Annotated in this window: 59 protein-coding genes and 1 riboswitch (1 of these 60 only partly in view); of the genes, 27 read left to right on the top strand and 32 right to left on the bottom strand. The window is 59.1% G+C overall.

Features of this window, described 5'->3' with window-relative positions:
* A protein-coding gene (locus GFN93_RS05405) for a LytR/AlgR family response regulator transcription factor (protein WP_153499572.1) crosses the window boundary here: on the bottom strand, positions 1-192 show its 5' portion. It extends 549 nt beyond the left edge of the window; the window shows 192 of its 741 coding nt (coding positions 1-192); the start codon lies at positions 190-192; its stop codon lies beyond the left edge, outside the window.
* A gap of 12 nt (positions 193-204) precedes the next feature.
* On the bottom strand, positions 205-1,245 hold the full coding sequence (locus GFN93_RS05400; RefSeq protein ID WP_235901676.1) for a sensor histidine kinase: 1,041 nt from the start codon (positions 1,243-1,245) through the stop codon (positions 205-207).
* A gap of 200 nt (positions 1,246-1,445) precedes the next feature.
* On the opposite strand from GFN93_RS05400, the gene argH reads away from it, so the two are divergent.
* Genes argH through lysA form a run of 3 tightly spaced genes read left to right on the top strand, consistent with a single transcriptional unit; the run spans position 1,446 to position 4,307 of the window.
* Positions 1,446-2,849 carry an argininosuccinate lyase gene (gene argH, locus GFN93_RS05395; protein ID WP_153499570.1) on the top strand — a complete coding sequence of 468 codons (1,404 nt, stop codon included), beginning with the start codon at positions 1,446-1,448 and terminating at the stop codon, positions 2,847-2,849.
* A gap of 58 nt (positions 2,850-2,907) precedes the next feature.
* Complete coding sequence (gene lptM / locus GFN93_RS05390; RefSeq protein ID WP_153499568.1) at positions 2,908-3,063, top strand: LPS translocon maturation chaperone LptM; 156 nt, start codon at positions 2,908-2,910, stop codon at positions 3,061-3,063.
* 2 nt (positions 3,064-3,065) lie between these two features.
* Positions 3,066-4,307 carry a diaminopimelate decarboxylase gene (gene lysA / locus GFN93_RS05385; protein WP_153499567.1) on the top strand — a complete coding sequence of 414 codons (1,242 nt, stop codon included), beginning with the start codon at positions 3,066-3,068 and terminating at the stop codon, positions 4,305-4,307.
* 88 nt (positions 4,308-4,395) lie between these two features.
* Here the strand turns inward: lysA and nhaC are convergent, their stop codons facing one another.
* The 3 genes from nhaC to GFN93_RS05370 form a co-directional block, all read right to left on the bottom strand.
* Positions 4,396-5,883 carry a Na+/H+ antiporter NhaC gene (gene nhaC, locus GFN93_RS05380; RefSeq protein ID WP_153499565.1) on the bottom strand — a complete coding sequence of 496 codons (1,488 nt, stop codon included), beginning with the start codon at positions 5,881-5,883 and terminating at the stop codon, positions 4,396-4,398.
* Between the two features lie 129 nt (positions 5,884-6,012).
* Positions 6,013-6,498, bottom strand: a complete 486-nt coding sequence (locus tag GFN93_RS05375; RefSeq protein ID WP_153499563.1) for a GNAT family N-acetyltransferase — start codon at positions 6,496-6,498, stop codon at positions 6,013-6,015.
* On the bottom strand, positions 6,495-7,340 hold the full coding sequence (locus GFN93_RS05370; RefSeq protein ID WP_153499561.1) for a 23S rRNA (adenine(2030)-N(6))-methyltransferase RlmJ: 846 nt from the start codon (positions 7,338-7,340) through the stop codon (positions 6,495-6,497). The genes GFN93_RS05375 and GFN93_RS05370 overlap by 4 nt, the downstream gene beginning before the upstream one ends.
* Positions 7,341-7,537: 197 nt before the next feature.
* Between GFN93_RS05370 and dapF the strand changes: the two genes are divergently transcribed.
* The 5 genes from dapF to GFN93_RS05345 all read left to right on the top strand — a co-directional run bounded on the left by dapF (position 7,538) and on the right by GFN93_RS05345 (position 11,750).
* A complete protein-coding gene (gene dapF / locus GFN93_RS05365) occupies positions 7,538-8,383 on the top strand; it encodes a diaminopimelate epimerase (protein ID WP_153499559.1) in 846 nt (281 codons plus the stop codon).
* Positions 8,384-8,421: 38 nt separating this feature from the next.
* The gene (locus tag GFN93_RS05360) at positions 8,422-9,147 is read left to right on the top strand and encodes a DUF484 family protein (protein WP_153499557.1); all 726 of its coding nucleotides are present in this window, start codon (positions 8,422-8,424) and stop codon (positions 9,145-9,147) included.
* A gap of 6 nt (positions 9,148-9,153) precedes the next feature.
* Positions 9,154-10,107 (top strand): tyrosine recombinase XerC, encoded by a 954-nt coding sequence (gene xerC / locus GFN93_RS05355; protein WP_153499555.1) that lies wholly within the window; start codon positions 9,154-9,156, stop codon positions 10,105-10,107.
* 628 nt (positions 10,108-10,735) lie between these two features.
* On the top strand, positions 10,736-11,443 hold the full coding sequence (locus tag GFN93_RS05350; RefSeq protein ID WP_153499553.1) for an HAD family hydrolase: 708 nt from the start codon (positions 10,736-10,738) through the stop codon (positions 11,441-11,443).
* Positions 11,436-11,750 (top strand): YqcC family protein, encoded by a 315-nt coding sequence (locus tag GFN93_RS05345; protein WP_153499551.1) that lies wholly within the window; start codon positions 11,436-11,438, stop codon positions 11,748-11,750. The genes GFN93_RS05350 and GFN93_RS05345 overlap by 8 nt, the downstream gene beginning before the upstream one ends.
* 101 nt (positions 11,751-11,851) lie before the next feature.
* On the opposite strand, the gene GFN93_RS05340 is transcribed toward GFN93_RS05345, so the two are convergent.
* The gene (locus GFN93_RS05340; protein WP_153499549.1) at positions 11,852-12,814 is read right to left on the bottom strand and encodes a ChuX/HutX family heme-like substrate-binding protein; all 963 of its coding nucleotides are present in this window, start codon (positions 12,812-12,814) and stop codon (positions 11,852-11,854) included.
* Between the two features lie 245 nt (positions 12,815-13,059).
* Positions 13,060-13,236: a hemin uptake protein HemP gene (hemP, locus tag GFN93_RS05335; protein WP_153499548.1), complete on the bottom strand. Its 177-nt coding sequence runs from the start codon at positions 13,234-13,236 to the stop codon at positions 13,060-13,062.
* Between the two features lie 309 nt (positions 13,237-13,545).
* Here hemP and GFN93_RS05330 point away from each other — a divergent pair, with 309 nt between their 5' ends.
* The 3 genes from GFN93_RS05330 (at position 13,546) to GFN93_RS05320 (ending at position 15,357) form a co-directional block, all read left to right on the top strand.
* Positions 13,546-14,064 carry a DUF6231 family protein gene (locus GFN93_RS05330; RefSeq protein ID WP_153499545.1) on the top strand — a complete coding sequence of 173 codons (519 nt, stop codon included), beginning with the start codon at positions 13,546-13,548 and terminating at the stop codon, positions 14,062-14,064.
* A gap of 87 nt (positions 14,065-14,151) precedes the next feature.
* A complete protein-coding gene (locus GFN93_RS05325) occupies positions 14,152-14,835 on the top strand; it encodes a hypothetical protein (protein ID WP_153499544.1) in 684 nt (227 codons plus the stop codon).
* Positions 14,836-14,934: 99 nt separating this feature from the next.
* Positions 14,935-15,357, top strand: coding sequence for an OsmC family protein (locus tag GFN93_RS05320; RefSeq protein ID WP_328594281.1), 423 nt, complete (start codon positions 14,935-14,937; stop codon positions 15,355-15,357).
* Between the two features lie 232 nt (positions 15,358-15,589).
* Here the strand turns inward: GFN93_RS05320 and GFN93_RS05315 are convergent, their stop codons facing one another.
* From GFN93_RS05315 to GFN93_RS05300, 4 genes are all read right to left on the bottom strand, one after another.
* The gene (locus tag GFN93_RS05315; protein WP_153499542.1) at positions 15,590-16,099 is read right to left on the bottom strand and encodes a dihydrofolate reductase; all 510 of its coding nucleotides are present in this window, start codon (positions 16,097-16,099) and stop codon (positions 15,590-15,592) included.
* Positions 16,100-16,179: 80 nt separating this feature from the next.
* Positions 16,180-17,013, bottom strand: a complete 834-nt coding sequence (locus tag GFN93_RS05310) for a thymidylate synthase (RefSeq protein ID WP_153499540.1) — start codon at positions 17,011-17,013, stop codon at positions 16,180-16,182.
* Positions 17,014-17,047: 34 nt separating this feature from the next.
* Complete coding sequence (gene lgt / locus GFN93_RS05305; RefSeq protein WP_153499538.1) at positions 17,048-17,842, bottom strand: prolipoprotein diacylglyceryl transferase; 795 nt, start codon at positions 17,840-17,842, stop codon at positions 17,048-17,050.
* A 6-nt stretch (positions 17,843-17,848) separates the two neighbouring features.
* Positions 17,849-18,652: a sulfite exporter TauE/SafE family protein gene (locus GFN93_RS05300; protein ID WP_328594279.1), complete on the bottom strand. Its 804-nt coding sequence runs from the start codon at positions 18,650-18,652 to the stop codon at positions 17,849-17,851.
* 168 nt (positions 18,653-18,820) lie between these two features.
* On the opposite strand from GFN93_RS05300, the gene GFN93_RS05295 reads away from it, so the two are divergent.
* Positions 18,821-19,564, top strand: coding sequence for an NRDE family protein (locus GFN93_RS05295; RefSeq protein WP_153499536.1), 744 nt, complete (start codon positions 18,821-18,823; stop codon positions 19,562-19,564).
* A 10-nt stretch (positions 19,565-19,574) separates the two neighbouring features.
* Here GFN93_RS05295 and GFN93_RS05290 read toward each other — a convergent pair whose 3' ends face one another.
* The 3 genes from GFN93_RS05290 to GFN93_RS05280 are packed head-to-tail and all read right to left on the bottom strand — an operon-like array spanning position 19,575 to position 23,834.
* Entirely contained in the window at positions 19,575-21,011 is a 1,437-nt protein-coding gene (locus GFN93_RS05290; protein ID WP_153499534.1) for a M20/M25/M40 family metallo-hydrolase, read from the bottom strand.
* A 2-nt stretch (positions 21,012-21,013) separates the two neighbouring features.
* Entirely contained in the window at positions 21,014-23,290 is a 2,277-nt protein-coding gene (gene ptsP, locus GFN93_RS05285; RefSeq protein ID WP_153499532.1) for a phosphoenolpyruvate--protein phosphotransferase, read from the bottom strand.
* Entirely contained in the window at positions 23,283-23,834 is a 552-nt protein-coding gene (locus GFN93_RS05280) for an RNA pyrophosphohydrolase (RefSeq protein WP_153499530.1), read from the bottom strand. Before GFN93_RS05280 ends, ptsP begins: the two co-directional genes overlap by 8 nt.
* Before the next feature lie 288 nt (positions 23,835-24,122).
* Here GFN93_RS05280 and GFN93_RS05275 point away from each other — a divergent pair, with 288 nt between their 5' ends.
* Both GFN93_RS05275 and GFN93_RS05270 read left to right on the top strand, forming a co-directional pair.
* Positions 24,123-24,776, top strand: a complete 654-nt coding sequence (locus GFN93_RS05275; protein WP_153499528.1) for a histidinol-phosphatase — start codon at positions 24,123-24,125, stop codon at positions 24,774-24,776.
* A gap of 22 nt (positions 24,777-24,798) precedes the next feature.
* Positions 24,799-25,731, top strand: a complete 933-nt coding sequence (locus GFN93_RS05270; protein ID WP_153499526.1) for a hypothetical protein — start codon at positions 24,799-24,801, stop codon at positions 25,729-25,731.
* Positions 25,732-25,821: 90 nt separating this feature from the next.
* Here GFN93_RS05270 and GFN93_RS05265 read toward each other — a convergent pair whose 3' ends face one another.
* The gene (locus tag GFN93_RS05265) at positions 25,822-26,430 is read right to left on the bottom strand and encodes an outer membrane beta-barrel protein (protein WP_153499525.1); all 609 of its coding nucleotides are present in this window, start codon (positions 26,428-26,430) and stop codon (positions 25,822-25,824) included.
* Positions 26,431-26,639: 209 nt separating this feature from the next.
* A complete protein-coding gene (locus GFN93_RS05260) occupies positions 26,640-27,269 on the bottom strand; it encodes an outer membrane beta-barrel protein (protein WP_153499523.1) in 630 nt (209 codons plus the stop codon).
* A gap of 227 nt (positions 27,270-27,496) precedes the next feature.
* On the opposite strand from GFN93_RS05260, the gene GFN93_RS05255 reads away from it, so the two are divergent.
* The 9 genes from GFN93_RS05255 (at position 27,497) to GFN93_RS05220 (ending at position 35,534) form a co-directional block, all read left to right on the top strand.
* Complete coding sequence (locus GFN93_RS05255; protein ID WP_194285748.1) at positions 27,497-29,980, top strand: heavy metal translocating P-type ATPase; 2,484 nt, start codon at positions 27,497-27,499, stop codon at positions 29,978-29,980.
* Complete coding sequence (locus tag GFN93_RS05250; protein ID WP_153499519.1) at positions 29,977-30,339, top strand: cupredoxin domain-containing protein; 363 nt, start codon at positions 29,977-29,979, stop codon at positions 30,337-30,339. The genes GFN93_RS05255 and GFN93_RS05250 overlap by 4 nt, the downstream gene beginning before the upstream one ends.
* A 39-nt stretch (positions 30,340-30,378) precedes the next feature.
* The gene (locus GFN93_RS05245; RefSeq protein WP_328594278.1) at positions 30,379-30,870 is read left to right on the top strand and encodes a DUF411 domain-containing protein; all 492 of its coding nucleotides are present in this window, start codon (positions 30,379-30,381) and stop codon (positions 30,868-30,870) included.
* Positions 30,871-30,973: 103 nt separating this feature from the next.
* Positions 30,974-31,084 (top strand): hypothetical protein, encoded by a 111-nt coding sequence (locus tag GFN93_RS17610; protein WP_194285747.1) that lies wholly within the window; start codon positions 30,974-30,976, stop codon positions 31,082-31,084.
* Positions 31,085-31,135: 51 nt separating this feature from the next.
* On the top strand, positions 31,136-31,771 hold the full coding sequence (locus GFN93_RS05240; protein ID WP_153499517.1) for a LysE family translocator: 636 nt from the start codon (positions 31,136-31,138) through the stop codon (positions 31,769-31,771).
* A 34-nt stretch (positions 31,772-31,805) separates the two neighbouring features.
* Positions 31,806-32,198, top strand: coding sequence for a hypothetical protein (locus GFN93_RS05235; protein WP_153499515.1), 393 nt, complete (start codon positions 31,806-31,808; stop codon positions 32,196-32,198).
* Between the two features lie 33 nt (positions 32,199-32,231).
* A complete protein-coding gene (locus tag GFN93_RS05230; RefSeq protein WP_153499513.1) occupies positions 32,232-34,118 on the top strand; it encodes a copper resistance system multicopper oxidase in 1,887 nt (628 codons plus the stop codon).
* Positions 34,115-34,852 (top strand): copper resistance protein B, encoded by a 738-nt coding sequence (locus GFN93_RS05225; protein ID WP_235901674.1) that lies wholly within the window; start codon positions 34,115-34,117, stop codon positions 34,850-34,852. The genes GFN93_RS05230 and GFN93_RS05225 overlap by 4 nt, the downstream gene beginning before the upstream one ends.
* A 127-nt stretch (positions 34,853-34,979) precedes the next feature.
* Positions 34,980-35,534: a c-type cytochrome gene (locus GFN93_RS05220; RefSeq protein ID WP_153499511.1), complete on the top strand. Its 555-nt coding sequence runs from the start codon at positions 34,980-34,982 to the stop codon at positions 35,532-35,534.
* A 72-nt stretch (positions 35,535-35,606) separates the two neighbouring features.
* Here the strand turns inward: GFN93_RS05220 and can are convergent, their stop codons facing one another.
* The gene (gene can, locus GFN93_RS05215) at positions 35,607-36,254 is read right to left on the bottom strand and encodes a carbonate dehydratase (RefSeq protein ID WP_153499509.1); all 648 of its coding nucleotides are present in this window, start codon (positions 36,252-36,254) and stop codon (positions 35,607-35,609) included.
* 54 nt (positions 36,255-36,308) lie between these two features.
* Positions 36,309-37,322: a GTP 3',8-cyclase MoaA gene (gene moaA / locus GFN93_RS05210; protein ID WP_153499507.1), complete on the bottom strand. Its 1,014-nt coding sequence runs from the start codon at positions 37,320-37,322 to the stop codon at positions 36,309-36,311.
* A 203-nt stretch (positions 37,323-37,525) separates the two neighbouring features.
* Here moaA and GFN93_RS05205 point away from each other — a divergent pair, with 203 nt between their 5' ends.
* Positions 37,526-38,014, top strand: coding sequence for an FKBP-type peptidyl-prolyl cis-trans isomerase (locus tag GFN93_RS05205; RefSeq protein ID WP_153499505.1), 489 nt, complete (start codon positions 37,526-37,528; stop codon positions 38,012-38,014).
* Positions 38,015-38,080: 66 nt separating this feature from the next.
* Here GFN93_RS05205 and GFN93_RS05200 read toward each other — a convergent pair whose 3' ends face one another.
* Entirely contained in the window at positions 38,081-38,752 is a 672-nt protein-coding gene (locus tag GFN93_RS05200; RefSeq protein WP_153499503.1) for a class I SAM-dependent methyltransferase, read from the bottom strand.
* A gap of 116 nt (positions 38,753-38,868) precedes the next feature.
* Entirely contained in the window at positions 38,869-39,495 is a 627-nt protein-coding gene (locus GFN93_RS05195) for a TIGR02466 family protein (protein WP_153499501.1), read from the bottom strand.
* 133 nt (positions 39,496-39,628) lie between these two features.
* On the opposite strand from GFN93_RS05195, the gene GFN93_RS05190 reads away from it, so the two are divergent.
* Positions 39,629-41,686, top strand: a complete 2,058-nt coding sequence (locus GFN93_RS05190; protein ID WP_153499499.1) for a choice-of-anchor Q domain-containing protein — start codon at positions 39,629-39,631, stop codon at positions 41,684-41,686.
* A gap of 87 nt (positions 41,687-41,773) precedes the next feature.
* On the opposite strand, the gene GFN93_RS05185 is transcribed toward GFN93_RS05190, so the two are convergent.
* The 9 genes from GFN93_RS05185 to cbiB all read right to left on the bottom strand — a co-directional run bounded on the left by GFN93_RS05185 (position 41,774) and on the right by cbiB (position 52,174).
* Positions 41,774-43,228 (bottom strand): cobyric acid synthase, encoded by a 1,455-nt coding sequence (locus GFN93_RS05185; RefSeq protein WP_153499497.1) that lies wholly within the window; start codon positions 43,226-43,228, stop codon positions 41,774-41,776.
* A 166-nt stretch (positions 43,229-43,394) separates the two neighbouring features.
* Positions 43,395-44,006, bottom strand: coding sequence for a cob(I)yrinic acid a,c-diamide adenosyltransferase (gene cobO, locus GFN93_RS05180; protein ID WP_153499495.1), 612 nt, complete (start codon positions 44,004-44,006; stop codon positions 43,395-43,397).
* A gap of 13 nt (positions 44,007-44,019) precedes the next feature.
* On the bottom strand, positions 44,020-45,330 hold the full coding sequence (locus tag GFN93_RS05175; protein ID WP_153499493.1) for a cobyrinate a,c-diamide synthase: 1,311 nt from the start codon (positions 45,328-45,330) through the stop codon (positions 44,020-44,022).
* Positions 45,331-45,349: 19 nt separating this feature from the next.
* Positions 45,350-46,114, bottom strand: a complete 765-nt coding sequence (locus tag GFN93_RS05170; protein ID WP_153499491.1) for an ABC transporter ATP-binding protein — start codon at positions 46,112-46,114, stop codon at positions 45,350-45,352.
* A complete protein-coding gene (locus tag GFN93_RS05165) occupies positions 46,114-47,091 on the bottom strand; it encodes a FecCD family ABC transporter permease (RefSeq protein ID WP_328594273.1) in 978 nt (325 codons plus the stop codon). The genes GFN93_RS05170 and GFN93_RS05165 overlap by 1 nt, the downstream gene beginning before the upstream one ends.
* On the bottom strand, positions 47,078-47,956 hold the full coding sequence (locus GFN93_RS05160; protein ID WP_328594272.1) for a cobalamin-binding protein: 879 nt from the start codon (positions 47,954-47,956) through the stop codon (positions 47,078-47,080). The genes GFN93_RS05165 and GFN93_RS05160 overlap by 14 nt, the downstream gene beginning before the upstream one ends.
* A gap of 73 nt (positions 47,957-48,029) precedes the next feature.
* Entirely contained in the window at positions 48,030-49,847 is a 1,818-nt protein-coding gene (locus tag GFN93_RS05155) for a TonB-dependent receptor domain-containing protein (protein WP_153499489.1), read from the bottom strand.
* A 111-nt stretch (positions 49,848-49,958) separates the two neighbouring features.
* Positions 49,959-50,183, bottom strand: a riboswitch (cobalamin riboswitch).
* Positions 50,184-50,264: 81 nt separating this feature from the next.
* Positions 50,265-51,254, bottom strand: a complete 990-nt coding sequence (cobD, locus tag GFN93_RS05150; protein ID WP_235901671.1) for a threonine-phosphate decarboxylase CobD — start codon at positions 51,252-51,254, stop codon at positions 50,265-50,267.
* Between the two features lie 2 nt (positions 51,255-51,256).
* Positions 51,257-52,174, bottom strand: a complete 918-nt coding sequence (cbiB, locus tag GFN93_RS05145; protein WP_328594269.1) for an adenosylcobinamide-phosphate synthase CbiB — start codon at positions 52,172-52,174, stop codon at positions 51,257-51,259.
* A 111-nt stretch (positions 52,175-52,285) separates the two neighbouring features.
* On the opposite strand from cbiB, the gene cobT reads away from it, so the two are divergent.
* Positions 52,286-53,341, top strand: a complete 1,056-nt coding sequence (gene cobT, locus GFN93_RS05140) for a nicotinate-nucleotide--dimethylbenzimidazole phosphoribosyltransferase (protein ID WP_153499485.1) — start codon at positions 52,286-52,288, stop codon at positions 53,339-53,341.
* 4 nt (positions 53,342-53,345) lie between these two features.
* The gene (locus GFN93_RS05135; protein WP_153499483.1) at positions 53,346-53,942 is read left to right on the top strand and encodes a histidine phosphatase family protein; all 597 of its coding nucleotides are present in this window, start codon (positions 53,346-53,348) and stop codon (positions 53,940-53,942) included.
* A gap of 236 nt (positions 53,943-54,178) precedes the next feature.
* Here GFN93_RS05135 and cobU read toward each other — a convergent pair whose 3' ends face one another.
* The 3 genes from cobU to GFN93_RS05120 form a co-directional block, all read right to left on the bottom strand.
* A complete protein-coding gene (cobU, locus tag GFN93_RS05130) occupies positions 54,179-54,697 on the bottom strand; it encodes a bifunctional adenosylcobinamide kinase/adenosylcobinamide-phosphate guanylyltransferase (protein ID WP_153499481.1) in 519 nt (172 codons plus the stop codon).
* Positions 54,694-55,275 (bottom strand): PhnA domain-containing protein, encoded by a 582-nt coding sequence (locus GFN93_RS05125; RefSeq protein WP_153499479.1) that lies wholly within the window; start codon positions 55,273-55,275, stop codon positions 54,694-54,696. Before GFN93_RS05125 ends, cobU begins: the two co-directional genes overlap by 4 nt.
* A gap of 141 nt (positions 55,276-55,416) precedes the next feature.
* Entirely contained in the window at positions 55,417-55,947 is a 531-nt protein-coding gene (locus GFN93_RS05120; protein WP_153499477.1) for a heme NO-binding domain-containing protein, read from the bottom strand.
* Positions 55,948-56,016: the final 69 nt, after the last annotated feature.

Raw genomic sequence — 56,016 nt, 5'->3', positions numbered from 1 at the left:
CGCCTCCATGCCATCCATTTCCGGCATGCGGATATCCATCAGCACCACGTCCGGGCGATGCTCCTGGGCCTGTTCAATGGCTTCGCGACCGTTGGCCGCCTCGGCCACCACTTCCACGTTATCAGCCTTCTCGACCAGACGCTTCAGTCGATCCCGGGCCAGCTGTTCGTCATCACACACTAGTACCCGCATAATTTTCATCCCTTATCGTTGCAGCGGATATCGAATCTCGATCTCGTATTCTTTTTCTTGCGGTCGGGCCTCCACCCCCACCTGATCACCATACAGGGCTTCCAGGCGGTGGCGAATATTCTCCAGTGCCATTCGGTTGCCCTTGTGATGGCCATCACCGGATGGTTTGGGGTTACTCACCGACAGTAACAGCATCCCGTCCACTTCCACGGCCCGAATGGTCACCAGACCACCCGCAGCCAACGGTTGGATACCATGATAAATGGCATTTTCGAGCAAGGGTTGCAAGGTTAACAGTGGAATTGGGATCTTTGCGGCATTCACCTGAATATCCCATTCCACGCTGAGACGCTCGCCCATGCGCAGCTGTTCAATATGAATATAGCGGCGACACAGCTCCAGTTCATCCTCCAGTGAGGCCTCGGCACCCGTGCTTTTCAGGCTGGCGCGAAACAGCACCGAGAGATCTTCCACCACCTGCTCGGCAGCATCCGGGTCCACCGCAATCAAGCTGGAAATAATGTTCATGGAATTGAACAGGAAGTGCGGGCGAATCCGGGACTGCAGGGCCTGGATACGGGACTGCAGCTCTGCCTGCCCCTTTTGCCGCAGCTGCTCCTGAACGTAGAAATAGCGCATCACCAGGCCGGAGATAATCGCGGCGATCAGCCCGTTGACCAGTGTTTCCTGATTCACCAGCGAGGTCACCGGCAGAACACCGGCCACCCAGCCCATCACCGTATTGGCAATGATGCTGAAGACCAGGGTATCCAACACCACCAGCAGCACCACTGCCACCGCGGCCGAGTCAGAGGACAACCGGTTGAGTCGAGGGCGCAGCTGGCACACCAGCGCGGCCGATGTGAGCCCCACCCACTGCACGAACAACGAGGTCGTGGCCAGCCGGGCGAGACTGAAATCATCGTAGTAAGTGGCCACCAGGGTGACCATCAGCGCCAGCAATTCCGCGACAACGACAACGACCAGTACCGCGCGGGCACTGCAAAGATCCGGCAGAAAGCTCGAGGAGGGCTGCTCTTCCATGGCCGCCATTCCTTCTCCTTATCAGTAGAAATTATGAGCCTTGAGACACTTATACCTGAACATCGCTTCAGCCCCAAGGGATTGTTATAACGGCGAGGGGAGGGATCACGGCATCTCACTGCACAGAGGCCCGCACGCAGTTATTCAGAGGTTCCGCCGTCCCTGCTATACTGCGCGCCCGCAATTCCGGCTTTAGATGAGCAAGAACGATGACTGACAAGCAGCAGAACAAACTCTGGGGCGGCCGCTTCAGCGAATCCACCGACCAGTTCGTGCAGGAATTCACCGCCAGCGTGAATTTCGACCAGCGCATGTACCGTCAGGACATCTTCGGCTCCCAGGCCCACGCCACCATGCTGGCCGAAGTGGGTGTGCTCACCGATGAAGAGCGCGACGCCATCATCAATGGTCTGGCGGAAATCCAGAAGGAAATCGAAGCCGGCGAATTCCAGTGGTCTGTGGCCCTGGAAGACGTTCACATGAACATTGAGGCGCGCCTCACCGACAAGATCGGCATTACCGGCAAGAAGCTGCACACCGGGCGCAGCCGTAACGACCAGGTGGCCACCGATATCCGCCTGTGGCTGCGCGATGAAATGCTGATCATGGAAGAACAGTACCTGTACCTGATGCAGGGCCTGCTCAACCTGGCCGAGCGCGAAGCCGCCACCATCATGCCGGGCTTCACCCACCTGCAGACTGCCCAGCCCGTGACCTTTGGCCACCACCTGCTGGCCTGGTTTGAAATGCTCAAGCGCGACCGTGAGCGCCTGCTGGACTGCAAGAAACGGGTCAACCGCATGCCGCTGGGCGCCGCCGCCCTGGCCGGCACCACCTACCCGATCAACCGTCAGCGCACCTGTGAGCTGCTCGGCTTTGACGGCGTGTGCGAGAACTCTCTGGATGCGGTAAGCGACCGTGATTTCGCCATCGAATTCTGCGCCCTGGCCGCCCTGACCATGACGCACCTGTCGCGCATCAGCGAAGAGCTGGTACTGTGGACCAGTGCCCAGTTCAACTTCATCAACCTGCCTGATCGTTTCTGTACCGGCAGCTCCATCATGCCGCAGAAGAAAAACCCGGACGTGCCGGAGCTGGTACGAGGCAAGACCGGCCGCGTCAACGGCCACCTGATCAGCCTGCTGACCCTGATGAAGAGCCAGCCGCTGGCGTACAACAAGGACAACCAGGAAGACAAGGAACCGCTGTACGACGCGGTGGACACCCTCAAGGGCTGCCTGCGCGCCTTCGGTGACATGATTCCGGCCCTGGAGCCCAACCGCGAGGTGATGCGTGAAGCAGCCCGCCGCGGCTTCGCCACCGCCACCGATCTGGCCGACTACCTGGTGCGCAAGGGCATCGCCTTCCGTGACTCCCACGAGATCGTCGGCAAGGCCGTGGCCTATGGCGTCGAGAAGAAGAAGGACCTCAGCGACATGTCCCTGTCCGAGCTGAAACAGTTCAGTGACCAGATCGAAGACGACGTGTTTGACGTCCTGACCCTGGAAGGCTCCGTGAGCGCCCGAAACCATATTGGCGGCACCGCCCCCGATCAGGTTCGCGCCGCCGTTGCCCGCGCTCGCGAAGCGCTGGACAATACCGGTAACGCCTAAGCCATCATTGCTGGCGGCCTGCCCTACGCATGCCGCCAGCCAACGCCGGAGCCCGACCATGCGTCTTCCCGCCCTGTGCTTGCTTGCCCTGCTGGCCGGATGCGGCCAGAAAGGCCCGCTGTACTTTGCCCCTGAGGAACCCGTACAGCCGGCCGCCAGCCAACCGGCCCCAGACAACGCTGACGAAGTTCAGCAAGACGACCAACAGGACTGATCATGGATCATTTCCAGTACCGCGACGGTGAGCTATTCGCCGAAGAACTGCCGGTAGAGCAACTGGCCGAACGGTTCGGCACGCCCTTGTACCTGTATTCCCGCGCCTCGCTGGAAGAACACTACAAGGCCTTCGATGAAGCCTTCGGCGACCACCCCCATCAGGTCTGCTATGCGGTCAAGGCCAATTCCAACCTGGCGGTGCTGAATGTGCTGGCCCGCTGCGGCGCCGGTTTCGATATCGTTTCCGGTGGCGAGCTGGAGCGAGTACTGCGCGCCGGCGGTGATCCGGACAAGATCGTCTTCTCCGGTGTCGGCAAGACCGCCGCCGAAATGGCCGCCGCCCTCAAAGCAGGCATTCACTGCTTCAACGTGGAATCTGCTGCCGAGCTGGAACTGCTCAATCTGGTGGCCGGTGAGCTGGAGATGGAAGCGCCCATCGCCATTCGGGTAAATCCCGACGTGGACGCCCAGACCCATCCCTACATTTCCACCGGCTTGAAAGACAACAAGTTCGGCGTGGATATCGAGAAGGCGCCGGCCCTGTACCAGCGCGCCCACGAGATGCCGCATATCCGCATTCTCGGCATCGATTGCCACATCGGCAGCCAGCTCACCAACCTGGCGCCGTTTGAAGACGCGCTGGAGCGGGTACTGAAACTGCTGGAGACCCTCCAGAAAGTCGGCATCGAGATCCATCACCTGGATCTGGGTGGCGGCCTCGGCGTGACCTATAACGAAGAGACCCCGCCGGACCGCGCCGCCTACGTGCAGGCCCTGCTCAAGCACATTCCCGGCGACCTGCCGGTGCACATCGAGCCCGGCCGTTCCATTGCGGCCAACGCAGGGGTATTCATCACCCAGGTGCTGTTCCTCAAGCCCACCGAGCACAAGAACTTCGCCATCGTCGACGGCGCCATGAACGACCTGATCCGCCCCAGCCTTTACTCGGCCTGGCAGAACATCGTGCCGGTAAAGCCCCATGATGCCGACTGCCGCACCTGGGATATCGTTGGCCCGGTGTGTGAAACCGGCGACTTCCTCGGCAAGGATCGCGCCTTGTCCCTGGAAACCGGCGACCTGCTCGCCGTGCGCAGTGCCGGCGCCTACGGCTTCGCCATGGCCAGCAACTACAACAGCCGCAACCGCCCCGCCGAAATTATGGTGGATGGCGACCAGGCCTTTGTGGTGCGTCAGCGGGAGACCTTCGACGAGCAACTGAAGCTGGAATCGTTGCTGCCCTAAAGATACGCAACGCACAGCACGCTTCACGCGACAGGCAAAAAGCAAAAAGGCCCGCCCGGAAAACCGAGCGGGCCTTTTGCCTGACAGCCTATCTGCGCAGCTCTTGCAGGGTATCTGACTGGTTTTTTGGTGGCGGTGAGAGTCGCAGCACCTTGATGCCCAGCCACGCATAGGCCAGCGCCAGCACCGGATTGACCAGGTTGAAGAACGCGAAGAAAAGATAGTCGGTGACTGGCACCAGCAGCACGGACTGCATGTAGGCGCCACAGGTGTTCCAGGGAATCAACGGGCTGGTGATGGTGCCACCATCTTCCAAGGCGCGGGACAGATTCACTGGCGCCAGCCCCTGGCGCTCGTATTCCTCGCGGAACATACGGCCCGGCATGATGATGGAAATGTATTGATCGGCGGTGAGAATGTTGCTGCCAAAACAGGTGGCCAGGGTGGCCGTGATCAACCCTGCAGCCCCTTTCACCATCCCCAGCAGGCCTTCAATCAGCCGTGCCAGCAGACCCGCTTTTTCCATCACGGCCCCGAAGGCCATGGCGCACATGATCAGCCAGACGGTGTTCATCATCGACGCCATACCGCCACCGGAGAGCAGATCGTTGAGCGCCGCATCACCGGCATCTACGGTGATGCCAGCAAAGAACGTCTGCCAGATCACCTGCAGGGTCAGCGCCCAGTCCGGATTCTCCACGCCGGCTTGCACCGCAATAGCGTCTTGCTGAAACAGCAGCGCCCAGACACCGCCCACCAGCGCACCAATGAAGATGGCGGGCAAAGCCGGCATGCGCTTGAGCGCCATGAACAGCAGCAGCCCCAATGGCACCAGGTGCACCATGGAAATATGAAACTGGCTCTCCAGTCCCGCCAGCAACGGCGCGATGCGATCCTCCCCTGCCTCCGGGATATCCGTGCTCAGCCCCATCACCAGAAAGATCAACAGGGCAATCACGATGGACGGCACCGTGGTCCACAGCATCAGACGGATATGCTCGAACAGCTCCGACCCGGCCACCGCCGGTGCCAGGTTGGTGGTTTCCGAGAGCGGGGAAATCTTGTCGCCAAAATAGGCACCCGACACCACCGCGCCCGCCGCCACCGGGAGGGACAAGCCCAGCCCACTGGCAACCCCGATCAATGCCACCCCCACGGTGGCCGCCACCGTCCAGCTGGAGCCGATACTCAAGGCGATGACCGCACAGATCAGACAGGCCGCCGCGTAGAACAAGGACGGATTCATCAGCTCCAGCCCGAAGTAGATCAGGGATGGCACGATGCCCGCCAGCCGCCAGGTACCGATCAACGCACCCACGGAGAGCAGAATAAGAATGGCGCCCAGCGCCACAGAGATACCCTGCACCATGGCGGTTTCGATTTCCCGCCAGGAGAGACCGTTCTTGAGGCCAATCAGGGAGGCCAGACCCGCACAGAACAATAACGCAACCTGGTTGGGGCCGTAGGAAGCATCATCACCGTACAGGTACACCGCCGCCGCCAGCAGGCTGATCAATACCAGGATAGGAAACAGGGCATCCAGAAGGGAGGGACGACGAAGTCGGGATTCGGTCATGACGGCAGGATCCGGAACAAGGACTTTCAGTTATACGCCCCCGACAGCGAGTGAGCACTCACGGTAGCGCTGAAAGCGGCGCAGTCTACCAGTGCCTTGGGCTCCTTGCAGCGCCAGCCGTCGGGACAATTATCCCGCCGTGCCAGCAAGCGCGTTGAGTGCCTCGCCCTCAAGACGATAGCGTACCCATTCCGACTGCGGGCGAGCACCGAGGCTTTCATAAAACTCAATGGCCGGGGTGTTCCAGTCCAGTACGCTCCATTCGAAGCGGCCACAATTCTGTTCGACGGCAATGGCGGCCAGTTGCGCCAACATCGCCTTGCCCAACCCCGCTCCCCGACAGGCAGGCTCCACAAACAGATCTTCAAGGTAAAGACCGTTGCGCCCCTGCCAGGTGGAGTAGTTGAAGAAGTAGATTGCCATGCCCACCAGCCGGCCATCTTGCTCGGCCACGATTGCATGGGCGGTAGCACCAGCGTCAAACAAGGTAGACGCCAGCTGTGCTTCATCGGTTTCCACCTGATCTTCCGCTTTCTCATAGCGAGCCAGCGAGCGGATCAGGCGCAACAACTCCGCAGCATCCTCGCGGCGGGCCGTTCGCAGCAACGCACTCATGGCAGCTCTTCAGTCAGCCGCTTCACCAGTGTATGGCCGCCGGTTTCACACAGGTGCTTTTCCAGCAACGGCATGGCCTGGGCCATGTGCTGAGGCAGGGTGTAAGGCGGGTTGACCACCAGCATGCCGGAACCGGTCATGCCGCGCCCGGAGGCATCCGGCTTCACACACAGCTCCACACGCAACATGTTGGGAATCTCCGCCTTCACAAACTGACGGATAAACGACTCAGTGCGATTGCGGTCCATCACCGGATACCAGATGGCATAGGTGGCAGTGGCCCAGCGCTCCATGGCCATCTGCAGCGCCGGCAGCATTTCCCGGTAGTCTTTCTCCAGCTCGTAGGAAGGATCGATCAGCACCATACCGCGACGATGCTGCGGCGGCAGCATGGCCTTGAACCCGTGCCAGGCATCCATTTTCTCCACTCGCACCTGCTTGTTGCCGGCAAACAGCTTGCTGAGCAGTTCCACGTCAGTGCTGTGCAGCTCGGTACATTGCAGCCGGTCCTGCTCACGCAGCAAACTGGCGCTGATTCTTGGCGACCCCGGATACTCGCGCAGCTTGCCCACCGGGTTAAGCTGCTTCACGAGCCTCACATACTGATCAATCACCCCGACACCGGTACGCTGCTCCCACAGGCGTTCAATGCCTGCGCGATATTCCCCGGTCTTCTGCATATGATCACTGTCGATCAGGTAGTTCCCCGCCCCAGCATGGGTATCGTGCACCGTGAAGGGCTTATCCTTCTTTTTCAGGTACTCGATGATGGCAATCTGCACGATGTGTTTGAGAACATCGGCGAAGTTGCCGGCGTGATAGCTGTGGCGATAGGAAAGCATGATGGCAGCCTGAAAGAGTGTAAGGGGCGCATTGTACACCTGAGCCGGCATTGTAGCAGCGAGAAGCGAGTGACGAGTTACGAAAGGCAAAACCGGTTTTGATCTTCGAAACTCGCGACTCGAGACTCGTCACGCCCCCTGACGCCGCCTGCCAGCCGGAGTACAATGACCCTTTTACCCTGTACCGGACACCTGCAATGAACCTGCGCTTCACCAAAATGCACGGCCTCGGCAATGATTTCATGGTCATCGACGGCATTAGCCAGCCGCTAGCGGAGGACGGTCTGCCGTTTTCCGCCGATGAAATCCGTCGCCTCGGGAGCCGACATTTCGGGGTGGGCTTCGACCAGATGCTGATCGTGCAACCGGCCCGTGGCGGCGAAGCCGACTTCCGCTACCGCATCCTGAATGCCGATGGTTCAGAAGTGAGCCAGTGCGGCAACGGTGCTCGCTGCTTTGCCCGCTTTGTCCGCGATCAGGGACTCACCGACAAACCGGCAGTGGTAGTAGAAACCGCCGCCGGCCTGATGACGCTGACCATCACCGACGATGAACAGGTCACCGTGGACATGGGCGCGCCGCGCTGGGCACCGCAAGACATTCCCATGACCGCCAGTGAAGAAGCTGACAGCTACTTCCTGGTATCCGGCACACAAGCCTGGGAAGTGGGTGCGGTGGGCCTTGGCAACCCGCACTGCACCCTGCTGGTGGAGAATGTGGATACCGCGCCGGTGGAAACCGTTGGTCCTGTTCTGGAAAGCCATGAGCAGTTCCCGGAGCGGGTCAATGTAGGCTTTATGCAGGTCGTCAACCGTAACGAGATACGCCTGCGGGTGTACGAGCGCGGCGCGGGTGAAACCCTGGCCTGTGGTTCCGGTGCCTGCGCCGCCGTTGTTATCGGCCAGCGACGCGGCGTTCTGGATGAGCGGGTCACTGTTCACCTGCCCGGTGGCAGCCTGCAGGTTGAATATGCCGGAACCGGCGGCATTCGGATGACAGGGCCTGCCAGCCGTGTCTATGATGGCACCATCGAGATTGACTGAATCCGCACAGACGGATCCCACCAGCACAGGATAGACAGATGACGGATCACAGCCCGGTAAGCGCCGATCAGGTTGCCGCCTATTTGCGCGATAACGCGGACTTCTTTGAACAGCGCCCTGAGCTGCTGGAGCTGTTACGCCTGCCCGACCCCAAGGGGCAGGCCGTCTCTCTGCTGGAGCGCCAGGCCTCCATCCTGCGCGAACGCAATACCGAGCTGCGCGACCGCCTCAATGGCCTGCTTGATGTGGCCAGGGAAAATGACCACCTGTTCGACAAGACCCGCAGACTGACCCTCTCCCTGCTGGAAGCCCGCAGTGCAGAAAAACTGTTCCGCAACTTGCTCACCAGTCTGGCCGATGATTTCCGCAGTGATCGCGTCTCCCTGATGCTGTACGACCGCGAAATGCCCATCCTGGGTGACTTGCGCAACCAGATTCGCTGTGTAGACAGCACCGCCCTGCCACAAGCCCTCAATCACCTGCTGCGTAACGGCAAAGCCGTGTGCGGTGCCATGCGTCAGGAAGAAATGGAAGCGCTGTTCAAGGAACACGCCACGGATATCCGCTCTGCTGCCATGGTGCCGCTGGAGTTTCAGGGGCGCCTGGGGCTGTTGGCCATTGGCAGCAAGAGTGCCATGCACTTCCGCAGTTCTCTGGGCACGTTGTTCATCACTCACATCGGCCAGGTATTGAGCCGCCGCCTGCATGAAGTGCTACGCCAGTACCCGCACCAGGCAGCGAAAAAATCAATGAATAGTGAATAACTAATAATGAATAGTGAAAAGAACGACGCTTCTGACGTTATTGATTCTTCACTATTAATGATTAACTCCTTCCTCAAGCATCTTGAGTCTGAGCGACGGTTGTCTCCGCATACCGTCAGCAATTATCAGCGTGATCTGAAAGAGGCCGCCCGGGTACTCCGGCAGCCGGACTGGGCCGGCGTCACCGTGCACGACATCCGCTCGCTGGTGGCCACGCTGCACCGCCAGGGCAAGGGCGGCAAAACCATTTCCCGCCAGCTCTCCACCCTCCGCACCTTTTACCGTTACCTGATGCGCGAAGGCATTGCCAAAGACAACCCGGTGATGGACGTGCGTGCGCCCAAAAGTGGCAAACGCCTGCCCAAGGCACTGGATGCGGATCAGGTCAGCCAGCTTCTGGATGCCGGCATCGACAAGGGCGACCCATTAAGCCTGCGCGACCAGGCCATCATGGAGCTGTTCTACGCCTGCGGTCTGCGGCTGGCCGAACTGCTCAGCCTGGATATCGACAGCATCGATATGTCTGCAGCCCAGCTGCTCGTCACGGGCAAAGGCAACAAGACCCGCCAGCTCCCCATGGGCAAACCGGCAGTGACCGCGCTCAAACGCTGGCTCAAGGCACGCACGCTGTTTGTGAAAGACAGCGCCGAAAAGGCCGTCTTTCTCAGCAAGAATGGTAAGCGCCTGTCGCCGTCCAGCGTGCAGCAACGGCTCAAGCGACACGCTCTGGAACGCGGACTGGATGACCACCTCCACCCACACAAGCTACGCCATTCCTTCGCCACTCACTTGCTGGAATCCTCTGGCGACCTGCGCGCTGTACAGGAACTGCTTGGCCATGCCGACCTGGCCACTACCCAGGTCTACACCCATCTGGATTTCCAGCACCTGGCCCAGGTATACGATGGAGCCCATCCGAGAGCCCAGCGCCGCAGTGAGGATGATGAGGAATCTTCCTGATTCCAGCCTTTAACTGCAGGAACGTAACGTAGCGGAGTTTCGAGTTTCGAAAATCAAAAAATCATGGGCGCGGCAAGGGTGGCATTTAGAAACTCGCTTCTCGCAACTTGAAACTCTTTGTGTTCGCACCCCAAGTGGTTCCTGCAGCAATCCTCTACGTTTGCGCGATACAAGAACGCCAATCCCCTCAGCACGGCATCTTCCCCGTTAGAGTGAGTCGAGGAACGGAGCCCTGTGACGGCGTAGAGCAAAAAAACCTGTCTGAGCGGAGCGAGTCTTTTTTTGCGTCCGCCACAGGGCGAGTACCGGAGTGTGCCCGCGGAGCGGGTCGAACGGAGTCGGGGTGGCGGGGAGTCCATAGGGGGAGCCAGCTCCCCCTTTGGGCCCGTCCGGCGAGGACACGCTCGTGTCAAAGTGCGATGGCATATCAGCAGATGCCGAGTCACACAGGAGGGCTCTACAATCCCCTCCGGCTCGCCCCTCGAGGGGTGCTACCCCTCACCCTCAATAGAAACGCGCCTCTGGAATCCTTGCCTCGCTTAGGCTCGGATCGCTTGCAGGCAAGCTCCTACAGCGGCTTCGCATCCATAGCCGGGCCTAAGTTTTGCCCATGCGCTACAATACGCCCATGAGTAAACTCAAGCTGATCACCTTTGATCTCGATAACACCCTGTGGCCGGTGGACGAAGTGATCCGTCATGCGGAGAAGACCTGCAGTGACTGGATTGCGGATAACCATCCTGATGCCGCCGCCGCGCTAAGCGCCGAGCGGGTGCGGGCGGTGCGCACGGCGCTGCTGAAGGAAAAACCCCAGTATCTGGACAACCTGACTGCCCTGCGTCAGGACGCCATGAGCCGCGCCTTTGTGGAGCATGGCTTCAGCGAACCGGAAGCCCGCCGCATTGCCCTTGATGCTTTCAAGGTCTTCCATACCGCCCGCAACCAGGTACGCTTTTTTCCCGGTGCGCGTGCCGTACTCGAGCAGCTGGCCAATCACTATGTGCTAGGGGCGCTCACCAATGGTAATGCTGACCTGCAGATGATTGGCATCGATGATCTGTTTGCCTTCCATCACTCCGCCGAAACCATCGGCAAGCGAAAACCTGCTCCGGATATGTTCGCTGCCGCCCTGAGGGATGCCAGCGTCACCCCCGTTCAGGCCGCACACATTGGCGATCATCCTCTGGAAGATGTCCATGCTGCCCGCGAGCACGGCATGCATGCGGTGTGGGCCAACCTGGTGGAGATGGACTGGCCGGTTGAACTGGAACGCCCCAGCCACCATATCCTCACCCTCGAAGAAATCCCCGACCTGGTAGCCCAGTTAAATGACTAAACATGCCGCCCTCACCGTCATTCTTGATGACCTGCAGACCGAACTGGAAAAACAGGGCCTGTGGACCACCCAACCACCGACACCCGCCGCCTTCGAAAGCGAGACGCCGTTTTTTGCCGACACCATGGATTTCAGTCAGTGGTTGCAGTGGGTATTTGTGGCGCGTTTTCGCGCCATGATGGACGCCGGCGTCCCTCTTCCTGCCAGCTGTGACGTGGCCCCCATGGCAGAAGAAGCGCTAAAGGAAATGGAGCGGGACATGAGTGAAATCATCAGCCTGTTGAAGGCGTTCGACGAACACTTTTGAACGCGCTGAAGCGAGTAACGAGTTTCGAGTTTCGAGTTGCGAAAACCCGCCCCCATAGGCATCGGTTTTGCCTGCCGAAACTCGCTTCTCGTCACGCGTAGCTAACCCACCACGCTGTCCCTCAATAAGCCGCGCCACTGTTGCTCATCCTCTCCGGCGGACAGGGTCCACAGCCAGTGTCCATCGGCATCCAGTGCCTCCAGGGCCGTCACCACTTGTCCGTCTCCGGGTTTGCGCAGCCGCCACAGGGTATGCATCTGCGCCATGTCCAAAGAAACCAGAGCACCGTTGTGCGCCAGATGACAGTGACTGCCCTGCCAGCGCGGCGAGGACCAGGGTGCAGTCATGCAGAGCCGAACCCCTTCGTTGCCAACGCACAGGGTCGTCGCCGCATCCCGATCGGCGGCCTCTCCCAGCACTACCGCCAGTGTCTCTGGACGCACCTGACAGGCAAAGCTGTCCCGCACAGCACCGTAAAGCATCGCGCGCTGATCATTGCAGCGTAGCAATAGTCGGGAAAAATCATCGTCATCCTGACTCGCCTCCCAATCACGCTCCAGTGCCGACAACCCATCTAATCTGTTTCCATCCCGGCGCGGCCCAATGGCGGGAAGACTCAGGCTCCGCTGATTCGGGTGCAGCATGGCGCACACCAGTTCCTCAAACGCCAGACCACCACTGTTCGGCGCTACCGCGACCTGCTGCAGTGGCTGTCCATGATGATCGAGAAATAACAGGCTTCGGGCGGGCAAGTTTCCCGTGGGCTCCAGCACCGCCAGCACCGAGTGCCATTGCTGCACCTTGAGCGTTTGTCTCAAGCGGCAGCGCTCACCAACGGATTCCAGCCACCACTCACCCTCGGTCAACGCCGGGTAGTTCATGTTCTGGGACACCCGGGAACCGGATGTAAACGTCGTCACGACCAGAGAGCCCAGCCGATACAACGCCTTGAGGATCGCCAGCGGTTCGTCTTGCAAACGTAGTACCCGATCACCAAGCGCAGCGCCGCACTGTCTTAGCAGGGGGGATGCCGCCGGCGCCATGGGCCATGCCATGACCGACATATTGAGCCTCCAGATCACCTGGCACCGGGCTGCCAGTGCCACCAGTTATTAGGTGTGGAAAGCTGGCGGCGGCTGGCGATCCACGTCAGGGAGAAACGGAAACAAGAGACGCAGCAGGAAGAATGCTTTACGCATCAAGACAAATGAGGAATAGCGGGTAATCGCACCCTGCCACGCCACCCGGGCCTTCTGCGTCGAACACCGGTTTAAACTCTCGCAGGTCTTGTCTCATCTTGGGTGTTGCGTCACTTGGTAAGAATCAGCCGGTTGTTGGAAGTCCGGCGTAGCAGGTAACGCTCACCGGCATGCTCAATCCACAATTTGCCCTCATGGTTCAACAGCAACGCACTGGTCACCCTACTTTCCGCGTTGATAGACACCCTGCGTGGAGAGGACGTTACCGCTTTTTTAATCTGGTTCATGCTGACCTCCAATTCTGCACATGAGAATCATTATCATTATTGATTGGACGCTCGTCAATCTCTGCATGGAATTTTCTGAACAGCATCACTGTGCAATTGAGGCTCGCGCTTAACAGAGCGCGAAGCTCAAAAGTTTTACTTTTCCCGCTATCAACCGGTGACCTGCAAGCAGCACTTTTATCACTGAGGTATACGGGTTTATGGCTTCCCTCCCGTGGCGTTGCTTCCATCCGCCAGGCTGCACCGGGCATCCAACCTTTTTACTTTCCGCTATCGAAAAACGCCCGGTAATGGAGTTAGACTGAATGCATGAATACTGCGATGGCACACCCAATGACCGAGTCCCCACAGGAACGTCTGGCCGCGATCATCGACAGCCACCAGCCCCGTTCCATTCTGGCGGTAAGCCTGAACCCCATCCCTGTTGTCAGTCAGTGGTGCAAGGATCACGACTGCGAACTGATTGAAATACAGTCCCCCACCCCATTCGATGCGCTGGAAGACATTGAGCGTGTGGACATGGCGATTGTGGCGGATCAGCTGGAATACATGACCCACCGTGATGGCGAGTCCCTGATGGGGTTGCTGCGCAACCTGCATACGGATTCGCTGGTGGCAGTCTATCAGCCCACCCTGGCCCCACAGGCCCTGCGCTGGCCCAGCAATGGTTTTCTGGCACTGGGTTGCCGGGAACAGGGACACTTCAGCCAGGACGGCCGCAGCCTGGACATGTACAGCTACGATCTGGATAACTACAACTTCGAGCGTAGCTGGAACAATGCCAGATTCTGGGCAAACCCGGAAAACTGGGGAAAATACTGGTGGTAACCCTGGCCCGTCATGCCCTGTCATGGCTGGCAAAACGCCTTATGCTGACGTAAGGTTGCGTCACTTTTTTTCTTTGTCGGCGACACCATGATCGGTCAACGTTTTCGCGAAATTCTCTATTTCTGGTGGCGCCACCTTGGCCCGCTATTTCTGGTTTCCGCTCCCTTCGCCCTGGCCACTGAAATGCTGCAATGGGCCTTTGGCACCGCCATCGTCCTGCCCGAAACCCCTGATGGCAGCCTTGCTGTCAGCACGGCCAGCCTGGTACTGATCATGTTGATTCGCCCTCTCGCCGAAGGCACGGTGATTACCCAGCTGGCCGCCAGCCGCAGCGGCAAGCCAGCGGGGCTGCTGGCCTGCATGGCACCCGCCCTGCTGATGTATCCGGCGCTGCTGGCCACTTATTCGATCATTGCCATCGGTGTGGCCCTGGGTTGGCTGGCCTTCTTCTTTCCGGCGCTGTGGGTGTATGCCCGACTGAGCTTTGCGCCCTATCTGGTGGTATTGCACCGGCAAAATCCGCTACGCGCCATTCGTCAGTCTTTCACGATGACTGAAGCCCAACAGTGGCCACTGCTGCTGGTGATCGTACTGGTGTTCCTGGCCTACATGCTGAGCAGCAGCATCATTGCCGGCATGATTACGGGTGCGGTATCCCATATTGCTGCCGCCAGCCTGCTGATCGCACTACCGATCAGCGTCATGGCGACCATCAATAATGTGACTATCTTCCGTTTCTGGGAGCTGGCAGGCACCCCCACCCAGCCCTGAGCACCGCTCTGCCATAGCCGGTTACATACTGCCATGGCAAAGATGGGGATAAATGGCATACTGAAGGGAAGGAAACGGAATGAATACCGGGGAGACGTTGTGCCGCAACATACCATGCACCTGAGCTGGACCGCCCATGGCAACCAGGATCACTACCTCTGGCACCTGCCTGATGGCAACGAAGTCAGGGTGGTCGACGGCCAGCATGGCCAACAGGAGTTCATGGAACCCGAAGAGGCGTTCATTGCCGCTCTGGCCAGCTGTCACCTGCTTTCTTTTCTCACTGAAGCCGCCCGTGAGGGACTGTCTGTTGCCAGCTACGATGACGATCCTTCCGCCGTGATGGGCCAAACCCCCCAGGCCAAGATTTACGTCAAACAGATCCGCATGCAGCCCCTGGTAACTTTCACCGGCGAGCAACCGGACCTGACCCGCATCCAGGCGCTGCATCAACGCGCTCACGAAAAGTGTTTTATTGCGACCTCGGTGAAAAGCGAAGTGGTTATCGAACCACGCGGGTAGATCAGCTGCGAGTTTCGAAGGCCGTCCTGCCAGCGGTTGACCCCGTAATTGAATTACGTCTCTGGAATCCTTACCTCGCCTGTGCTCGGATCGCCATGCAAGCATAGCTCCTACCAGCTGCACAGGTTATCGGAGATCGCCGAACTCGACGATTTGAGAGGCTTTACCGTTCTTCTAAAAACCCAGGGAACTATTTTGGGTTTTCCTTTCCAGCGTAGCTTCTAGCTATTCTCTATTTTCTCTCGTACACCACAAACGAATAATCGTAGGGATTCGGCCCTTCTGCGGCGAAGTCTTCGCGGCCGATCTCGCTCCACTCACCGGTGTCGTATTCCGGGAAGAAGGTATCGCCTTCCACGTCGGCGTGGACCTCGGTGAGGTAAAGGCGGTCAGCCTTTGGCAGGGCCAGCTGGTAGATTTCCGCGCCGCCCATGATCACCGCTTCTTCCTGGCCGTCGATGAACGCCACGTTTTCCGCCATTTCCACCGCTTCTTCCAGAGTCGACACCACCTTGGCGCCTTCAGCTGCATAGTCAGCCTGACGGGTGATCACGATATTGGTCCGGCCGGGGAGCGGCCCCTTCAGGGATTCCCAGGTCTTGCGGCCCATGATCACCGGTTTGCCAAAGGTGACCTGCTTGAAATATTTGAGATCGTTGGGCAGATACCAGGGCAGCTTGTTGTCACGACCGATAACATTGTTGCTGGCCTTGGCGACCATCATGGAAAGACGAATGGACATGAATAAACCTACGCTAGAGGCCAGACGCATGACGCCGGACAAAGACTCTGCGTCGAGCGTCCGGCATCGGGCGTCAGGCGTTATATTGCCACCGGCGCCTTGATATGGGCGTGGGGCTCGTAATCGCTCAGGGTAAAGTCATCGAAGGTGAAGGCAAACAAATCCTTTACCTCAGGGTTCAGGGTCATGGAGGGCAGCGTGCGGGGTTCTCGAGCCAGCTGGGTATCTGCCTGCTCCAGATGATTGGAGTAGAGATGGGCGTCACCCAGGGTGTGAACAAAGTCTCCAGGCTCCAGACCACAGACTTGCGCCATCATCAGCGTTAGCAGCGCATACGAGGCGATGTTAAACGGCACGCCCAGGAAGATGTCGCCACTACGCTGGTACAACTGACAACTCAACTTGCCGTCTGCCACATAAAACTGGAACAGGCAGTGACACGGCGGCAGCGCCTGCTTGCCGGCGGCAGCGTTGGCCTCCGGAGAAATGGTTGGGTCCGGCAACACGGCCGGGTTCCAGGCACTGACGACCAGACGCCGCGAATCCGGGTTGCGCTTGATCTCATCCAGGACCTGGGTGATCTGGTCGATGACCTGGCCGTCCGGCGTTTTCCAGCTACGCCATTGTTCTCCATAAACCGGCCCAAGCTCCCCATCTTCCGTGGCCCACTCATCCCAGATCGAAACACCGTTTTCCTTCAGGTACCGGATGTTCGTTTCACCGGACAGAAACCACAACAGCTCATGGATAATAGAACGCAGATGCAGCTTCTTGGTCGTGAGCATGGGAAAACCCTCGCTCAGGTCATAGCGCATCTGGTAACCGAACACCGCATAGGTGCCAGTTCCGGTACGGTCTTCCTTGAAGGTGCCGTTGTCACGCACATGGCGGAGTAGATCGAGATATTGCTTCATGCCGTTACCTTTACGCCGTCTCTCTTATGCCGTCTTATGCTGTTTGACGTGCATCATTGCGGTACGCCCACACCATCATGGCGATACCCAGAATAATCATCGGGATGCTGAGCAGCATGCCCATGGTCAACCAGCCTCCGGCCAGATAGCCAATGTGCGCATCCGGTTCGCGGAAGAATTCCACAAAGGTCCGCGCCGCACCATAACCCACACCAAACAGGCCGGTCACGGCAGCAGCCGGACGGGGCTTGGCCGAATATACCCAGAGCACCGCGAACAACACCACACCCTCCAGCAGGCACTCATACAACTGGGATGGGTGACGAGGCAGTTTCAGGGGATCGGTGGGGAACACCATGGCCCAGGGTACATCACTGGTGCGCCCCCACAGCTCGGCGTTGATAAAGTTGCCGAATCGTCCGGTGGCCAGCCCGATAGGCACCATCGGCACCATGAAATCAGCCACTTCGAAATAACCCTTGTTGGTCTTGCGGGCAAACAGCGCAAACGCCACCAGCACACCGATGGCGCCGCCGTGGAAGCTCATGCCACCATCCCAGACCTTGACCAGCCAGACCGGGTCCGCCAGAAACTTGCTGAAATTGTAGAAGAACACATAGCCCAGGCGCCCACCCAGAATCACGCCCATGGCGCCATAGAACACCAGGTCGCCGACTTCATCCCTGGTCCAGCCCGAATTGGGGCGCTTCGCCCGTACCGTACCCAGCCACCAGGCGGCGGCAAAGCCGATCATATACATCAGCCCATACCAGTGGACCTTGAGAGGGCCTATGGCGATGGCGACAGGGTTAATTACAGGAAATTCCATAGTCTCTTATCCAAACAGCAGCTTTAACCCGAGCACTAAAAGCACCGCGGCAAAGACCCGTTTCAGGGTAGATGAAGGCAGACGATGACTGACTCTGGCGGCCAGACGGGCAAACGGGAAACTGGTGAGCACTATACCGGCTGTCGCCGGTAAAAACACATAGCCAAGTGCCCCTTCCGGCAGATGCTGCTCATTCCAGCCGGCCACCGCGAACCCCACCGTTCCAGCAATAGCAATCGGCAGCCCACAGGCTGAAGAAATCGCCACCGCCTGCTGCATTTTCAGTCGGCACCAGCTCAGAAAGGGCACCGTCAGCGAGCCGCCACCGATACCGAAGATAGCAGAGCCGGTACCAATCAATAGCCCCGCCAGCCACAGTCCCAGCGCGCCGGGAACACGCTCAGGCAGGGAAGTATCCTGTACCTTGCGCCCTGTCAGCATCATTTGCACGGCAATCACGATGGCAAACAGACCAAACAACCGGGTCAGCAGTTCCCCTTTCATGGCATCGGCTATGAAGGCGCCGGCAAAAGCACCCAGCACAATGCCGACGCCCAATCGAAACGTGATCGGCCAGCGGACAAAACCAGCCTTGTGATGAGTACGCACCGCACTGATCGAGGTAATAATAATCGTGCTCAGCGAAGTGGCCACGGCCATTTTTGCCACCAACTCCGGCGGAAAGCCAAGACCATGGAACAGGAAGATTAGCGCAGGCACGATGACCACGCCGCCGCCAAGACCCAGCGCACCCGCCAGCAAACCGGCTCCCACACCCACGCCCAGACAGATCAGAAACAACTCCAGCACAGCCTCTCCCAACACAGACCACCGCAAGGCAGGTATGCTAGCACGGTGGAACGCTGGACGCCGGACGCTCGATGCCTGACGCCAAAACCGTCATAAACCTGACCTCTGGCGCGAAATTCCGGCCGCATCGATGGCGGCAAGCGAGCGAGAAAAAGAAAGGGAAAATACATGTGTATTGTACTGCTGGACTGGCAACCGGGGTCGGACATCCCGTTACGGGTGGCGGCGAATCGGGATGAGTTTCATGCGCGGCCGGCGGAACCGGCGCGCTGGCGGGGCGATATCTTCTGTGGTCTGGACCTCACCGCTGGCGGCACCTGGCTGGGCATTCATCGCAACGGCCGCTTCGCCGTGGTGACCAACTACCGCGAGCCGATCACGGATCGTCAACCTGGCGAGCGTTCCCGGGGCCTGCTACCCAGCGCGTTTCTGACATCCACTGCCAGCCCGGAACAGTTCGCCCGGGAACTGGCGCAAGAGCAGCAACACTATGGCGCCTTCAACCTGCTGGTGGGCACTCCGGACAGCCTCTGGTATCTGGGCAACCGTGGCGCTAATCCACAGCCCGTCACGCCCGGTATTCACGGCCTCAGCAATGGGCTCATGGATGACCCCTGGCCCAAGGTAAACAGGGCCAAACGGCATCTCCAGGAAGTGATCGGCAAAGGCGGTTCACTGGAGCGGCTGCTGGACGTGGTGACCGATCGCCATCAACCCGCTGATGATGAACTCCCCGATACCGGCGTTGGCCTCGATCTGGAGAGGCTGGTGGCGCCGGTATTTATCCAGTCTCCCACCTACGGCACCCGTGCCAGCAGCGCGGTGATTCTCGACAGGGATAACGGACCACAAATGCTGGAGCAATGCTGGCAACCGGATGGCTGCCGCGCTGAACGTACCTGCTCAGATTAACCTGGCGCGGTTAAAAGGCTGATGTCATGACCGATGCGTAGAACGCTACCATCGCAGGATACTGTGAAAGCGCCAATCGCTCGTTGGCGCCATGAAATCTCGCCACATCCTCCCGCTCAAAAGAGGCGGGAAGAAAGCGGAAAACATTTCCAGACAGCGCCTCATAGTGACGCGCATCGCTGCCAGCAATCAGCAGGAAAGGCACGGCCACCGGCGCGGCAGGCAACCCTTCAGCCAAGACAGACAGCTGTTGATACGCTGACGAATCCACTGGAGATATGGCCGACGGCTCCGCAAAGAACCCCTCCGCGATACGGGCATTCACCGTGGCAGGCAAGGCCTCTTCCAGCCAGGTCATCAACGTCTCTCTATTCTCGCCCGGCGCCAGCCGAAAGTTGATCACCGCCTCAGCGGTGGCGGGCAGCACGTTGTCCTTCACCCCGGCCGACAGCATGGTAGGTGCCATGGTGGTACGGATCAGGGCATTGGTGTCAGGCTTGCTGGCCAGCTGCTGAAGCACCAGCGGCTCGAACAGCCACAGGTTGGCAAACACCACTCGCTTTCCCCAGGGCTGCCAGGGTGCCACCTGCTCCAGCATCTGACGTGTCGCGCCATTCAGAAACGCTGGCCGAGGCGAAGCCTGCAACATCATGATCGCCCGGGACAACTCACCAATGGCGGTCTGCTCGGGAGGCCGGGAAGAATGTCCTGCGCCACCCTGAGCCGTCAGAATCACGCTCAGGTAGCCTTTCTCCGCAATGCCGATCAGCGCTACCGGCTTGTCGATACCCAATGTGGCTCCGGGCAGCACCATTCCGCCTTCATCGAGAACCATGGCAAACTGCAGACCCTCGGAGAGCATCCAGGCCGCCATCTTCCCGGCGCCCTGAACGCCCCCGACCTCCTCATCATGGCCAAACGCCAGCCACACATCACAGGCGGGGCTCTGCCCCTGCGCCAGCAGCGCTTCCACCGACTCCAGAATCGCCATCAGGCTGCCCTTGTCATCCATGGCGCCGCGGCCCCACAGGTAACCCGACTCAATCGCGCCAGCAAAAGGGGCTTGCAGCCAGTCTTCGGGAGAAGACACCGGCACCACATCCTGATGAGCCAGTAACAGGATCGGGGCACAGTCATTACTGCTTTCCCAGTGATAGAGCAGGCTGTGGCCGAAGGCTTGTCGAGAAAGCGAGGCATGGGCCAGCGGGAACGCCTGTTCAAGAAAGGCGTGAAACGATGCAAACGCATCAGCCTGACCCGCAAGGGTAGGGAACTGTATCGCCCGAGACAGGCGCTGGGTCATCGCCGCCGCCTGCTCTTTGCTGAAGACGACCGGAGAGGGAGACGAGGGGAAGGATTCAGGGGCCGGAACCATCGCCGTGCGCGCCACCAGCACCACGACCAACAATAGCAAGGCAGCGCCGATACCGCTCAGCACCGCCTTCATGCTCAAGCCAGCGCCTTGCGGTTACGCAGCAGATCGCCAAGCCCCGCCTTGTCCAGTTGCAGGTCCACATAGGCGGAAATCACTTCCGCGTTATCCATGGCCAGCACTTCACTGAGCAGCTTGCGGATAAAACACATCTTCACCTGCCGAATGGCGGCCTTCACCTTGAGCAGGTTGGACGCATTCATGGACAGGGCGTCCACGCCCATGGCCATCAGCATCAGGGCGGCCGCCGGTTCACCCGCCATCTCGCCACACACCGAGACCTTTTTACCCTCTTCCCGGGCCTGCTCTACCACATGCAAAATCGCATGCAGGACCGCCGGGTGGTACGAGTTGTAAAGCGATGCCACCTGCCGGTTATTGCGATCCACCGCGAGCAGGTACTGAGTCAGGTCGTTGGTACCTATGGACAGAAAATCCACGCGTTGTGCCAGCGCACGGGCCTGGTACACCGATGCCGGCACCTCAATCATCACCCCCACTTCCGGCATGGGGACGTCGACCCCCTCTTCCCTTACTTCCAGCCAGGCCCGATGAATGAAGTGCTGGGCATCTTCCGCTTCCGTCACACTGGTGACCATGGGCAGCATGATGCGCAGATTATTCAGGCCCTCACTGGCCTTGAGCATGGCGCGCAACTGCACCATGAAAATTTCCGGGTGATCCAGCGTGACCCGGATGCCGCGCCAACCGAGGAACGGGTTTTCTTCTTCAATGGGGAAATAGCTGAGCGATTTGTCGCCCCCCACATCCAGGGTGCGCATGGTGACCTGATGCGGAGAAAACGCCGCCAGCTGCTCCCGGTAAATCACCCGTTGCTCTTCTTCGGACGGGAACCGGTCGCGCACCATGAAAGGAATCTCGGTGCGATACAGCCCCACGCCCTCGGCACCGCGCTCCAGCGAACGGCTGATGTCCGTCATCAACCCGGTGTTCACCTGCAGTTGAATGCGATTACCATCCTCGGTTTCAGCAGGGAGATCACGCAGGCGCTCGAGCCCCGCCTGCAGCGTAGCTTCCTCACGAATAATCTCTTCGAACTGCGCTTTTAGCTCCGGAGAGGCGTTGGCCACCACCCGGCCACGAAAACCATCAACGATGATTTCCTTGTCATCCATCTGTTTCAGCGGCAGATTCTGGGCGCCCACCACGGTGGGGATCCCCATGGCGCGAGCCACAATCGCCATATGCGAGTTGCGCGAGCCCCGGGTGGTGACGATGCCGCGAATACGCTCACGGGGCACTTCCATGAGCATTGGCGCAGAGATGTCTTCACCCATCAGAATACATTCGTCCGGGAAGACGACATGACGACGGGTCTGGCTCTGCAGCTGGGCCAGCACCCGGCGGCCGAGATCTTTGACGTCCGCCGCCCGTTCACGCAAATAGGGGTCGTCCATCATCTCGAAATTGCGCACGTGTTTATCTACCACGTCTCGCAATGCACCCTGCGCCCATTGCCCCTCACGAATCAGGGCGATCACTTCCGCCGGCAGTGCATGCCGATCCAGCATGCGCAGATAGACATCGAACAGCGCCTGCTCTTCAGTTCCGAGGGATTTTGACGCACGCTCCGCAAGGTCCCGCACTTCCTGACGGGTTTTTACCAGCGCATCATCAAGACGGGAGATCTCACCACCGATATCGTCGACCTGGCGATCCGGCACCGAAGCCAGATCCGCTTCGGGAAACAACAGCACCCCGAGGCCAATGGCCGCTCCAGGGCAACCGGGCAAACCGTCATAAAAACTGGGCAGGGAGTCATCGCTGGACTCGAGCTGTGAGAACAGCACGCCAGACGCGTGGGCATGGGCAATTACCGCGGACAACTGAGCGGAAATGGTCACCAGAAACGCTTCTTCGCTTTGATCGAAACGGCGCACATCACGTTGCTGGACCACCATGACGCCCAGCACCTTACCGTGATGCATCACCGGCACGCCCAGGAAGGCGTGAAACGGATCTTCCCCGGTCTCTGCCAGGTAATGGAATTTGGGATGCGTAAAGGCGTCTTCCAGGTTGATCGGTTCTTCGCGCAGACCCACCTGCCCGATCAAACCCTCCGCCAAACCCAGGCTGACGTTACCAACGGCTTCCTGCTTGAGACCTTCCGAGGCCATCAGCACATATCGCTGATCTTCCTCGTTGCGCAGATAAATGGAACACACCTCAGTACCCATGGCATCGCGCACCCGCTTGGCCATCAGGTCCAGGGCTGTGCGGATATCCGCCGCATTGTTCACTTCCTGAACAATGCGGCGCAGGGTATCAAGCATCGCCGGAGCCTCCCGTTCGAGCCGTCGCCGCCGCTTTGCCGGAGAGCGTGCCGACTTCTTTTTTCAGAGCCGGAGCCAGCTCCCGCAGTGCGCGGGCATAGACCCCTCGCTTGAAGTGCACCACCTTTCGAATCGGATACCAGTAATTCACCCAGCGCCATGCCTTGAACTCCGGCGTGTCACTGGCAAACAGGTCAATGGACTCTTCGCTTGCTGTCAGCCTCAACAGGAACCATTTTTGCCGCTGGCCGATACAGTGGGGTCGATTGCGCGGACGACGCAAGAAACGGCGCGGCAGACGATACGTCAGCCACCCTTCTGTGGAAGCGATAATCTCCACATGCTCTTCTCGCAGGCCTACCTCTTCTTCCAGCTCGCGGAACAAGGTTTCTTCCGGCGTTTCTCCGGGCATCATGCCGCCCTGGGGAAACTGCCAGGCATCACGATTACCCACCCGGCGGCCCCAGAACACCCGGCCATCCTCGCCGGCAATAATGATCCCGACATTCAGCCGGAATCCCTTTTCGTCAATAATGCCTGTCATGATCTCTCTGGAGTTGGGGCTGCGTCCGTGGCGTGGTGGCGACCCTGCAGCCCAATGCCCGAAATGCCCTATTGATCATAGGGTTAAGATGGCTGCCTGGCCGTCTTCTGCGGATCGGGCGTCGTTGCCCCATTAAACCTTGTCAGGCAACCTGCAATCAATTGCCGAATCCTGAAACCAGTGCAACTTCCGTACCCTTTTGCCACCTTTTCTGCCACCCACGCCCCACAGAGCCTGTGACTTGTCATCTGCATCCCCTAAAATGACCCGCTCAGTAAAGGAGAGGCCATGACACTCGCTATTTTTGACCTGGACAACACCTTGATCGGCTGCGACTCCGACCACCTGTGGGGCGACTGGCTGGTTGAGAAGGGTATTGTTGACGCAGACCATTACAAGGAAACCAACGACCAGTTCTATGTGGACTATCAAAACGGTCGCCTGGATATCATGGCTTACCTGCGTTTTTCCCTGAAAGTGCTGGCGGATAACGACATGGCCCAGCTGCATTTCTGGCGCGAACAATTCCTGGCCGAAAAGCTGGACGAAATGTGGCTACCCAAGGCCGAGACCCTGCTACAACAGCATCGGGACCAGGGACACACGCTGATGATCATCACTGCCACCAACGATTTTGTGACCGCCCCGCTGGCAGATCGTCTTGGGGTGGACCATTTGATCGCCACCGTGGCTGAGTGCAAGAAAGAACGTTATACCGGTGATATCGCAGGGGTGCCCAGTTACCGTGAAGGCAAGGTCGCACGCCTGCATGACTGGCTGAATGCCCACAATGAAACCCTCGAAGGCAGCTGGTTCTACAGTGACTCCCACAACGACCTGCCACTACTGGAAAAGGTCGACAACCCGGTGGCAGTGGACCCTGACGCCACCCTGGAACGCGAAGCCCGTGAGCGCGGCTGGCCGGTGATCAGCCTGCGCTAAAGCCACGGACGAGAGGAATCTGATGTACATCCTGACAAGAATAATCATCCCGGCTCTGCTCGCACTGATGCTGGTTGCCTGTGACTCCTCCGACGACCCGGCACAGGAAACCGAGTCCGCCGCTGCCCCCGAGGCCGGTATTGATGTAGCCGAATGGCAGCAGCAGGGCCGCGACGATTTCGATAAGGCCGCCAGTGATTGGCAGGCTGCACTGGCCGGTCTTGAGCAGTCGCCCGGCGATGCACAATTGAAAACCCTCCGAGAGTCGCTCGCGGGCTGGTATCAGGCATTCACTATGCAGGCCCTGCTGCTAAACGCCCGCGCCTGCCAGCTGGATCAGCACGCCACCCTTTCCCGCATGGACACTTGGCCGCTCTATCCCGGTTACATTGATGCCATGCCGGAATGGCCAGAGTCCGGCCTGATCAGCGACCCTTACCTGGAAATGGATGGCAAGACCCTGCGCCTTCAACATGGTGCCACCGATGAGGCTGAAGCCAGCCTGGGGTTCGCGGCCATGTTTGTCGTACTCAACGGGACCGGCGATACAGCCAAGGCCCTGAGCTTTTTTCAGGGAGAGGAAAACCAGGCCGCCCGTCGCCTGAGCTACCTGAAACTGGCTGGCGAACAGATCATCAGGGACTACCGGGTGCTGATGAGCGAGGCTCCACTGTCAGACAGCGATCTGGATTGCGCCCTCAGCAAGATGCTCCGCGAGCACCAAAAGCTGAAAGAAAGCGCAGACAATGACAACGAACTGGTGATACCGGCAACGGTTCGTCAGACACTCGGCAACAACTTGCTAGTGTCCCTTCAGAACGTGCCGGAATCCGTCGTACAAGCGTGGAATGATGCCAGGCCTGGTATTCTCGACACCTTGGCCGCCAGCAAAAAGGACGGCTGGCAGGTCATCGAGGCATGGCAAGAGGGTGACAGGTCGACACCGGAAGCCTGACAAACAGGTCATGACCGAAACGCGGCGATCGTGCCAAACAAAAAAGCCCGCAGGATTTTCCCCGCGGGCTTTTTGCAAACCGCCAATAGATCAGAAGTTATAGCGACCGAAAACGCCAAAGGTGTCGATGTCGCCACCAAGCTTGGCACGGGCACCCAGATCCACCGCGGGGGTGACCTTGTAAAGGCCTTCACCGTAAACGGCCAGATCATCGTCATACACGTCCATGTAAGACAGGCCACCGGACAATTCCACTTTTTCTGCCGGTGCAAACCGCACACCACCACGCAGTTCGAAGCCCAGATCGTCATCGTCGCCAAAGTCGTAATCCACTTCGTCCCAGATCAGGTCCGCACTACCCACGAAATCCAGGTTCTGCTGCAGCGGCGAATGGAAACCCAAACCAACATAGATGCGATGACCATCAACGTCCGGATCATTGAAGTTGCCGCGGTCCCAGTCGCCATCATAAAACGACAGGCCGCCTCGCATGAAAAGATGCTCATCCAGCGCAAAGGCGCCTTCGGCTGTTAATGCATCCACGTCCCAGCCGTTGTCGAAATCCCAGTTATCATAGGCCAGCTGACCATAATCATAGGAAAAGCCGTTATCGCGAACCGCAGAAGTGCGCTGCTCCGCCATGGCCGGCGCAGAGATAGCCAGCGCAATGCCAGACACAAGCAATGTCTTTTTAAACATATCGATTGTCCTCTTCCTTTAAATTCAACAACGTCAGAGATGGCGCCACTATAGCCCGGTGGATGGAAGCCCGTCATTCGATCGCGTCGCTTTATTGCAGAGTTTTATAAAAATTTTCATTGCCGGGGATACACACGCTTTCAACTCAAATGGCAGGCACAAAAAAACCCGCCAGGCTTGCGCGGGGCGGGTTTTTCACTTCTGGCTGATCAGAAGTTGTAACGGCCGAAGATGCCGATGGACTCGCGGTCACCACCGAACAGCAGACGGGCGCCGATATCAATGGCGTCAGTCGCCTTGAACAGACCTTGCGCATACAGGGTGATGTCGTCGTCATATACGTCGTAGTAAGACAGACCACCTTCCAGCTCTACCTGATCTGCCACAGCTGCACGCACGCCAGCACGCAGATCGAAACCAATTTCATCGTCATCCGCGCTGGTACTGGTACAAACGAAGGCATTACAGAAAGTGGCATCGTATTCACGATCATCATAGATGATGTCCGCGCTACCCACGAAGTCCAGCTTCGCTTGCAGCGGGGTGTGGAAACCCACACCGGCATAAATCTGCTTGCCATCCAGATCACCACGGCCAAGATCACCATCAAAGAAAGACAGGCCGCCACGAATAAACAGGTGCTCGTCCAGCGCAAAAGCACCTTCCGCAGTCAGTGCGTCGACCTCAATATCGTTATCCCAGTCCCACTGATCGTAGGCCAGCTGAGCGTAATTGTAGGAGAAGCCGTTATCGCGAACAGAAGAAGTACGCTGTTCCGCCATGGCAGGCGCAGAAACAGCCAGAGCAACCCCAGACACAAGCAATGCTTTCTTAAACATAATAAAGTCGTCCTCAATCAAGTTTTAAACGGCTTTCCAGACTGCGCCACTATTATCGCATGGCCGGGCAAACAATCTGTGTAGCCTCTTCCGGTAAGCCGGAAAGTTATTAAAGTTTTCAACGATGCGGGCCAGTTTATAACACGGCCTTGACCTGGGGGTTACCCTCAAGTTCCAGAATCTGTGATGAACCGCATGAATCTGTCTGCCCGCATATGGAGGCATCAATGGCCGAATACCGCTTATCGATCTCAGGCGCCACCTGTCAGGGGTGCGCCCGAAAAATCACCCAGGCACTCACTGTCGTGCCGGGGGTCAGTGAGGTCCAGGTTGATCTGGAACAGCAACAGGTTCAGGTCACGGCAAAGGATGATGTCCCCACCGAACGACTGCAGACCGCGATTGCTGAGGCCGGCTATGGTCCCAGTGAGCCGCACTGTGAAGGGGTGGTTAACGAGAGCCCTTCCTCTCGGGAGCCCGCTGCCACCGACGGCGATGTGACATTGAGCATCAGCGGCGCGACCTGTGCTGGCTGTGTGCGCACCATTGAGGAAGCCCTGCGCAATACTCCCGGGGTGAAGAAGGCTGAAATGAATTTCGCTGACCGCACCGCACAAGTGTCCGGCAGCGCTTCTGTGAAATCCCTGGTGCAGGCAGTGGAAGCCGCAGGTTACGGCGCCAGCGAAATCAGCCCGGAAGACGATGGTAGCGAACAGGAGGCGCGTGAGCTGGCACATTACCGGCTACTACTCAGACATATGTGGTTCGGGCTTGGCCTTGGTGCTCCGCTGATGGCCTGGGGACTGCTCGGCGGCGATATGATGGTTCGCCCCGGGGAAACCAGTCAGTGGGTCTGGCTGGGCATCGGTCTGGCTACGCTGGCGGTGCTGGCCACCGCCGGTCGGCACTTTTTTGTAGGCGCCTGGAAAGCCTTCGGTAATCACAACGCCAACATGGACACCCTGATAGCACTGGGCACCGGGGCTGCCTGGTTGTACTCCATGGCCGTGGTGCTGGCCCCGGGGGTGCTCCCGGAAGCGGCAAGGCATGTCTATTTTGAAGCCAGCGCCATGATCATCGGCCTGATCAATCTTGGCCAGGCACTGGAAGTGCGGGCTCGTGGCAAGACCAGCGCGGCGATCAAGCGGCTGCTGGATCTGGGTGCCAAGACCGCCCGCGTCATTCGTGATGGCAGGGAACAGGACATCCCTGTGGAGCAGGTGCAACTGGGTGATCGGTTGCGCGTGCGCCCTGGCGAAAAAATTGCCGTCGACGGCGAGGTCATTGAAGGCGAAAGCCGCATTGATGAGTCCATGCTGACCGGCGAACCCATGCCGGTAGAAAAAAACATCGGCGACAAGGTCAGTGCGGGTACGCTCAATGAGAGCGGAACCCTGATCTATACCGCCACGGCCGTAGGCCGCGACACGGCGCTTTCCCGCATTGTCGCGCTGGTCAAGAAAGCCCAGGGCAGCAAACCACCGATTGGTCGTCTGGCGGATCAAGTCTCGGCCATTTTCGTCCCGGTCATTATGATCATCGCGGTGGTCTCAGCGCTGGTCTGGTTTAATGTCGGGCCCGACCCTCGCCTCACTCACATGCTGATCAGTGCCACCACCGTATTGATCATTGCCTGCCCCTGTGCACTGGGCCTCGCCACCCCCATGTCAGTCATGGTGGGCGTGGGCAAGGCCGCAGAATTCGGTATTCTGATCCGTCAGGGTGAAGCGCTGCAGACCAGCAGCAAACTGGACACCATCGTACTGGACAAGACGGGCACCATTACTGAGGGCAAGCCGGAAGTCACTGCCATCCTAACCGCGGATGGCCAGCAAGATGACCGTATTCTGCATATTGCGGCAAGCCTGGAGAGCGGTTCCGAGCATCCCTTGGCCCAGGCCATTCTGCGTGAAGCGGAGCGTCGCGAACTGTCGCTGATGGAAGCCAGTCAGTTTTCAGCGCTGAACGGCAAGGGCGTGACCGCCATCGTGGAAGGGCAACGCTACCGGCTGGGTAATCGCCGCTGGCTGGAAAGCGAGGGCGTCACTGTCACGCTGGAGACCCAGTCGCTTACCGACAAGGGCGCCACTCCGTTATTTCTTGCCACCGACACCTCTCTGCTGGGCGTCATTGGGGTGGCGGATCGCATCAAGGAAGACTCCCGCGCCGCCATTGCCCGGCTGCGCGATGTGGGCATGAAGGTGGTCATGATTACCGGCGACATTCAGGCCAGCGCTAACGCTATTGCCAAAGAGGCGGGCGTCGATGAGGTAATGGCGGAGGTCCTTCCGGAAGACAAGGCCAAAAAGGTCAAGGCACTGCAACAGGAAGGACGCATCGTCGGCATGGTCGGTGACGGCATCAATGATGCCCCGGCACTGGCCCAGGCCGATGTGGGCTTTGCCATCGGCACCGGCACTGACGTGGCCATCGAGTCCGCCTCCATTACCCTGATGGGCGGCTCTCTACACGGGGTGGCAGACGCCATGGCCATCTCCGCCGCGACAGTCAGCAACATCAAGCAGAACCTGTTTGGTGCCTTTATCTACAACAGCCTGGGCGTACCGGTCGCTGCCGGAGTGCTTTATCCCTTCACTGGCAGCCTGCTCAGCCCCGTGATTGCCGGAGCTGCCATGTCGTTGAGTTCGGTCACGGTGGTCACCAATGCCAACCGTTTGCGCTTGTTCAAACCGGGAAGGAGAAACCAATGAGCCTTTTGATTAACCTCGGCGGCATTGTTCTTGTCGGACTCATCATCTGGTGGTTCTGGCTGTCTCGTCCGGGCGGAAAAAAGCCACTGCAGGTGAGCGACGAGGTCACCATTGTGGTAGAAAGCGGGGTCTATGAACCGGGCCTGATTCATGCCCGTGCCGGACAGCCTCTGACACTGCACTTTGATCGTCGTGATCCCTCGCCCTGCGCGGAGCAGGTGATCTTTCACGGGCTGGATACGAGTGAATTTCTTGATGATGGCAAGGTCACAACAATAACCCTGCAGAACCCGCCAGAAGGTGAATATCGTTTCACCTGCCAGATGCAGATGTATCAGGGCAGGTTGATTGTAGACTGAACGTAACATGTAACACGTAACCAAAAATGAGGAACTAACGTGAAGAAGCTACTGGTTATTTTAACTGCCCTGATGATGGCAGCCTGTGGAGAAGATGCGCCGGCGCAACCGGAAACCACCACAGAAACACCGGCAGCTCAGGTCGCCGCCACCGACAAGGTGTTGGAAGTGTACAAGTCGCCCACCTGTGGCTGCTGCGGCGCCTGGGTAGATCACATGAAGGAACATGGCTACACCGTGGAAGTTCACGAGACCGACAACCTGCAACCCATCAAGGAAAAAGCCGGCATCCTTCCCGGAACGGGTTCCTGTCACACTGCCTTTATCGATGGCTATGCCATTGAGGGACATGTGCCTGCCAGCGATGTGGACCGGCTGCTGGCCGAACGCCCTGCCGGCAAGGGCCTGACGGTTCCGGGCATGCCTGTGGGCTCACCCGGTATGGAGATGGGTGATCGAGTGGATGCCTACGATGTGCTGCTGTTCGATGAAAACGGTACCGCCGTCTTCAGCCATCACCCTGGCAACTGAGCAAGTGGCTCAACGATAGCCGCGTTTCTTGCAAAGTAATTGCTCGGTAAAAAGCGAGTAATGGGCTTCGAGCTGCAAAAACCGCCGCCGCAATGTCCGGTTTTTGCAGTTCGAAACTCGCCCTTTTCTCAACCAGAACGATGCCGACCGGCAGGCGCTTCTCAAACTGACCGACGTCTACCATAATCTCCTGCGCCAGTGGGTAGAGACCTGAGTCACCTCCGAACAACCCCGATCCCGCTGACACCACAACACGGGATTCCCCATGATGAGTTTTCACGACTGGCTTTTGCTGGCCAGCGTTTGCGCCTTGGGCGCCATGACCCCGGGCATCAGCCTGGCAGTGATCACACGACACACTCTGCACGGAGGCCACAGGGCCGGCGCAGTGGCCGGTATCACTCACGCTTTGGGCATTGGTCTGTGGGCCGCAGCCACTGTCACCGGCCTGGCAGTCCTGTTTCACCGTCACCCCGTCATGGAACAGGTACTGTCACTGGGCGGAGCGGCATTTCTGATCTGGATGGCATGGAAAAGCTGGCAGGCTGGAAAGCAGCCTTTGTCATATGCAGAGTCGGAAAAGTCGCTGCATGTGCTGCATGGCGCCGCCCGGGATGGCTTCATGGTGGCCTTCCTCAACCCCAAGGTGGCGCTCTTTTTCCTCGCCTTGTTCAGCCAGTTTCTTGACGCAGGCATGAGCCAGACCGCCCGCGTCCAGATGGTGCTAACCTCCATGCTCATTGATGGCGGCTGGTATGTGCTGGTGGCCGTTTTGCTGGGCCGCAGCCGCTTCTTGCCCTGGCTGCGCGTCCACCATCACTGGGTCGAGAGGGGTACCGCTATACTGCTGGTAGTCATCGCCTGCAGCGTGGCCTTCCAGTCCCTGGCGACTATGCCTTGACCTTGGGGTAGCCCATGGGTTGATAATCAGCACTATGAAACGTACTTGGCACCCTTCCATTCGGCCCTTGGTGGCCCTGTTGCTTACCGCTCTGATGCTGGTAACCGGCACGGCTGTGGCTATGGAAGGCAGCGCCATGGCGGCCAGCGGTGCGCGGATCGGCAATGCCTTGTCGCACTGCCATCACCACACCACCAACACATCCATGGCCATGAACGACAGCGGCATGGAACATCAGGCAGACCGTCACTGCCCGGACGACACCGCCTGTCAATGCATCACACTCTGTCAGGTCAGCGCCATCAGCCTGACGCGCTTCCTCCCCGGTAATGATCGCCCCGCCCAGCACTATGTGCCGCGAGCAGTCATCGCCGTATCCCCAGGCATTAACCAGCTTCCATTGCGCCCCCCCTCTCTGACTGTTTGAGCCCGCTTTTTCTCAAACTTTCAGGAGACAGTCATGAACAAGACACCGTTTTCCCTGCCACGACGTCGCTTCGTGCAGGGCCTGGCGCTTGGCGCCACCGGACTGGGGCTGAGCCTCAGCCCTCGCCAACTGCTGGCCACTCAAGGCCACACCGGCGCACCCATTCTCAGTGGGGACACCTTCCACCTGACACTGGGCGGCGCCGACGTGAACATCACCGGCAAGACCCGTCAGGCCACCACCATCAATGGCATCGTGCCCGGCCCAACCTTGCGCTGGCGCGAGGGCGACACCGTCACCATCAAGGTCACCAACCTGCTACCAGAAACCAGTTCCATTCACTGGCATGGCCTGTTGTTGCCATTCCAGATGGATGGCGTACCCGGTTTGTCCTTTGATGGCATCAAGCCCGGCGAAACTTTTACCTATCAGTTTCCTATCGTGCAAAGCGGCACCTACTGGTACCACAGCCACTCGGGCTTTCAGGAGCAAACCGGTCTTTACGGCTCCATCATCATCGATCCGAAAACACCGGACCCTCAGCCCTTTGACCGCGAACAGGTCATCATGCTGTCGGACTGGAGCGATGAAGACCCGAAGCATATTTACGCCACGCTCAAGAAGGTCAGCCATTACTACAATTTCAACGAACGCACCGTGTTCGATACCCTGCGCGACTTCCGCGATAAAGGCGTCCTGCAAACACTCAAGGATCGCCACATGTGGAACAGCATGCGCATGAGCGAGCGGGATCTGGCGGATGTCACCGGCTATACCTATACCTACCTGATGAATGGCCAGAGCCCCAACGGCAACTGGACCTGCCAGTTCAACCCTGGTGAGCGGATCAAGTTGCGCTTTATCAACGCCAGCGCCATGACCTTCTTTGATATCCGCATTCCCGGCCTCGACATGACCGTGGTGGCCATGGACGGGCAGCCGGTGAAACCGGTGGACTTCCATGAGGTGCGCCTGGGTGTGGCCGAAACATTGGACGTGATCGTCGAACCAAAAGACGACCGGGCCTACACCCTGTTTGCCCAGAGCATAGACCGCTCCGGCTTTGCACGCGGCACCCTCACACCGGACCCGGCGCTCAGTGCTGCTGTGCCCGATATGGACGAACCGCCTTTGCTGGGTCATACGGAAATGGGCATGGGAGCCATGAATCATGGCGGCATGAACCATGACACGGGTGACATGGACCACAACACCATGAACCATGACATTGGCGGCATGGACCACAGCGCCATGAATCACGACATGGGCAGCATGGACCACAGCGCCATGGCCGTACCCTTTGCCACGGATCCCGCCAACCCGGATCTGGCGCCAAGAGAAAGCGCCACCCAGCATCTGGACAGCGAATTCGGACCCGGCGTGGACATGCGCGCCATGGCGCCCGGAGAGATGCTCGCCGACCCTGGTATTGGACTGCGCGACCGCGATTGGAAAGTGCTTACCTATGCGGATATGGAAACCGCAGGGGGACCACCGGACAGCCTCCATCCGGATCGAGAAATTGTGCTGCACCTGACCGGCAACATGAGCCGCTACATGTGGAGCTTCAACGGCATTCCCTTTGCCGATGCCAAACCCCTGGAGCTGTACCACAACGAGCGGGTCCGTATCACCCTGGTCAACGACACCATGATGACCCACCCCATTCACCTGCATGGCCTGTGGAGCGATCTGGAACTGGGGGATGGCAAGCTGCTGCGCAAGCACACCATCACTGTGAAGCCCGGCGAGAAGCTCAGCTACCTGGTGCGTGCCGACGCCCTAGGTCGATGGGCCTATCACTGCCACCTGCTCTATCACATGGATGCGGGCATGTTCCGCGAAGTCCGCGTGATCGCCAAAGACGGCAGTCAATCCATGCCCGCCATGGATCACCATCAGCATGGGGAGGGCGCATGATGAATATGATCAAGAAGGGACTCCCTGCCATCGCGCTCACCTTGAGCACACAAACTGCACTCGCCATGAGCGAGCACCCCATGTGGGTGGGCCAGGTCATTCTCGATCAGCTGGAAGTCCGAGATACGGACGAAGGCAGGGTCATGGCCTGGGAGCTGGATGCCTGGTACGGCGGCGACTTTAACAAACTGTACTTTGCCAGCGAGGGCGAGCGGCTCATGGCACCGGAGGAGGATGAAGAAGACCCGGCGACCGAAGGGGCTGAAACGCGACTGGCCTGGAGCCGCGCCCTTTCTCCCAACTGGGACTGGCAGCTTGGCGTACGGCGCGACTGGCAACCTGATGATCCGAACCGCGACTGGGCCAGCATCGGCCTGCAGGGACTCGCTCCCTACTGGTTCGAGGTCAACACCCACCTGTTCGTTGGCGAAGACGGCCTGAGCAACCTGCGCCTGGAAGCCGAATACGAACTGATGTTCACCCAGAAGCTGGTGCTGGTTCCCAGCCTTGAGGCGAATCTGTATGGCAAGGAGGACGACGAGCTTGGTGTTGGCAAGGGTCTGACGGATATCGAAGCTGGACTGCGGTTACGCTACGAGATTCGCCGGGAAATAGCCCCCTACATCGGTGTGAACTGGGAGAAACAGTACGGTGATACCGCTGACTTTACCCGTAACGCTGGCGGCAAGACTGAAGAAGGCAGCGTGGTGGCCGGTATCCGTCTCTGGTTCTGATCGCAATACAACGGGGTGGGCCCGCCAAAGGCCCACCCGCATCACATCGTTAGTTTGAACAGGGGCTACCAGCCACCCGCTTGCCTCACCGGCGATGCTGGCTGGTGTTTCCCGGCAAGGAGATACCATGAAAACCGTACTTGTCACATTGCTCGCACTTGTCGTTCTGGGCCTGGCGGCCGCGGCGGCATTGATGTTCAGCGGCAGCTATAACTTTGCTGCCGACGAGCCCCATTGGGGCATCACCGAAAAGCTCATTGCCAGCGCCCGTCACCACGCCATCGACCGGCGAGCCAGCGAGATCGAGGTACCTGATGACCTGGACAACCCGGCACGACTTCGCCGTGGCGCAGAGCATTATCAGCCCATGTGCGCCGGCTGCCACCTGGCCCCTGGCATGGACGACACGGAACTGCGTGCCGGCCTGTATCCGCAGCCCCCGGCACTGACAGAGCACGGCATCCACAATGCCGCCAGTGCGTTCTGGACCATCAAGCACGGCATCAAGATGAGCGGCATGCCCGCCTGGGGCGCCAGCCATGATGATGAGTCTCTGTGGGACATGGTCGCCTTGCTGAAAACGCTGCCGGGCATGACAGAAGAGGAATGGAAAATACTCACCGGTGGTGATGAAAAATCGGCAACCCCAACAGGCCATGAGCATCATGACCATGCCCACTAAACTACGTTAGTTCTGCCTAGCAAAAAGGCCGCATCCAGTATTGGATGCGGCCTTTTGATTTTCTGCAGCGGCTTAGTTCGAACAGCTTTCGTACTCATTGTTCTCCAGAGTACGCAGTTCCTTGTTGCCCTGGATCTGAATATCCAGATCCTGCAGCACGCCATCACCGATGCCATAGACCCAGCCGTGGATGATCAGGTCCTGGCCGCGGCGCCAGGCTTCCTGCACCACCGTGGTGTTGGACACGTTGATGACCTGACGGGCCACGTTAAGCTCGCACATCTTGTCCAGACGCGCCTGGTCATCCGGCAGTTCGGCCAGCTTCTTGCGGTTCCGCAGGTACAGCTCACGCACCTGACGCAGCCAATTGTCGATCAAGCCGTGGGGCTCGTCTTCCATGGAGGCTTTCACACCGCCACAGCCATAATGACCCACCACCATAATGTGCTTCACCTTGAGCACATCCACCGCAAACTGGAGTACGGAAAGCAGGTTCAGGTCGGTGTGGTTGACCAGGTTGGCCACATTACGGTGAACGAACAGCTCACCGGGCATCAGGCCAACGACTTCATTGGCGGGGACACGGGAATCGGCACAACCGATCCACAGGAATTCCGGGCTCTGCTGCTGCCCCAGCGCCTCGAAGAAACCGGGGTGCTGTTTCTCGATCTCGACGCGCCACTTTTGATTATTGGAAAAGAGTTCAGGCAGGGTTTTCATGGTCTCTCGCTTAGTTATACGCAATCACGCCGCATGCAACACGCTTGCAAGGGGCTAACCACCAGTCATATTCATGAATCGTACCAGTTGCTCACCCGGATCCAGGCTAAAGTCATGGCGCTCCGGTTTGATCGCCATGGCACCAATAATGGCGTGGCGAAGGGGGGCATCATCCTCCGGGTGAGCGCGAAGCACGGCGCGCAAATCCACACTGTGCTCATGACCCAGGCACAAGAGCATACGCCCCTCAGCAGTCACCCGCACCCGATTACACAATTCGCAAAAGTTTTGCGAATGAGGGGAAATAAAGCCGATACGGCTATCGCTGCCGGCCACTTTCCAGTAGCGCGACGGCCCGCCCGTCTTTTCAGTCAGGGGCAGCAAGTTAAGGCGCCTGGACAGCCCGGCTCTCAGCTCCTCGGAGGACACAAACTCAAGGCCACGATCGTGCTCGGTGATCTGACCCAGCGGCATCTCTTCGATAAAGGAGATATCCAGGCCCTTTTCCAACGCAAAATCCACCAGCGCCGGCACCTCATCATGGTTACGTCCGCGCAGGATCACGCTGTTCAATTTGATTCGTGCAAAGCCGGCCTGACGAGCCGCCTCAATGCCCGCCAGCACCTGACTCAGGTCCCCGGTACGGGTGAGTTGGCGAAAACGCTCAGGGTTGAGGGAGTCCAGACTGATATTGATTCGAGACAGCCCGGCCGCTTTCAATTCAGCAGCATAGCGGTCCAATCTCGAACCATTAGTGGTCAAATTCAGTTCACTCAGCCCTGAAATGGCACCAATATCGCGCACAAGCTGTGCCACATCCCGACGCACCAACGGCTCTCCACCGGTGAGACGGATACGTCGCACCCCCAGCTCCACCAACACCCGAGCCAGCCGCCCCATCTCTTCCAGCGTCAGCACCTGGGCCCGAGGCACAAAGGTCATGTCCTCCGCCATGCAGTACACACAGCGGAAGTCACAGCGGTCGGTGACCGACAGCCTTACATAGTCAATGGTGCGCCCGAAGCCGTCCTGCAGCACCGCCGGGCGGGCGGAATCAGTGCTATTCATGGTCCCACTGTAGCAAACCCCGGGCCAGCCCGTCGTGACCCGGTAACAGACTGAAGCAATAACGTTTGTCGGCCCAACGGGCCAGTATCCAGCCTCAGGTTGGTCAGGCCGCCCGCGCTCTTGTTAGAATATGGGCCTTTCCGGGTGTGACGGCCCCGTTTTGGCCGTCACATTCCAAATTCATCTACCCCAAAAGGGTTTCCATGCAAATCTCAGAAAACGCCGTAGTGTCCATCCACTACACCCTGACCAACAGCGCCGGCCAGACCATCGATTCTTCCATTGAGCGTGGCGAACCCCTGGCGTACCTGCACGGCGCAGGCAACATCATCCCCGGCCTGGAAAATGCTCTGGTGGGCAAACAGGCTGGCGACAAACTGGATGTGACCGTTGCCCCGGAAGAAGGTTACGGCGAGCGTCACGAACAACTGATCCAGCAAGTGCCGAAAAGCGCCTTTGAAGGCAGCGAAGACAACCTGCAGCCAGGCATGCAGTTCCAGGCGCAGACCGAAGCTGGCCCGCGCATCTTCACCATCACCGCAGTAGAAGGCGATGAAGTCACCGTAGACGGCAACCACCCGCTGGCCGGTGAAACCCTGAACTTCGCCGTGGAAATCACTGAAGTGCGCGAAGCCTCAGACGAAGAAAAAGAGCACGGCCACGTACATGGCCCGGGTGGTCATGATCACTGATCGTTAACACCCTGCTCCACAAAAAAGGCTCCCTGGGGGAGCCTTTTTTTATACAGAGGCCAGAAGCTAGACAGCCGAGGACGGACGTACAACCCCGCTAAACAACCCCATGCAACCCAAGGGCTGCACAGACACATTATCCAGACGACGCTCCAGTTCCCGCTTCAAACCATCAAGGGAATCGTCCTGATTGGAAAACACACCTTTGACGTTGTAGAGCTTCATCAGCCCTTTCGCCATCGCTGAGCATTCCACCCCTCCCTGCAGCAAAGTAGCGCCAAACACTGTTGCACCGGGATTCATCAACGGCAGCAGGTTATCCAGCGCCACCACCTTTTCCGTCATGCTGCCGGGCAGACAATGCAACAGCAGGTTCATGGCCAGCGAATCAAAACGCTCGCCCTCGAAAGACACCTGCTCCAGCACATTGCTGCGATGCATCTGCGGTTGATAGCGCCGAATGCGTTCCGCACAGGCGGAAAGGCTGTTGGGGTTCAGGTCCATCAATACAATGCGTGGCTTGGCAGACGGAAAGGTTACCTTGTCCAGGAAATAGCCGGTGCCCACCCCCACATCCAGATGATTACTGGTGATGTGTTGCTGGTAGTTAGCCAGCAACTCGCTGGACGGACACTTCCATAACCAGCGACAGGACAAGCCCAGCACGGCCTGATCATACATTTTCAATGTTATCGGCGTGTAGATCGCCTGACCTGCATGTGCAGCATCGTTTCGCATGACACCCTCCCTGGTCACAGAAACACGGAATATACACCAGCCTCTTTTGAATACTCTCTGCGCTAGCGCCCTTGATCCTGGGCGCATTAGTCATGATCACATGACGACGCCCCCGCTCAGCGGGCAACGGAAGTGAGCACATCCCCCAGACGGAAATTGAACGCCATGCTGATGCGCGGTTTTTCCTCATAGTGCGGTGCCACCATATGCATCAGGTAACCGGGGAACAGGTACAAGGTGCCATTCCTGGGCGTATAACTCACCGTGGAGGACTTGCGATAGGGTGCCCCTACCGGGACTGGGTCAAAGAACATGATGTCGCCCGGGTGAATACCATTACTTTCCTCAGAAGGGCTTTCTTCCACATCCACATAGATGCAGCCACTCCACTCGCAGGGCAGATGGGCGTGGGGGGCATTCCAGGCACCGAAGTCATTGATGTTGGCCCACAGCGAGCTGAGAAAAACCGGTGACTCGGTACCGCCACCCTCAGCATGGCGAATCAGTTGCACGCCCAACTGATAAATTTGCTCGGTCAGCCACTGCAAAAGAGGATCAGACGACTTGTGCAGGTCATCCCGGGAGTGCCAGCCACGCTGATTGGAACGGGCAACCCCTTCCTCTTCAGCCTGAAGCGCCAATAACCGGTCCCGCAGTAACTCGCGCTTTTCCAGCAAACCCGGCAGCTGTGCCTCAAAAATGGGCACACCAAAATGCCAGCGATTTTCCACCTGTGTCGTCATTTTTCCCCCTAAAGACCTGACGTCGCGCCTGAAACGCCGTTATTATGCGTAGATTCTTATAAGGATTGCCAACCAAGCGGCAACCATGGGCATTGGGGTGCCCGGATCACCACTCTCAAATGGGGGAAATACCATGCTTCGTATTCCGGGGGCGATCAGCCCTGCAAAACCACTTGCCGCAGCCATCGCCATCGGCCTTATCGCAAGCGCCCATGCAGACGGCATTTCTATCTCGCTTCCGAATCCTTCCTGCGCCAGCTATACAGTGAACGCCACACCAGCCACAGATACACCTGACACACTGACACTGGATGAGGCTTTGGCTCGGTTCAGCAGTGAATGTAACGCGGCCTCTGACAGCGCCGCCATCACAATCGCCGACAGCCTTGCCGGAATGACTCTCAGCAATGGCGTATCACTGCCCCTGAACAACGCACGGCAACTGAGCATTGTCAGCACCGCCACCACACCACCCGTCATTACGGTGGAGAGCAACTCATACCCTCCCCTGTTCAGCGTTGCCGATAACGCCACCCTGAAACTGCAGGGTCTGCATTTGATAGGCTCTTCCAAGATCAGTATGGGATCACCCGCAGAACAAAGCGCGATAATGGTGACTGGCGCCAATCTGGAATTAAAAGAGGTGATGACCCGGGATTTTTATGCCAGCGATAAAGGGGCGGCCATTCAGGCCAACGACGGCGCCACCGTGACCATCACCGACAGCGTGTTTGTGGACAACATGTCTGCCAGCAGCACGGGGGGCGCTATCGCCGTGGCTAACAACATCAATGGCGCCACTGCGATGACCATTACGGGCAGCGAGTTTCATCGCAACAGCAGCGAAGTCGCCTCCGGCGGAGCGCTGTATGCCGAAAACACCGACCTGACCATCACCGATTCCATTTTCACCGAGAACCAGGCCGGCAGCAGTATTGGTGCCGACTCCAGCGGCGGGGGCGCTGTTGCCGCAGTGGGGGGAAGTGCGGAATTCAACAAGTCCAGGCTGACCATCACTGGCAGCGAATTCCGCAATAACCAGACCTACGGCCACGGCGGCGCCCTGCTGATTGACTCCAGCAACCCGGTAACCGTCACTGACTCGGTGTTCGACCAGAACACCGCGACCAGCGTAGACATGGGCGCCACAGGTTCGCAGGCCCAGGGCGGCGCCATCAGCATGGAACGCGTTAACACCACGCTGTCCGCCAACACCTTTAGCGGCAACCAGGCCAATGGCAAACACACTGGCGGCAACGGTCTGGGCGGGGCACTGCACATTGGCGCAACCAATTATTTCCCGGCAACTCGCACCGGCGGTGTCATTACCATCACTGACAGCACCTTCCACAACAACAGCACCACTGGGGATACCCTTGTCGGCGGCAGGGCTTATGGGGGTGGCATTTATGTTGATAACAGCGATGCCGGTCAGGTTGTTACTGTGAACATCTCAGGTAGCACTCTCAGCCAAAACAGCGCCCAGGACGGCGGCGCCCTGGCACACAGAGGGAGACAGGGCCTGCTCAGCATTCTCAACAGCACCCTCACTGGCAACAGCGCCAGTGTGAGTGCTGCCGGTATATACCTTGATCAACCGGCTACCGACTCAATCAGCATTGCCCATAGCACGCTGGTCAATAACATCCTGGGCAATTCGGACACAGTAGGTTCCGGCTTGTATCTGACCGGTTTCCCTGAAGGCAGTGGCCTCTCCATTAGCCATACTGTGATCGCCAATAACAGCGGTGGCGTGGGCAACCTGTGCGTCAACTCCAATACGGAAGCCAGCCTGATCGTTGACCACAGCTTTATCGCCGACGCCGGCGCTCAAGCCGGCTGCGCGCCGATAGACAGCGTTGCGGGCAATCTGATTGGCAGCAATGACATTCCTCTGGATCCCAAACTTCAGGATCTGGGCCTTTATGGCGGCAACAACTTCGTCTTCATGCCCGCTGCCGACTCACCGCTTGTCGATGCCGGCAACGTCAATATTGAAGGCGCACCGGAGACCGATCAGCGCGGCAACGCTCGTATCTTCAATGGCGTCATTGATCTCGGTGCCGTCGAGCGTGGCGCCAACAACAGCGCAACAGTAACCATTCCGGGCAGCGGTAGCGGCGGAGGTGGCACCCTTGGGGCTGCATTACTCGGCTTGCTCTGCCTGCTCGGCCTGCGCCGCAAGCAGTAACACCGACAAGGGCTCCGCAAGGAGCCCTTTTCTTTTATGCCGCTGAGCGGCTGCAACGCGCTTCAAGCAACATGTAGTACGCAAAGATCAAAAGCGGATTGATTGCAATTGCGAAAGCAGAGCGGTCAGATCCAGGTGCTCATCCAGCATATCGGCCAGCCTGTCCAATTCGACCTCGCGGTGCACAGCATAGTCCACCGCTTCGCCTGACGTCATTCCCGCCCATGCGAGCAGACTCTCCGTGGCCTCAGCGCTATCGAAAAGGCCATGCAGATAGCACCCCATCACTTGTTGATCCGGGCTTATCGCGCCATCCAGATAATCAGCCAGTTTCAACATCGGCCGGGACATTGCGGCCCCCTCGGTGACGCCGTTATGAATTTCATACCCATGAATGGCGGCACCCGTTGGCAAGTAGACTCCGCCAACATTACGAAGCTGCTTGCCGGGAACCAGCCGGGTCGACATATCCAGCCAGCCAAGCCCTTCGCTACTACCCGGATCACTCTCCAAACCCTCGGGATCATCAATGCGCTCCCCCAACATCTGAAAGCCGCCACAGATACCGAGCAGTTTTCCACCGTATCGCAGATGGCGCTCAATCTGCCGATCCCAGCCCTGTTCGCGAAGAAAGGCCAGATCGGCACGGGTGGCCTTGCTGCCGGGCAGAATCACCAGATCCGCCGGCGGCCATGCCTCACCCATTTTGACAAAGCGCAGGTTCACACCAGGATGCAAACGCAGCGGATCGAAATCATTATGGTTGCTCATGCGCGGCAGCAGCGGCACCACCACATTAAGCGCCCCCGCATCGTGGCCGCCCTGCTCATCAACCGCGTCTTCTGCATCAAGCGTAAGGCCATGCAGATAAGGCAGCACCCCGAACACCGGTTTACCGGTACGCTCTTCCAGCCAGTCCAGCCCGCCCTGCAGGAGCGACAAATCACCACGAAAACGATTGATCACAAAACCCCGGGTGCGTTTCTGCTCCGACTCGGATAGCAGATCCAGGGTGCCAACAAGATGGGCGAAGACACCACCACGATCGATATCAGCCACCAGGATCACCGGACAATCCACCATCTCGGCAAAGCCCATGTTGGCAATATCATTCTCGCGCAAATTGATTTCCGCCGGGCTCCCGGCCCCTTCCACAACAATCACGTCGTAGCGTGTCGATAAATCCTGCCAGGCTGACAGCACCGCTTCCCGTGCGGTCTTTTTATAGGCGTGATAATCCAGCGCCTGCATATTGCCCAACACCTGGCCACGGATAATCACCTGAGCGCCCATGTCGGTCTGCGGCTTCAACAACACCGGATTCATGTCACTGTGCGGTTCAATACCACAAGCCAATGCCTGCAAGGCGGTGGAGCGACCGATCTCGCCGCCATCTACCGTAACGGCACTATTGAGCGCCATATTCTGCGGCTTGAACGGCGCCACCGAATAACCGCGCCGCGCAAACCACCGACATAACGCCGCCACCACAGTGCTCTTCCCCGCATCAGAGGTGCAGCCCTGGACCATCAGCGCAATCATGAGCTACAAGCCTCAAGCTTCAAGCTAAAACACGGGGAGAGGTGTTTTGCAAATGGCACCGCTCCTGCCGCGACGCTTCGCCCTGAGCATATTCGCGTCTTATGAAAAATCAGTCTGTAATCGCTTTCCCGCGTTGCAGCTTGCAGCTTGTAGCTTGTCGCTTTCTTCACAGCTCGACGCCCTTCTGCGCCTTTACTCCCTGATCCTTGAAGGCATGCTTGACCACTTTCATTTCTGTCACAGTGTCGGCCAGTTCAATCAGTTCCTTCGGGGCATACCGTCCTGTCACAACCGCATGCTGCATGGCAGGGCGGCTTTGCAGATCATCAAGCACCCGATCCAGATCAATGTATTCATAGCGCAGGGCAATGTTCAGCTCGTCCAACAGGATGAGATCGTAGCTGTCGTCGCTCAACATTTTTGTGGCGATATCCCATGCAGCATTCGCTGCAGCAACATCCCGCTCCCGGTCCTGAGTGTCCCAGGTATATCCCTCGCCCATCACGTGATAATCCACATTGGGCAGGTCCCGGAAAAACGCTTCCTCACCAGTGCAGAATGCACCCTTGATAAACTGCACCACCCCCACTTTCATGCCATGGCCCAATGCACGGGCAACCATACCAAACCCGGAACTGCTCTTGCCTTTTCCCGGACCAGTGAGCACCAGCAGGATGCCCTGCTCCTTGTCCGCGTTGGCAATGCGCTCGCGCATGATTTGCTGTTTTTTCTCCATGCGCCAGGCATGGCGTTCCTGGCTCTTCGGATCTTGTCTCATCGTTATGCTCTCGTTACTCAGTGAGGGTTCCGCTGAAGATGCCGGCCACCATTTCCGGTGCCGAAGGAAAATAGCCATGAAAGAAACTGGCAACCAGATTGCCACTGCGATAAATCGGCTCACCTTCCGTACCCGACTGCTTCTGGCTTTTCCAGCTTGCCGTCAGTGGGGTCTCGACCACAGCATGGTGAAACGTGTGCCCGCGCAGCGTGTGGCCATGCAAAGGCCAGGCATGCATACCCAGCCCCTGCAGTTTTTTTGTCAACGTTGCCGTTCCCGGCATCAGACCGAACCCAGAGTGCACAGCACCGTCTCCGTCGACCAGCTGCGTCATGCAACTCATCAGCCCCCCACATTCAGCAAGGATCGGTTTATTCGCACGATGATGCGCCATGATCGCATCACGCATCCCGGTGTTATCACTCAGAATAGCGCCATGCAGCTCCGGATAACCGCCGGGCAACCACAGCGCATCCACCTTTGGTAGCGCTCGGTGCTGCAATGGCGAGAAGAATTCCAGCTCCGCCCCCATGGCCCGCAACAGATCCAGGTTGGCGGGATAGATAAAGGCAAAGGCCGCATCACGCGCCACACCAATACGACAACCCTGCAACAAGGCGGGTGGAGCCGCCGGAGGCTCGGCATCAAATGTCACCGGCGCCGGTAACCGATCCAGTCCCGCCTGCAGCAGGACCTCCGCTGCCCGATCCAACCGCGCATCCAGATCCGTCAACTCACCGGCTTGTACCAGTCCCAGGTGCCGCTCTGGCAAGTTCAGCGCCTCGTCCCGGGGCAGGCAGCCCAACAGGGACAGGGAATCAGGCAGCCCTTCCTTCAACAGTGCACCATGACGCTCACTGGCCACCCGGTTGGCAATCACTTCGGTGACACGCAGATCGTCACGATAGCTGGCCAGCCCTAACGCTACCGCCCCAAAGGTCTGGGCCATGCCCCAGGCATCAATCACCGGGATTGCCGGAATACCCGCCAGCACGGCAAGGTCCGCACTGGACGGTGTGCCGTCGAACAAGCCCATCGCGCCCTCAACCAGGATCAGATCGGCTTCCTGAGCCGCCTGGGCCAGCCGCCACCGGCACTCGTCCTCGCCGGTCATCCAGGGCTGCAACTGGTACACCGGAGCACCGCTGGCCACCTCCAGCACCATGGGATCCAGGTAGTCCGGGCCGAACTTGAATACCCTGACCCGGCGCCCGGCGTTGCGGTGCAAGCGGGCCAGAGCGGCGGTGACCAGTGACTTGCCCTGTCCGGAACCGGGGGCGCTGATCAGCGCCGCAGGTACGGTGGCAACAAGTGGATTGGACATGATGATCTCTTCGTTAAAATCAGGTTGGCACAAAGACCGGCTTGCCGTTCACCGTGGTCACCGAAAGGGATTGGTCGTAAAGCCGCTCCAGTACTTGCGGCACCAGCATGGTGTCTGCCGGCCCAAAGCACAGTTCGCCGTCGGGAAACAGCAACAGAATATGGTCACACCAGCGGGCCGCCAGATTCAGGTCGTGCAGGCACATGAACACGACCGCTCCCTGCTCCGCCTGTTCGTGCAACAAGGCCATGACAGCGACCTGATGATGCAGATCGAGATGGTTGGTCGGTTCATCCGCCAGCCAGATGGCGGGCTGCTGCGTGAGCGCCGTCGCGATGGAGACACGCTGGCGCTCGCCGCCTGACAAGGTACTGACCAACCGATTCTCCAGCGGCGACAGGGACAGCTTTTCCAGTGCCTGTTGGGCCAGATGAACATCGCCATCACTCTCCCGCTGCCACGGAGAGAGAAAGGGATGACGACCAATCAAGGCTGTCTCCAGCACGGTGGCGGGAAAGCTGTCCTGACGTTCCTGAAATACCACCGCCAACTTTTGTGCCAGTGCGCGGCGCTTCAGTCGGGTCAACGATTGTCCGTCGAGCAGCACCTCCCCGCTGCGCGGCGGACGTAACCCGGCCAGGGTATGCAAGAGACTGGTCTTGCCCGCGCCATTGGGTCCGAGCACCCCCCAGCGCTGGCCGGATTGGATACGGGCATTGAAGGGATTGCCTGCGCTGCGTCCCGGGATGTCTACCACCAGCTGGCGCGCTTCCAGTACCGCCATCAGCGACTCCGGTACAACAGGAAAAGGAAGGTCGGCACCCCCAGCAAGGCCGTGATGACCCCCACCGGCAATTGCTCCGGTGCCATCAGGGTCCGGGCCAGCGTATCGGCGACGGTGAGCAATGCCCCCCCTGCCAGCACACTGGCGGGCAGTATCAAGCGTTGATCATTGCCCAGTACCAGACGCAGCATATGAGGCACGATCAGGCCGACAAACCCGACGCTGCCTGCAGTCGTCACGGCAACCGCCGTGAGCAGACTCGCCAGGGCATAGACCCCCCACTCAAGGGGTTTGACGGCCACCCCCAGCGCAGCAGCCTGTAACTGCCCGCGGGCAAGCACATTCAGACTGCGCCCCAGAGGCAGCGTCAGCAACAGCACGGGGATCAGAACCACCCACGCAGCCAGGGGGGAATCCGCATAGCTGAGGTCGCCCATTAGCCAGTACAGCATGCCGGGCAATTTTTCCGTGGGGCTCAGCGTCAGCAGGAAGGTAACGACAGCCCCCCAGCCAGCCGCGATGACCACCCCGGTAAGCAGCAAGCGAGCCGGCGTCCAGCTGCCACGCCCCTGCGCCAAACCAAACACCAGTACTGTGGACAGCAAGGCACCGAGAAAAGCCGACCCGGACACCAGAGCCGTGCCCAAGCCGAGCAACATGGCGAGCAGGGCCCCCACCGCCGCCCCACCGGAAATACCCAGCACGTAGGGGTCTGCCAGCGGATTACGCAGCAGCACCTGCATCAGGGCTCCGGCCAGAGCCAGCAGCCCCCCGGTGGCAAACGCCGACAGGGCACGGGGTGCCCGCAGGGAAAACACCAGTTCGTGATGCAGGATTTGCCCTTCGCCAGACAGCACCGCCAGCAACTCATCCAGAGAAATGGAAACGCTGCCCACTGCCAACGCCATCAACAGGCTCAGCAGCCCACCAACCCCCAGTAACAGTAATGCCGGCAACGACCGACTAGCGACGGGCACGAGCGGTATCCAGGTGTTGGCAAAGGGTTCGAGTGCCCGCCAGCATTTGCGTCGTGGGGCGCTGCAGGGTTGAGGGAGGAACGAAGAACAGGTTGCCCTGCTTGACCGCCTGCAAGGACTGGAAGGCTTTCCAGGGCGCCAGCCAGCCCGGGCTGTCTTCCCCCATTCCGCCGGCCACGATCACCTGCGGGTCCTTTTCCAGCACCGCCTCGCGACTGATTCGCGGCGCCAGAGCGTCGAGCTCACCGAACACGTTCACTCCGCCGCAGGTGCGAATGGCCTCGCTGATCAGGTGCTGTTCATTCACCGTCATCAAAGGCTCATCCCAGACCTGATAAAACACCGTGACAGGCGCTGCACTGGCATGGCGCGCTTGCAGTGCCGCAATGCCGGCGCGGAACCCATTCGCCGCGCCGTCCGCCACCCCACTGGTGCCTGCCAACGTTCCCAGCCGCTCAATGGTGCTACTGACATCTTCGAAACGTCTCGGTTCGCTGACATAGACCACAAAGCCCATATCCATCAGGCGCTCAACGTCACCCATGGGGTTGCCACTTCGCCAGGCCACGATCAGGTCCGGCGCAGTGGCGACAATGGCTTCCAGATCAAGGCGTTTGTAACTGCCAACGCGGGGAAGCTTGCGGGCCGCCGGGGGATAATCGCTGAAACTGACCGCGCCAGCCATGTGCTGGCCCGCGCCGGCAGAAAACAGTAATTCCGTGGCGCCGGGAGAGAGCGCCACAATGCGCTTGGCGGGCTGCGGGACACACACCTGACGATCTGCATCATCCGTGACGCACAATTCCGCATTGGCTGACAGGGCCAGTCCCAGCAAGATTCCAACCATCACTTTGTGCATGTTCATTGGTGTCCCTTTGGCCGACGCAACCACGCCCTTCAGTGGACGGCACGATGGAACCCCACCGTGCCACTCAGCACTACAGGGTATCGTAGCTGACACTCACCATCACGGAACGCTCGGCGTTCAGATAATCCCAACCACTGAAGTTCCGCGCGGTGGTGTATTCCTTGTCCAGTACATTCTCGACCACAACCCGGCCGGTCCAGTTCTTGGCAAACTGCCAACCGGCCCGCAGATCCAACAATCCGAAGCCGGACAGTCGCTGGGTGTTGGCCGCATCATTGTAACGGTGTCCCTGGAAACTGGCGGTGCCACCCAGGGAAAATTCGCCGATCTGACGATCCACATCAAGCCGCCCCATACGCTGAGCGCGACGTGCGATGATGGTTTCGTTCTCCTCGTCTTCCGGCTTGAGGGCAGAAAACGCCAGCCTGGCACGCCACTGCTGCCACTCCAGCCCCATGGCCAACTCGGCACCTTCCACTGTGGCTTTTTCCACATTGCCGGGCGCCATCACAACCGGGTCGTAACTGATCAGGTCATCAATATTGCTACGGTAGAGGGCTGCATCCCAGTACCAGACGCTGTACTGACCGCGCATGCCAACCTCACCGGTTTCCGAGGATTCCGGCTTCAGCTCAGCGTTGCCAAAACCCGGGTAATAGAGATCGTTGAACGTCGGTGCCTTGAAGGCCGTGCCATAGCTAGCGCGAACACGGTGCTGACGATCCAGCTTGTAACCCACCGCCGCCGCCCCGGTCACCTTGCTGCCAAACGCATCATTGTCGTCATGGCGCAGGCTGCCTTGCAGATCAAGCGGCCCGAAGTTCAACAGGGCCTGACCAAAGGCGGCCTTGTTGTCGCGGCGGGTCTCGTCGTATTCATTGTCGCTGGTGATTTCATCACCCTGGTATTCACCTCCGACAATGAACTGGTGATCGCCCAACAGGAACGTGTTCTGCAGATTCGCGGTGCGAGTGCGGGTATCAAAGATGCCGTTGCTCAACCCTTCTGCAAAGTCCTCACTCTCGTCCTTGGCCTGGCTCAGCAGGGCTTTTACCTGCCAGTTCTCGGAAACCCAGACATCCCCTTTCAGCCCGGCCACCTCAAGCATGAAGTCGGTGTCACGCAGGTCTTCAGGGGCCCCGCCCTCATACTCGCTGTTGCCTTCAGCACGAAAACCGAACACGCCGACACTGCCAGCATCTCCAAATTGATGGCGGATTTTCACGATACCGGAAGTGTTGTCGTAACCGCGGTCTTCGCTGTCTTCGCGCAGCACCGTACCGTCGGTATCAAAATAATTTGCGCCTACGGTCGCCGTGGTTCCGCCATGGGTCAGCGAGCTACCCGCCCCAAGGTTCCAGGTGTTGAAGGTACCGCCTGCAGCATTCAGCCAGGTGCCCTCATCGCGGGTAAACACCTGCACCACACCACCTACCGCATCCGCACCGTAGAGGCTGCCACGGGGACCACGCACAATTTCGACCCGCTGCATCATTTGCGGCGGCAGATACTGCCACGCCGGGCTGCCCGCCGTGGCGGAACGCAGCCGCACGCCATCGACCAACAACAGCGTCGAATCGCTGGAGGTGCCACGGATAAACACGCTGGCATTCTTGCCGAAAGAGCCGTTGCCGGTGGTATCGATACCCGGCTGGCCGCGCAGCAGGTCCGCCATGTCCACAGGTTGCTGCTCGCGCAGGGTTACTTCGTCGACAACGGTAACAGAAGACAGGGTCGCTTCGGCGGTCTGACTGGTCAGGGTAGGCGTCACCACCACCGGATCCAGCATGGCGTACTGTTCGCCATCCGCGCTTGAGTCGGAAACCGCTGCCAGAGGCAACAGTGAAAAGGTTGCGGCCGCGCCGGCAGCCAGAAAACGGAATGTCATGGATGTGATCCCCTTTGCCGTGCCCACCCGCACAGCATGGATTTAGCTGCAGCGGACACAACTCGGGGGCAGCGCAGAACGCACCATCGCACCCCGCCATCGCCCGCCGCAACGCCTGGTTCCCATTCGGCCGGTCTCCGGGCTGATGAGCGAGGTACACCATCACCTCTCGACAGCCACCTTCCCATGCAAAAGCACAGTGGCACTTCGACTGTCGTTGACTCAATCACCGTTGCGGGGGCAGCGTCGGATTCTTCCAGAAAACATCAGGGATCACCGACTTCCCGTTTAACCTGCCCCGTGTTCAGGGCAGGCACCGAAAAGGTGGCGCGAAACTACCAATGGTGAGGGGGTTTGGCAAACACTATCGCCCATTATGAGCAGCGCTCAAGTTGTCATGAATCTGACGATGGCGCCTCAGAACAACGCATGGCTGAGCCGCTGCCAATCGTCTTCGCTTGCCGGTAAACCAATACGCAGCGCCGCAGGCTGCATGAATTCACGCACCAGGATCCCCTGGCGCGCCAGTATCGCCATACGACGGGATGCCTCTGGCAAGGGGCACCAGGCAAACAGATCGCACGCACCCAATGGCGGCATGCCGGCCTCAGCCAGCAACACGGTCAACCGCTGCCGGGCCTGTCGCAGCCGCGCCTTTTGCATTTGCTGCCAGTCCTTATCTGCCAGTGCCGCGCCCATCAGGTAACGGGCCGGGTGGCTGATTGCCCAAGGGCCCAGCAATTCGTGCATTTGCTCGCACAAGGCAGGCTGCCCGAGAAGCAGGCCTGCGCGCAGCCCGGCGAGACCATAGAACTTGCCCAGTGAACGAAGCACCAGCAACCCCGGCCGGTTGCAATGCGCCGCCACAGACGCCCCTTCACTGGCATCCAGAAAGGCTTCATCCACCACCAGCCAGCCTCCCCGACGGCTTAACTGGTCATGCCAGCGCAGCAGGGTCTCTGCGGCAATGAGCGTACCGGTGGGGTTGTTCGGGTTGATGCACACCAGCACATCCAGAGAATCCAGCGCAGCGTCCACTTCCGACTCGGCCAGTGCCACTACCTGATGGCCGTAGCGAGACCAGGCCAGAGCATGCTCAGCATAGCCCGGGGCGGGCACACCCACCCGGCTGGGCGAACGAAGTCGGGGCAGATTCTGCAACGCCATCTGACTGCCCGGCACCGGCAGACAACCGACCTCCTCCGGAAGGGAAAACACCGATCGGCATCTCGTCATCAGCCCATCGTCCTCTTCCGGCAACCGCTGCCACACCGCCTCCGGCACAGGGGGGACCGGCCAGCTCCAGGGACTGATACCCGTGGACAGGTCCAGCCAGTCATGACGGGGAATTCCCCAACGCCTGACGGCCACATTGAGACGACCACCATGCTGATTGTTCGCCTGCATACTCATGCTCCAGCCACCAGCAGCAGCATCATGATGGCTATCCACAGTAGCAGGCTGCGGTGAATCAGCCGGATGGCGGCACCAATGGCGTGTGCGCTGGCCTGCTGTCCTTCCCCCAGCTCCGGCTTCTCCTTCCACCGGCCGTGATAACGGGTCACACCGCCCAGCCGCACTTGCAGCGCACCCGCCCCTGCCGCCATCACCGGGCCTGCATTAGGGCTGTCACAGCCTGAGGCCTGCTGCCGCCAGCACCGCAAAGCGGCAGAAAAATGACCGCACAGGGCATAGCTCAGCGCGGTCAAACGGGCCGGTAGCCAGCCCAGCAGATCATCCAGCCGTGCCGCCACCTTGCCAAACCGCTCAAATCGCGCGGTGCGATAACCCCACATGGCATCCAGCGTATTGACCAACCGGTGCAGCACCGCCCCGGGCAAGCCTGCCACCAGAAACCAGAACAGGGAGGCGAAGATCGCATCGGCACCGTTTTCCAGTACCGATTCCGTGGCTGCTTTCGCGATCCCCTCGTCATCCAGTGCTTCGCAATCCCGACTCACGATCCACGCCACCCGCTGCCGGGCCGTTTCCACGTCGCCCGCCATGAGCGGCTGCTCCACTGCACGCCCGTGCTCAACCAGGCTGCGGGCCCCAATCACCAGCCACAAGCCAATGGCCTGCACGCCCCAGCCAGCCCACTCGGGCAACCCTGCCAACAGCCACACCAGCAGCGACAGGATCGGCAAGATCACCAGCAGCAATGCCACACCCCCCGCCAGCACACTGCCACCCTCGCGATTGCCCCGTTGCTCCAGCCATGCAGCAAGCCGCCCCACCAGCACCAGCGGATGCGCACGCCGTGGCTCACCCAGCAGGGCATCAAGCAGCAGGGCCGCCAGCGCGGCAGAGAGCAGGGATAAAGGCACAACGTTTCCTGACAGATTGGCGTTAAACGCCGGGCAGTGTACTTGACACTCCACCACCGTGGGCAGAGGATTTGCCGCTTTCCAGCCCAGCACCGATTTCGGGAGCCCGTCTTGAACACGCAATTTCCCTGGCAAAACCTTATTGCCCAGCCCAGCCTGTCTTTCCGCCAGGCAGCAATGGACCATCAGGCCCAGCTCACCAAACCAGCGGGCTCGCTCGGGCAACTGGAGCAACTGGCCATTACCCTGGCTGCACTCCAGCAAACCGCCACCCCCGCTGCTGACCGGATCAGTATTGCTGTCTTTGCTGCCGACCATGGCGTCTGCGAAGAAGGGGTCTCCCTGTTTCCCCAGGCGGTTACCGGGCAGATGATTGCCAACTTTGTTACCGGTGGCGCCGCCATCAGCGTCATGGCTCGTGAGCTGAATGCCGGACTGGAAGTCATCAACCTGGGAACCGCCACACCTCCGCCGCTCGCGGAAGGCGTCATCGATGCGCAGGTTGGCGCAGGCACAGCCAACCTTGCCAGGCAAGCGGCCATGTCGGAATCTCAGCTTCAGCTGGCGCTACAGGCCGGCGACGATGCCGCCCGGCGCGCCGCAGACCAGCACAGCCAGCTTTTTATCGCTGGCGAGATGGGCATTGGCAACACCACCAGCGCCAGCGCGCTGGCCTGTGCCCTCCTGGGGGCCGCGCCCGATGAACTGGCCGGGCCGGGGACCGGACTGGACAATCAGGGCGTTCAGCACAAGATGCATGTCATCGCGCAGGCACTGTCACGCCACGGCGACAACCCTGAGCCTCTGGCTTGCCTGGCCTCACTCGGGGGGTTCGAAATTGCCGCCATCGCCGGGGCGTTCATCGGCTGCGCCGTGCGCGGCATTCCAGTACTGGTGGATGGCTTTATTGTTTCCGTTGCGGCTCTCGCGGCAGTTCGATTGCGCCCGGAGTTGGCGGACTGGCTGCTGTTTGCGCACCGTTCGCAAGAACCCGGCCATCGACGGGTACTGGCCGCCCTGGATGCACAACCGTTACTGGATTTGGGCATGCGGCTGGGGGAAGGTAGCGGCGCCGCCGTAGCCGTGCCCCTGATCCGCAGTGCCTGCGCCCTGCACAACCAGATGGCCACGTTCGCCGATGCCGGCGTCAGTAACGCAGACAGGTAAGACCATGACGACCACCTTTTTCGATCTGATTCGCCACGGAGAGCCCGCTGGAGGGCACAAGTACCGCGGCCATCGTGATGACCCGCTCAGTGAACAGGGTTGGCAACAGATGCGCAGCGCCATCAGCAAGGGCGAGCAATGGGATCACATCCTCACCTCACCACTACTGAGGTGTCGGGAATTCGCCCACGAGCTGGCTGAACAGATGAACTTGCCCGTCACCATCGCGGAGGGCTTCAAGGAAATCTGTTTCGGTGACTGGGAAGGTAAAACCCGGGAACAGGTGGAACAGGAATACGGCGATCATCAGGCGAACTTCTGGCGCGATGCCGAAAATTTCCCGCCACCCAATGCGGAAACGGTGCAAGCTTTTCACCAGCGTATTGGTGACGCATGGCTGCACTGGAGCAAGCAAATGGCAGGAAAAAAAGTGCTGTTGGTGTGCCACGGTGGTGTGATCCGCATGGTGCTCGGCCATGTACTGGGCCTAACCCCCAGCAATGCCATGGCAGGCTTCCAGATTCCCTTCGCCTGCCGTTCACAGGTGCGGCTGGACCAAACCGAATTTGGCACACTGAGTTGCCTGGTGAAACACGGGTAGGATTTTTCGCAGGAGCGCCGTTTATTTGCTGCGCACCTACGCTTCGCCCAGTGAGGCGCGAAATGATCACCAGCGAGTAACGAGTTTCGAGTTGCGAAAGGCAAAAACCGAAAAACTTCAGGGGTTGATGTGTTGGTTTTCGAAACTCGCTTCTCGTAACTCGAGACTCGTTACTCGCCTATGCTCGAATCGCCTGCAGGCAGCCTCCTACAGCGGCTTACTGGCAGAAAGGAGCGCTACCCCTTCAGCGTCTGAGCAATACCGGCAATGGACAACACCACCTTGTCACAACGCTTGGCCAACGCCTGATTCAACCAACCCAACTCATCCGCAAAACGCCGGGTGAGCGGGTCCATGCCAATGATGCCCAGCCCCACCTCATTACTGACAATCACCACCTCACCAGGGTAACGAACCAGCGAGGTGAGGAAGCCATCCCTTTCACGATTAAAAACATCGTCTCCTGCGTGCAGCAGGTTGCTGACCCAAAGGCTCATGCAATCAATCAGCAAATTCGGCACAGGGTTCATGAGCGCTTTGCGGCGCAACACACTTCCCAGCGCCAAAGGTTCCTCTTCCAGCCACCACTGCGACGGCCTTTGCAGGCGGTGCAACCGCACCCGCTCCTGCATTTCGACATCCTCAATGGTCGCTGTTGCCACATACACAACCGGACCATCCTTCTCCTGCGCCAGCTTCTCAGCCAATGCACTTTTACCGGAACGAATGCCACCGAGCACCAGTGTCGCCGTCATCCGTTCTTCTTCACGTACTGGGTAAGGATAACGATACGTTGGCCCTCGACACGGCCTTCGATTTGCTCAGGGTTATCCTGAACCAGGGAAATGTTGCGCACCGGCGTGCCGCGCTTGGCAGTAAAGTTGGCGCCTTTCACGTTCAGATCCTTGATCAGAGTTACTGCATCACCCGCTTCCAGCACAGCGCCATTGCAGTCGCGATGCACCACGCCCTGCTCTTCCACCGCCCCTTCACCAGTGGCCTTGGCCCACTCAAGCACATCGTCTTCCAGATACAACATGTCGAGCAGGTCCTGGGGCCAGCCCTCTGCGCGCAGTCGCGTCAACATGCGCCAGGCCAGCACTTGTACAGCCGGCTGTTGACTCCACATGCTGTCATTCAGGCAGCGCCAGTGGTTAGCGTCTTCATTACCGGGGTGATCAATCTGATACTGGCACGTTTCGCACAGCAGGGCGGACTGAGCCTCAGACCCATCTGAGGCAGGCGGGACGGGGTAGACCGACAGGGCCTCACCCGCGCCACAGAGTTCGCAGCGGGAATCCGCGCGAGCCAATAAGGCAGATTCAATCGTCATAATCCGGTTCCTGAAAAAGTGGACGGCAATTATAACGGAATCACAGCAGCAACGGGTTGCCGGTAATCAGTCACCACTTCAAGGGGAACGCAGATCCTTCAAACGACATGCAGGGCAGCGATGCTGCCCGCATCGATAAGGCTAGCCAAACACAATTTCAACCTGTGTGTTATCCAGCTTTCTTGCTCTGAGGGGTTCATTGAACAACTTGCCGACACCGAGTACGAGCCCGCGGTAGATGTCAACCATGCCCCTGAAAGACTTATAGGTCACGATCAGGGTCCGCTCATCCTTCCATTGATAATCAAACCGAGGGGGGCGTGCGTTGCGGATGGTCGCAGTCATCTGCACATGGATTCTATCCATCCCCAGAATCATTTCTTTGGCAGAGTTAAACTTGGCGATAATGCTGGAGTAGATTTTGGGCGCGTACACACAACACCAATGCTCGCCAAAGGCATCTGCCACCTGCTCCGGGGTGAGCCCCAAAACAGTACCGGTGGAGCGAAGAATCTCCGTGGCCATGCTGTCGTCAATATCGGTCGTCGGATAAGCGAGCCGGTATCGAGTCTCCTCGTCTACCTGTGCATCCTCCAGAATCGCCTGCCATTGTTCGGGACCAAATTGAGACTCGACAAGCTCTTTAGCACAACGCGTAATCGTACCTTTCATCTTCAGTCACCTCATATTTTTTCCTTGTTATCAAACGAGGCCACTGCAAACGCTGCGCCATCAGGTCTC

The sequence above is a fragment of the Alcanivorax sediminis genome, assembly GCF_009601165.1.
GTDB lineage: Bacteria > Pseudomonadota > Gammaproteobacteria > Pseudomonadales > Alcanivoracaceae > Alcanivorax > Alcanivorax sediminis.
The sequence above is the reverse complement of the archived record's forward strand: the minus strand, read 5'-3'. Positions and strand labels throughout refer to the sequence as shown.

Bases quoted from the DNA above. Each gene is read 5' to 3' on its own strand.
- GFN93_RS05400 (WP_235901676.1), bottom strand. From the start codon at position 1,245: ATGGCGGCCATGGAAGAGCAGCCCTCCTCGAGCTTTCTGCCGGATCTT.
- argH (WP_153499570.1), top strand. From the start codon at position 1,446: ATGACTGACAAGCAGCAGAACAAACTCTGGGGCGGCCGCTTCAGCGAA.
- lptM (WP_153499568.1), top strand. From the start codon at position 2,908: ATGCGTCTTCCCGCCCTGTGCTTGCTTGCCCTGCTGGCCGGATGCGGC.
- lysA (WP_153499567.1), top strand. From the start codon at position 3,066: ATGGATCATTTCCAGTACCGCGACGGTGAGCTATTCGCCGAAGAACTG.
- nhaC (WP_153499565.1), bottom strand. From the start codon at position 5,883: ATGACCGAATCCCGACTTCGTCGTCCCTCCCTTCTGGATGCCCTGTTT.
- GFN93_RS05375 (WP_153499563.1), bottom strand. From the start codon at position 6,498: ATGAGTGCGTTGCTGCGAACGGCCCGCCGCGAGGATGCTGCGGAGTTG.
- GFN93_RS05370 (WP_153499561.1), bottom strand. From the start codon at position 7,340: ATGCTTTCCTATCGCCACAGCTATCACGCCGGCAACTTCGCCGATGTT.
- dapF (WP_153499559.1), top strand. From the start codon at position 7,538: ATGAACCTGCGCTTCACCAAAATGCACGGCCTCGGCAATGATTTCATG.
- GFN93_RS05360 (WP_153499557.1), top strand. From the start codon at position 8,422: ATGACGGATCACAGCCCGGTAAGCGCCGATCAGGTTGCCGCCTATTTG.
- xerC (WP_153499555.1), top strand. From the start codon at position 9,154: ATGAATAGTGAAAAGAACGACGCTTCTGACGTTATTGATTCTTCACTA.
- GFN93_RS05350 (WP_153499553.1), top strand. From the start codon at position 10,736: ATGAGTAAACTCAAGCTGATCACCTTTGATCTCGATAACACCCTGTGG.
- GFN93_RS05345 (WP_153499551.1), top strand. From the start codon at position 11,436: ATGACTAAACATGCCGCCCTCACCGTCATTCTTGATGACCTGCAGACC.
- GFN93_RS05340 (WP_153499549.1), bottom strand. From the start codon at position 12,814: ATGTCGGTCATGGCATGGCCCATGGCGCCGGCGGCATCCCCCCTGCTA.
- hemP (WP_153499548.1), bottom strand. From the start codon at position 13,236: ATGAACCAGATTAAAAAAGCGGTAACGTCCTCTCCACGCAGGGTGTCT.
- GFN93_RS05330 (WP_153499545.1), top strand. From the start codon at position 13,546: ATGAATACTGCGATGGCACACCCAATGACCGAGTCCCCACAGGAACGT.
- GFN93_RS05325 (WP_153499544.1), top strand. From the start codon at position 14,152: ATGATCGGTCAACGTTTTCGCGAAATTCTCTATTTCTGGTGGCGCCAC.
- GFN93_RS05315 (WP_153499542.1), bottom strand. From the start codon at position 16,099: ATGTCCATTCGTCTTTCCATGATGGTCGCCAAGGCCAGCAACAATGTT.
- GFN93_RS05310 (WP_153499540.1), bottom strand. From the start codon at position 17,013: ATGAAGCAATATCTCGATCTACTCCGCCATGTGCGTGACAACGGCACC.
- lgt (WP_153499538.1), bottom strand. From the start codon at position 17,842: ATGGAATTTCCTGTAATTAACCCTGTCGCCATCGCCATAGGCCCTCTC.
- GFN93_RS05295 (WP_153499536.1), top strand. From the start codon at position 18,821: ATGTGTATTGTACTGCTGGACTGGCAACCGGGGTCGGACATCCCGTTA.
- GFN93_RS05290 (WP_153499534.1), bottom strand. From the start codon at position 21,011: ATGAAGGCGGTGCTGAGCGGTATCGGCGCTGCCTTGCTATTGTTGGTC.
- ptsP (WP_153499532.1), bottom strand. From the start codon at position 23,290: ATGCTTGATACCCTGCGCCGCATTGTTCAGGAAGTGAACAATGCGGCG.
- GFN93_RS05280 (WP_153499530.1), bottom strand. From the start codon at position 23,834: ATGACAGGCATTATTGACGAAAAGGGATTCCGGCTGAATGTCGGGATC.
- GFN93_RS05275 (WP_153499528.1), top strand. From the start codon at position 24,123: ATGACACTCGCTATTTTTGACCTGGACAACACCTTGATCGGCTGCGAC.
- GFN93_RS05270 (WP_153499526.1), top strand. From the start codon at position 24,799: ATGTACATCCTGACAAGAATAATCATCCCGGCTCTGCTCGCACTGATG.
- GFN93_RS05265 (WP_153499525.1), bottom strand. From the start codon at position 26,430: ATGTTTAAAAAGACATTGCTTGTGTCTGGCATTGCGCTGGCTATCTCT.
- GFN93_RS05260 (WP_153499523.1), bottom strand. From the start codon at position 27,269: ATGTTTAAGAAAGCATTGCTTGTGTCTGGGGTTGCTCTGGCTGTTTCT.
- GFN93_RS05255 (WP_194285748.1), top strand. From the start codon at position 27,497: ATGGCCGAATACCGCTTATCGATCTCAGGCGCCACCTGTCAGGGGTGC.
- GFN93_RS05250 (WP_153499519.1), top strand. From the start codon at position 29,977: ATGAGCCTTTTGATTAACCTCGGCGGCATTGTTCTTGTCGGACTCATC.
- GFN93_RS05240 (WP_153499517.1), top strand. From the start codon at position 31,136: ATGATGAGTTTTCACGACTGGCTTTTGCTGGCCAGCGTTTGCGCCTTG.
- GFN93_RS05235 (WP_153499515.1), top strand. From the start codon at position 31,806: ATGAAACGTACTTGGCACCCTTCCATTCGGCCCTTGGTGGCCCTGTTG.
- GFN93_RS05230 (WP_153499513.1), top strand. From the start codon at position 32,232: ATGAACAAGACACCGTTTTCCCTGCCACGACGTCGCTTCGTGCAGGGC.
- GFN93_RS05225 (WP_235901674.1), top strand. From the start codon at position 34,115: ATGATGAATATGATCAAGAAGGGACTCCCTGCCATCGCGCTCACCTTG.
- GFN93_RS05220 (WP_153499511.1), top strand. From the start codon at position 34,980: ATGAAAACCGTACTTGTCACATTGCTCGCACTTGTCGTTCTGGGCCTG.
- can (WP_153499509.1), bottom strand. From the start codon at position 36,254: ATGAAAACCCTGCCTGAACTCTTTTCCAATAATCAAAAGTGGCGCGTC.
- moaA (WP_153499507.1), bottom strand. From the start codon at position 37,322: ATGAATAGCACTGATTCCGCCCGCCCGGCGGTGCTGCAGGACGGCTTC.
- GFN93_RS05205 (WP_153499505.1), top strand. From the start codon at position 37,526: ATGCAAATCTCAGAAAACGCCGTAGTGTCCATCCACTACACCCTGACC.
- GFN93_RS05200 (WP_153499503.1), bottom strand. From the start codon at position 38,752: ATGCGAAACGATGCTGCACATGCAGGTCAGGCGATCTACACGCCGATA.
- GFN93_RS05195 (WP_153499501.1), bottom strand. From the start codon at position 39,495: ATGACGACACAGGTGGAAAATCGCTGGCATTTTGGTGTGCCCATTTTT.
- GFN93_RS05190 (WP_153499499.1), top strand. From the start codon at position 39,629: ATGCTTCGTATTCCGGGGGCGATCAGCCCTGCAAAACCACTTGCCGCA.
- GFN93_RS05185 (WP_153499497.1), bottom strand. From the start codon at position 43,228: ATGATTGCGCTGATGGTCCAGGGCTGCACCTCTGATGCGGGGAAGAGC.
- cobO (WP_153499495.1), bottom strand. From the start codon at position 44,006: ATGAGACAAGATCCGAAGAGCCAGGAACGCCATGCCTGGCGCATGGAG.
- GFN93_RS05175 (WP_153499493.1), bottom strand. From the start codon at position 45,330: ATGTCCAATCCACTTGTTGCCACCGTACCTGCGGCGCTGATCAGCGCC.
- GFN93_RS05170 (WP_153499491.1), bottom strand. From the start codon at position 46,114: ATGGCGGTACTGGAAGCGCGCCAGCTGGTGGTAGACATCCCGGGACGC.
- GFN93_RS05160 (WP_328594272.1), bottom strand. From the start codon at position 47,956: ATGAACATGCACAAAGTGATGGTTGGAATCTTGCTGGGACTGGCCCTG.
- GFN93_RS05155 (WP_153499489.1), bottom strand. From the start codon at position 49,847: ATGACATTCCGTTTTCTGGCTGCCGGCGCGGCCGCAACCTTTTCACTG.
- cobD (WP_235901671.1), bottom strand. From the start codon at position 51,254: ATGCAGGCGAACAATCAGCATGGTGGTCGTCTCAATGTGGCCGTCAGG.
- GFN93_RS05135 (WP_153499483.1), top strand. From the start codon at position 53,346: ATGACGACCACCTTTTTCGATCTGATTCGCCACGGAGAGCCCGCTGGA.
- cobU (WP_153499481.1), bottom strand. From the start codon at position 54,697: ATGACGGCGACACTGGTGCTCGGTGGCATTCGTTCCGGTAAAAGTGCA.
- GFN93_RS05125 (WP_153499479.1), bottom strand. From the start codon at position 55,275: ATGACGATTGAATCTGCCTTATTGGCTCGCGCGGATTCCCGCTGCGAA.
- GFN93_RS05120 (WP_153499477.1), bottom strand. From the start codon at position 55,947: ATGAAAGGTACGATTACGCGTTGTGCTAAAGAGCTTGTCGAGTCTCAA.